This is a genomic window from Flavivirga aquimarina (assembly GCF_030540835.1).
Taxonomy (GTDB): Bacteria; Bacteroidota; Bacteroidia; order Flavobacteriales; family Flavobacteriaceae; genus Flavivirga; species Flavivirga aquimarina.
Genome location: NZ_JAUOEK010000120.1, coordinates 173,014 through 230,684, shown reverse-complemented (window position 1 = coordinate 230,684; position 57,671 = coordinate 173,014). Strand labels below are relative to the sequence as shown.

The 57,671-nt window shown below is 31.8% G+C and carries 61 protein-coding genes (1 of these 61 running past the window's edge); 38 read left to right on the top strand and 23 right to left on the bottom strand.

Annotated elements, in window-relative coordinates:
• Nucleotides 1-82: 82 nt before the first annotated feature.
• Nucleotides 83-295: a hypothetical protein gene (locus tag Q4Q35_RS12420; protein WP_303278300.1), complete on the top strand. Its 213-nt coding sequence runs from the start codon at nucleotides 83-85 to the stop codon at nucleotides 293-295.
• Between the two features lie 78 nt (nucleotides 296-373).
• On the top strand, nucleotides 374-724 hold the full coding sequence (locus Q4Q35_RS12415) for a CoA-binding protein (RefSeq protein WP_303278316.1): 351 nt from the start codon (nucleotides 374-376) through the stop codon (nucleotides 722-724).
• Here Q4Q35_RS12415 and Q4Q35_RS12410 read toward each other — a convergent pair.
• A complete protein-coding gene (locus Q4Q35_RS12410) occupies nucleotides 695-2,158 on the bottom strand; it encodes a sodium:solute symporter (protein WP_303278299.1) in 1,464 nt (487 codons plus the stop codon). The genes Q4Q35_RS12415 and Q4Q35_RS12410 overlap by 30 nt on opposite strands.
• A 122-nt stretch (nucleotides 2,159-2,280) precedes the next feature.
• Here Q4Q35_RS12410 and recR point away from each other — a divergent pair, with 122 nt between their 5' ends.
• The 12 genes from recR to ftsY all read left to right on the top strand — a co-directional run bounded on the left by recR (nucleotide 2,281) and on the right by ftsY (nucleotide 10,563).
• Nucleotides 2,281-2,898, top strand: a complete 618-nt coding sequence (gene recR / locus Q4Q35_RS12405) for a recombination mediator RecR (protein ID WP_303278298.1) — start codon at nucleotides 2,281-2,283, stop codon at nucleotides 2,896-2,898.
• Nucleotides 2,899-3,504 (top strand): phosphoribosyltransferase, encoded by a 606-nt coding sequence (locus tag Q4Q35_RS12400; protein WP_303278297.1) that lies wholly within the window; start codon nucleotides 2,899-2,901, stop codon nucleotides 3,502-3,504.
• Nucleotides 3,479-4,087, top strand: coding sequence for an HAD family hydrolase (locus Q4Q35_RS12395; protein WP_303278296.1), 609 nt, complete (start codon nucleotides 3,479-3,481; stop codon nucleotides 4,085-4,087). The genes Q4Q35_RS12400 and Q4Q35_RS12395 overlap by 26 nt, the downstream gene beginning before the upstream one ends.
• Nucleotides 4,088-4,220: 133 nt before the next feature.
• Nucleotides 4,221-5,552, top strand: coding sequence for a dihydrolipoamide acetyltransferase family protein (locus tag Q4Q35_RS12390; RefSeq protein WP_303278295.1), 1,332 nt, complete (start codon nucleotides 4,221-4,223; stop codon nucleotides 5,550-5,552).
• 104 nt (nucleotides 5,553-5,656) lie between these two features.
• The gene (locus tag Q4Q35_RS12385) at nucleotides 5,657-6,430 is read left to right on the top strand and encodes a 3'-5' exonuclease (RefSeq protein WP_303278294.1); all 774 of its coding nucleotides are present in this window, start codon (nucleotides 5,657-5,659) and stop codon (nucleotides 6,428-6,430) included.
• A gap of 130 nt (nucleotides 6,431-6,560) precedes the next feature.
• Nucleotides 6,561-7,172 carry a fumarylacetoacetate hydrolase family protein gene (locus tag Q4Q35_RS12380; RefSeq protein ID WP_303278293.1) on the top strand — a complete coding sequence of 204 codons (612 nt, stop codon included), beginning with the start codon at nucleotides 6,561-6,563 and terminating at the stop codon, nucleotides 7,170-7,172.
• Complete coding sequence (locus Q4Q35_RS12375; RefSeq protein WP_303278292.1) at nucleotides 7,173-7,514, top strand: Hpt domain-containing protein; 342 nt, start codon at nucleotides 7,173-7,175, stop codon at nucleotides 7,512-7,514.
• Nucleotides 7,514-8,764, top strand: coding sequence for a competence/damage-inducible protein A (locus Q4Q35_RS12370; protein WP_303278291.1), 1,251 nt, complete (start codon nucleotides 7,514-7,516; stop codon nucleotides 8,762-8,764). Before Q4Q35_RS12375 ends, Q4Q35_RS12370 begins: the two co-directional genes overlap by 1 nt.
• Before the next feature lie 82 nt (nucleotides 8,765-8,846).
• Nucleotides 8,847-9,083, top strand: a complete 237-nt coding sequence (gene rpmB, locus Q4Q35_RS12365; protein ID WP_303278290.1) for a 50S ribosomal protein L28 — start codon at nucleotides 8,847-8,849, stop codon at nucleotides 9,081-9,083.
• A gap of 24 nt (nucleotides 9,084-9,107) precedes the next feature.
• Complete coding sequence (rpmG, locus tag Q4Q35_RS12360; RefSeq protein ID WP_072764828.1) at nucleotides 9,108-9,290, top strand: 50S ribosomal protein L33; 183 nt, start codon at nucleotides 9,108-9,110, stop codon at nucleotides 9,288-9,290.
• Between the two features lie 6 nt (nucleotides 9,291-9,296).
• A complete protein-coding gene (locus tag Q4Q35_RS12355) occupies nucleotides 9,297-9,449 on the top strand; it encodes a DUF4295 domain-containing protein (RefSeq protein WP_303278289.1) in 153 nt (50 codons plus the stop codon).
• Nucleotides 9,450-9,609: 160 nt separating this feature from the next.
• Nucleotides 9,610-10,563, top strand: coding sequence for a signal recognition particle-docking protein FtsY (gene ftsY, locus Q4Q35_RS12350; protein WP_303278288.1), 954 nt, complete (start codon nucleotides 9,610-9,612; stop codon nucleotides 10,561-10,563).
• Nucleotides 10,564-10,637: 74 nt separating this feature from the next.
• Here the strand turns inward: ftsY and Q4Q35_RS12345 are convergent, their stop codons facing one another.
• A complete protein-coding gene (locus Q4Q35_RS12345) occupies nucleotides 10,638-11,723 on the bottom strand; it encodes a serine hydrolase domain-containing protein (protein WP_303278287.1) in 1,086 nt (361 codons plus the stop codon).
• Nucleotides 11,724-11,837: 114 nt separating this feature from the next.
• Between Q4Q35_RS12345 and rimO the strand changes: the two genes are divergently transcribed.
• Together rimO and Q4Q35_RS12335 are read left to right on the top strand one after the other, a co-directional pair.
• A complete protein-coding gene (rimO, locus tag Q4Q35_RS12340) occupies nucleotides 11,838-13,142 on the top strand; it encodes a 30S ribosomal protein S12 methylthiotransferase RimO (protein WP_303278286.1) in 1,305 nt (434 codons plus the stop codon).
• Between the two features lie 67 nt (nucleotides 13,143-13,209).
• Complete coding sequence (locus Q4Q35_RS12335) at nucleotides 13,210-13,902, top strand: peptidoglycan DD-metalloendopeptidase family protein (protein ID WP_303278285.1); 693 nt, start codon at nucleotides 13,210-13,212, stop codon at nucleotides 13,900-13,902.
• A gap of 47 nt (nucleotides 13,903-13,949) precedes the next feature.
• On the opposite strand, the gene Q4Q35_RS12330 is transcribed toward Q4Q35_RS12335, so the two are convergent.
• From Q4Q35_RS12330 to Q4Q35_RS12270, 13 genes are all read right to left on the bottom strand, one after another.
• Nucleotides 13,950-14,189, bottom strand: coding sequence for a DUF1059 domain-containing protein (locus tag Q4Q35_RS12330; protein WP_303278284.1), 240 nt, complete (start codon nucleotides 14,187-14,189; stop codon nucleotides 13,950-13,952).
• A gap of 18 nt (nucleotides 14,190-14,207) precedes the next feature.
• On the bottom strand, nucleotides 14,208-14,666 hold the full coding sequence (locus tag Q4Q35_RS12325; RefSeq protein WP_303278283.1) for an SRPBCC family protein: 459 nt from the start codon (nucleotides 14,664-14,666) through the stop codon (nucleotides 14,208-14,210).
• Complete coding sequence (locus tag Q4Q35_RS12320) at nucleotides 14,659-14,988, bottom strand: ArsR/SmtB family transcription factor (RefSeq protein WP_303278282.1); 330 nt, start codon at nucleotides 14,986-14,988, stop codon at nucleotides 14,659-14,661. Before Q4Q35_RS12320 ends, Q4Q35_RS12325 begins: the two co-directional genes overlap by 8 nt.
• Before the next feature lie 263 nt (nucleotides 14,989-15,251).
• Nucleotides 15,252-16,160, bottom strand: coding sequence for a tetratricopeptide repeat protein (locus Q4Q35_RS12315; RefSeq protein ID WP_303278281.1), 909 nt, complete (start codon nucleotides 16,158-16,160; stop codon nucleotides 15,252-15,254).
• 45 nt (nucleotides 16,161-16,205) lie between these two features.
• Complete coding sequence (locus Q4Q35_RS12310; protein WP_303278280.1) at nucleotides 16,206-16,754, bottom strand: DUF3575 domain-containing protein; 549 nt, start codon at nucleotides 16,752-16,754, stop codon at nucleotides 16,206-16,208.
• An 89-nt stretch (nucleotides 16,755-16,843) separates the two neighbouring features.
• Nucleotides 16,844-17,989 carry a helix-turn-helix domain-containing protein gene (locus tag Q4Q35_RS12305; protein ID WP_303278279.1) on the bottom strand — a complete coding sequence of 382 codons (1,146 nt, stop codon included), beginning with the start codon at nucleotides 17,987-17,989 and terminating at the stop codon, nucleotides 16,844-16,846.
• 336 nt (nucleotides 17,990-18,325) lie between these two features.
• Nucleotides 18,326-18,751 (bottom strand): hypothetical protein, encoded by a 426-nt coding sequence (locus tag Q4Q35_RS12300; RefSeq protein ID WP_303278278.1) that lies wholly within the window; start codon nucleotides 18,749-18,751, stop codon nucleotides 18,326-18,328.
• Between the two features lie 296 nt (nucleotides 18,752-19,047).
• Complete coding sequence (locus tag Q4Q35_RS12295; RefSeq protein ID WP_303278277.1) at nucleotides 19,048-19,338, bottom strand: hypothetical protein; 291 nt, start codon at nucleotides 19,336-19,338, stop codon at nucleotides 19,048-19,050.
• Between the two features lie 341 nt (nucleotides 19,339-19,679).
• A complete protein-coding gene (locus tag Q4Q35_RS12290; protein ID WP_303278276.1) occupies nucleotides 19,680-20,405 on the bottom strand; it encodes a hypothetical protein in 726 nt (241 codons plus the stop codon).
• Nucleotides 20,398-21,906, bottom strand: a complete 1,509-nt coding sequence (locus Q4Q35_RS12285) for a serine hydrolase (RefSeq protein ID WP_303278275.1) — start codon at nucleotides 21,904-21,906, stop codon at nucleotides 20,398-20,400. The genes Q4Q35_RS12290 and Q4Q35_RS12285 overlap by 8 nt, the downstream gene beginning before the upstream one ends.
• 12 nt (nucleotides 21,907-21,918) lie before the next feature.
• Entirely contained in the window at nucleotides 21,919-23,046 is a 1,128-nt protein-coding gene (locus tag Q4Q35_RS12280) for a serine hydrolase domain-containing protein (protein WP_303278274.1), read from the bottom strand.
• Nucleotides 23,047-23,117: 71 nt separating this feature from the next.
• Nucleotides 23,118-24,248, bottom strand: a complete 1,131-nt coding sequence (locus Q4Q35_RS12275; RefSeq protein ID WP_303278273.1) for a helix-turn-helix domain-containing protein — start codon at nucleotides 24,246-24,248, stop codon at nucleotides 23,118-23,120.
• A 218-nt stretch (nucleotides 24,249-24,466) separates the two neighbouring features.
• Nucleotides 24,467-24,688, bottom strand: a complete 222-nt coding sequence (locus Q4Q35_RS12270; RefSeq protein WP_303278272.1) for a SymE family type I addiction module toxin — start codon at nucleotides 24,686-24,688, stop codon at nucleotides 24,467-24,469.
• A 137-nt stretch (nucleotides 24,689-24,825) separates the two neighbouring features.
• Here Q4Q35_RS12270 and Q4Q35_RS12265 point away from each other — a divergent pair, with 137 nt between their 5' ends.
• Nucleotides 24,826-25,032, top strand: a complete 207-nt coding sequence (locus Q4Q35_RS12265) for a helix-turn-helix transcriptional regulator (protein WP_303278271.1) — start codon at nucleotides 24,826-24,828, stop codon at nucleotides 25,030-25,032.
• A gap of 82 nt (nucleotides 25,033-25,114) precedes the next feature.
• On the opposite strand, the gene Q4Q35_RS12260 is transcribed toward Q4Q35_RS12265, so the two are convergent.
• The 8 genes from Q4Q35_RS12260 to Q4Q35_RS12225 all read right to left on the bottom strand — a co-directional run bounded on the left by Q4Q35_RS12260 (nucleotide 25,115) and on the right by Q4Q35_RS12225 (nucleotide 35,748).
• Nucleotides 25,115-25,681 carry a DUF2004 domain-containing protein gene (locus Q4Q35_RS12260; RefSeq protein ID WP_303278270.1) on the bottom strand — a complete coding sequence of 189 codons (567 nt, stop codon included), beginning with the start codon at nucleotides 25,679-25,681 and terminating at the stop codon, nucleotides 25,115-25,117.
• Between the two features lie 121 nt (nucleotides 25,682-25,802).
• Nucleotides 25,803-26,336: a DinB family protein gene (locus tag Q4Q35_RS12255; RefSeq protein WP_303278269.1), complete on the bottom strand. Its 534-nt coding sequence runs from the start codon at nucleotides 26,334-26,336 to the stop codon at nucleotides 25,803-25,805.
• On the bottom strand, nucleotides 26,337-28,157 hold the full coding sequence (locus Q4Q35_RS12250) for a DUF885 domain-containing protein (RefSeq protein WP_303278268.1): 1,821 nt from the start codon (nucleotides 28,155-28,157) through the stop codon (nucleotides 26,337-26,339). It abuts the gene before it with no gap.
• 203 nt (nucleotides 28,158-28,360) lie between these two features.
• Nucleotides 28,361-31,714: a preprotein translocase subunit SecA gene (gene secA / locus Q4Q35_RS12245; RefSeq protein WP_303278267.1), complete on the bottom strand. Its 3,354-nt coding sequence runs from the start codon at nucleotides 31,712-31,714 to the stop codon at nucleotides 28,361-28,363.
• Nucleotides 31,715-31,888: 174 nt separating this feature from the next.
• The gene (locus Q4Q35_RS12240; protein WP_019387375.1) at nucleotides 31,889-32,110 is read right to left on the bottom strand and encodes a DUF2795 domain-containing protein; all 222 of its coding nucleotides are present in this window, start codon (nucleotides 32,108-32,110) and stop codon (nucleotides 31,889-31,891) included.
• Nucleotides 32,111-32,269: 159 nt separating this feature from the next.
• On the bottom strand, nucleotides 32,270-32,845 hold the full coding sequence (locus Q4Q35_RS12235; protein WP_303278263.1) for a cob(I)yrinic acid a,c-diamide adenosyltransferase: 576 nt from the start codon (nucleotides 32,843-32,845) through the stop codon (nucleotides 32,270-32,272).
• A 119-nt stretch (nucleotides 32,846-32,964) separates the two neighbouring features.
• A complete protein-coding gene (locus Q4Q35_RS12230; RefSeq protein WP_303278262.1) occupies nucleotides 32,965-33,735 on the bottom strand; it encodes an O-methyltransferase in 771 nt (256 codons plus the stop codon).
• 153 nt (nucleotides 33,736-33,888) lie between these two features.
• Nucleotides 33,889-35,748 (bottom strand): ABC-F family ATP-binding cassette domain-containing protein, encoded by a 1,860-nt coding sequence (locus tag Q4Q35_RS12225; RefSeq protein WP_303278261.1) that lies wholly within the window; start codon nucleotides 35,746-35,748, stop codon nucleotides 33,889-33,891.
• Nucleotides 35,749-35,851: 103 nt separating this feature from the next.
• Here Q4Q35_RS12225 and Q4Q35_RS12220 point away from each other — a divergent pair, with 103 nt between their 5' ends.
• From Q4Q35_RS12220 to Q4Q35_RS12120, 21 genes are all read left to right on the top strand, one after another.
• Nucleotides 35,852-36,649 (top strand): polysaccharide biosynthesis/export family protein, encoded by a 798-nt coding sequence (locus tag Q4Q35_RS12220; RefSeq protein ID WP_303278260.1) that lies wholly within the window; start codon nucleotides 35,852-35,854, stop codon nucleotides 36,647-36,649.
• Nucleotides 36,650-36,652: 3 nt separating this feature from the next.
• Nucleotides 36,653-39,124 carry an exopolysaccharide transport family protein gene (locus Q4Q35_RS12215; RefSeq protein ID WP_303278259.1) on the top strand — a complete coding sequence of 824 codons (2,472 nt, stop codon included), beginning with the start codon at nucleotides 36,653-36,655 and terminating at the stop codon, nucleotides 39,122-39,124.
• A 31-nt stretch (nucleotides 39,125-39,155) separates the two neighbouring features.
• Complete coding sequence (locus tag Q4Q35_RS12210; RefSeq protein ID WP_303278258.1) at nucleotides 39,156-40,049, top strand: ABC transporter permease; 894 nt, start codon at nucleotides 39,156-39,158, stop codon at nucleotides 40,047-40,049.
• Nucleotides 40,049-40,927: a class I SAM-dependent methyltransferase gene (locus Q4Q35_RS12205; protein WP_303278257.1), complete on the top strand. Its 879-nt coding sequence runs from the start codon at nucleotides 40,049-40,051 to the stop codon at nucleotides 40,925-40,927. The genes Q4Q35_RS12210 and Q4Q35_RS12205 overlap by 1 nt, the downstream gene beginning before the upstream one ends.
• On the top strand, nucleotides 40,920-42,206 hold the full coding sequence (locus tag Q4Q35_RS12200) for an ABC transporter ATP-binding protein (protein WP_303278256.1): 1,287 nt from the start codon (nucleotides 40,920-40,922) through the stop codon (nucleotides 42,204-42,206). The genes Q4Q35_RS12205 and Q4Q35_RS12200 overlap by 8 nt, the downstream gene beginning before the upstream one ends.
• 1 nt (nucleotide 42,207) lies before the next feature.
• A complete protein-coding gene (locus tag Q4Q35_RS12195; protein WP_303278255.1) occupies nucleotides 42,208-43,455 on the top strand; it encodes a glycosyltransferase in 1,248 nt (415 codons plus the stop codon).
• Nucleotides 43,456-43,498: 43 nt separating this feature from the next.
• On the top strand, nucleotides 43,499-44,194 hold the full coding sequence (locus Q4Q35_RS12190) for a methyltransferase domain-containing protein (protein ID WP_303278254.1): 696 nt from the start codon (nucleotides 43,499-43,501) through the stop codon (nucleotides 44,192-44,194).
• Nucleotides 44,195-44,259: 65 nt separating this feature from the next.
• Entirely contained in the window at nucleotides 44,260-45,069 is an 810-nt protein-coding gene (locus Q4Q35_RS12185) for a hypothetical protein (protein WP_303278253.1), read from the top strand.
• A gap of 21 nt (nucleotides 45,070-45,090) precedes the next feature.
• Nucleotides 45,091-46,011 carry a glycosyltransferase family 2 protein gene (locus Q4Q35_RS12180; protein ID WP_303278252.1) on the top strand — a complete coding sequence of 307 codons (921 nt, stop codon included), beginning with the start codon at nucleotides 45,091-45,093 and terminating at the stop codon, nucleotides 46,009-46,011.
• Nucleotides 46,008-46,952 (top strand): glycosyltransferase family 2 protein, encoded by a 945-nt coding sequence (locus tag Q4Q35_RS12175; RefSeq protein WP_303278251.1) that lies wholly within the window; start codon nucleotides 46,008-46,010, stop codon nucleotides 46,950-46,952. Before Q4Q35_RS12180 ends, Q4Q35_RS12175 begins: the two co-directional genes overlap by 4 nt.
• Nucleotides 46,949-48,211, top strand: a complete 1,263-nt coding sequence (locus Q4Q35_RS12170; protein ID WP_303278250.1) for a glycosyltransferase family protein — start codon at nucleotides 46,949-46,951, stop codon at nucleotides 48,209-48,211. Before Q4Q35_RS12175 ends, Q4Q35_RS12170 begins: the two co-directional genes overlap by 4 nt.
• Nucleotides 48,211-49,116 (top strand): glycosyltransferase family 2 protein, encoded by a 906-nt coding sequence (locus Q4Q35_RS12165; RefSeq protein ID WP_303278249.1) that lies wholly within the window; start codon nucleotides 48,211-48,213, stop codon nucleotides 49,114-49,116. Before Q4Q35_RS12170 ends, Q4Q35_RS12165 begins: the two co-directional genes overlap by 1 nt.
• Before the next feature lie 32 nt (nucleotides 49,117-49,148).
• On the top strand, nucleotides 49,149-49,802 hold the full coding sequence (locus Q4Q35_RS12160) for a class I SAM-dependent methyltransferase (protein WP_303278248.1): 654 nt from the start codon (nucleotides 49,149-49,151) through the stop codon (nucleotides 49,800-49,802).
• Nucleotides 49,799-50,803, top strand: coding sequence for an N-acetylneuraminate synthase family protein (locus tag Q4Q35_RS12155; RefSeq protein ID WP_303278247.1), 1,005 nt, complete (start codon nucleotides 49,799-49,801; stop codon nucleotides 50,801-50,803). The genes Q4Q35_RS12160 and Q4Q35_RS12155 overlap by 4 nt, the downstream gene beginning before the upstream one ends.
• Entirely contained in the window at nucleotides 50,796-51,956 is a 1,161-nt protein-coding gene (gene neuC / locus Q4Q35_RS12150; RefSeq protein ID WP_303278246.1) for a UDP-N-acetylglucosamine 2-epimerase, read from the top strand. Before Q4Q35_RS12155 ends, neuC begins: the two co-directional genes overlap by 8 nt.
• On the top strand, nucleotides 51,956-52,657 hold the full coding sequence (locus tag Q4Q35_RS12145; RefSeq protein ID WP_303278245.1) for an acylneuraminate cytidylyltransferase family protein: 702 nt from the start codon (nucleotides 51,956-51,958) through the stop codon (nucleotides 52,655-52,657). The genes neuC and Q4Q35_RS12145 overlap by 1 nt, the downstream gene beginning before the upstream one ends.
• 11 nt (nucleotides 52,658-52,668) lie before the next feature.
• Entirely contained in the window at nucleotides 52,669-53,595 is a 927-nt protein-coding gene (locus tag Q4Q35_RS12140; protein ID WP_303278244.1) for a class I SAM-dependent methyltransferase, read from the top strand.
• 2 nt (nucleotides 53,596-53,597) lie between these two features.
• The gene (locus Q4Q35_RS12135) at nucleotides 53,598-54,395 is read left to right on the top strand and encodes a hypothetical protein (RefSeq protein WP_303278243.1); all 798 of its coding nucleotides are present in this window, start codon (nucleotides 53,598-53,600) and stop codon (nucleotides 54,393-54,395) included.
• The gene (locus Q4Q35_RS12130) at nucleotides 54,392-55,774 is read left to right on the top strand and encodes a glycosyltransferase family protein (protein ID WP_303278242.1); all 1,383 of its coding nucleotides are present in this window, start codon (nucleotides 54,392-54,394) and stop codon (nucleotides 55,772-55,774) included. Before Q4Q35_RS12135 ends, Q4Q35_RS12130 begins: the two co-directional genes overlap by 4 nt.
• Nucleotides 55,771-56,853 (top strand): glycosyltransferase family 4 protein, encoded by a 1,083-nt coding sequence (locus tag Q4Q35_RS12125; protein ID WP_303278241.1) that lies wholly within the window; start codon nucleotides 55,771-55,773, stop codon nucleotides 56,851-56,853. Before Q4Q35_RS12130 ends, Q4Q35_RS12125 begins: the two co-directional genes overlap by 4 nt.
• Nucleotides 56,844-57,671, top strand: the 5' portion of a protein-coding gene (locus Q4Q35_RS12120; protein ID WP_303278240.1) for a glycosyltransferase family 4 protein. It continues 318 nt past the right edge of the window; 828 of the gene's 1,146 nt are visible here — the first part of the coding sequence; the start codon lies at nucleotides 56,844-56,846; its stop codon lies off the right edge, out of view. The genes Q4Q35_RS12125 and Q4Q35_RS12120 overlap by 10 nt, the downstream gene beginning before the upstream one ends.

The following is a 57,671-nucleotide window of genomic DNA, read 5'->3' as shown; positions in this document are numbered from 1 at the left end:
CATAGGACATTATGAAAGCGACCGAAAAGAACGTATTTACAAGGCGCAAGAAATTTTATTTCATTATTGGGGATTCCCTAGTTTGAAGCTTTGGGAGAAAGCGGGATTTTCACAACAAGAGGTGTCTACCACAGGCTATTGGCAAAATAGTACTACTTGGATTGAAAGCGGAGGTGTAATTCAAAACTTGACATTAACACAAATTTGGATGCAAGATGATTTACATCCATATTCACAACCAACACAAGAACATTTAGCTAAAATATGGGAAATGTTCTTAAGATTTGAAATTTAATTCATCAAATTCAGAGACTTAATACATACACAAATAGATTTCAAAAACAAACGAAAAATTTGCTAGTACAGCTTCTGAATTTGTACTTTTGGTTTCGCCGATTATACAAATAGGTATTCTAATTATGCGGTTCAAAGATTAATTGCTAATAAATTTGAAGTAGTGGCTTTTGGTTTAAAAAAGGGAAATATTTCTGATGTACAAATTGATACTGAATTATTAGCATATCATGACGTGCATACAGTAACTTTATACCTTAATGCCAAAAGACAAAAGGACTATTATGACTATATTTTATCATTAAAACCAAAACGTGTTATTTTTAATCCAGGAACAGAAAACCCTGAACTTTATAAGCTTTTAAAGGAACATAATATTGCTTTTGAAGCTTCTTGTACTTTAGTTTTGCTCGCTACGAATCAATATTAAACCTAAGAATGTAATGAGTCCATTAATTATTAGAAGTTCGTAACCAATAACATAGCCTCCAATTTGTTCTGCTGGAATTTTTCCAATTAGATAGGACAGTATAACAGATATTAATGTAACAAGCCAAACGTATTTATCGATAACTTTAAATTTGGTAAAAATTCCAAAAGCAAATAACCCGAGTAGCGGACCATAAGTATAACCGGCAACTTTTAAAAGGTTATCTATAACATTACTGTCTAAAATATATTTAAAAGCTACAATAACAAAAATGAGAATGATGCTCATCAATACATGAACGCGTTTTCGTAACCCTTTTTGTTTGGATGCTTCAATTTTTTCTATGCCTAAAAAATCTATGCAAAAAGATGTGGTTAACGATGTTAAAGCACTATCTGCACTACTATAAGCAGCTGCAATTAAGCCTAGTAAAAATACTATTGCTAATGATATGCTTAAACCTCCGTTTAAGGCTATTTCGGGGAATAGCAAATCGGTTTTTACTTTTCCGTCTAGCATAGGTGTTGCAATATTAAATTTATCAGCATAAATAAATAGAAGAGCTCCAAGCAACAAGAAAATAAAATTAACAACAACTAAAACTAAACTGAAAGAAACCATATTCTTTTGTGCATCTTTAAGCGTTTTGCAGGTAAGGTTTTTTTGCATCATATCTTGATCTAAACCAGTCATACAAATGGCAATAAACATGCCACCAAGAAAAGATTTTACAAGATGATTTTTTGCCAAAAAGGACTCAGTGAAAAAAGTTTTATTGTATTTCGTCAATTCATCAGAAGCCAAAAACTCTGAAAAACTCCAATCTAATTTATCGGTAATTAAAATGATTGCTATAATAACCGCAACAAGCATAAATAAAGTTTGCAGGGTATCTGTCCACACAATAGTTTTAATACCTCCCTTATAAGTATATAACCATATTAACAAGATTGAAATAGTAACGGTTCCCCAAAAAGGAAATCCATAAGCATCAAAAACAAATTTTTGTAATACAATAGCAACTAAATATAATCGGAAGGAAGCTCCTAAAACTCTAGAGATAAAAAAGAAAAAAGCACCTGTTTTATAGCTAACTACCCCAAAACGACTTTCTAAATATTGATATATTGAAGTCACATTAAGTTTGTAATATATAGGAAGCAATATATATGCTATAACAAAATAACCAGCTAAATATCCAAAAACAACCTGCATGTAACTAAATTGAGAAGCATCAACCCAGCCAGGCACAGAAATAAAAGTGACTCCTGAAAGTGAGGCACCTATCATTCCGAAAGCAACAACGAACCAGGGAGATTGTCTTTTAGCCTTAAAGAAAGTTTCATTAGAATCTTCTTTGCCAGTTAAATATGATATGAGAATAAGTACCCCGAAGTAAGCTGCTATAAGTAGCATGATTTGTGTTGCAGACATTGAAAGAAATTTTAAGTGTTGAAATTACAAATATTAAGTCTCAAATTCCAAATGAAGCCTGTAATTTAAAAGAATTGATTAAAATTAGTGGTTTTTCGGGGCTAAATGTTAAATTCGCGTAAATGGAATTCTCTTCAAAATTATTAGAACGGGCAGTAAATGAAATGTCGCAATTACCAGGAATTGGTAAACGAACGGCTTTACGTTTAGTGTTGCATATGCTAAGGCAACCAAAAGAGCAAACTATAGCGCTTTCTGAAGCTTTGCAGACTATGCGCAATGATGTTAAATTTTGTAAATCGTGTCATAATATAAGTGATCAAGATCTTTGTGAAATATGTACCACTCCAAATAGGGATTTAAGTGTTATATGTATTGTAGAAGATATTAAAGATGTGATGGCAATAGAAAATACGAGCTCATTTAAAGGACTGTATCATGTGTTGGGAGGTAAGATTTCCCCTATGGATGGTATAGGGCCTCATGACCTAAATATTGAGTCATTAGTAAAAAAAGTTAAAGAGGGCACAATAAAAGAACTAATCTTTGCGTTAAGCTCGACGATGGAAGGGGACACTACCAATTTTTATATATATAAACAAATTAAAGAATACCAAATTTTAACATCTACTATTGCAAGGGGGATTTCGGTTGGTGATGAGTTGGAATATGCAGACGAAATTACTTTAGGAAGAAGCATTGTAGATAGGGTGCCATTTGAAAGTTCTTTAAAATTATAATTGAAAATTACTACTTTAAATATTAAGACTTTTTCTGAAAAAAGTGCTGAATTAATTTCTAAAATAGATTTTAATCCAGACATTATTGTAGGGATTCTAAATGGTGGAGGCTATGTGCTTAATGATATTAAAAAAGTAAAAAAATTTGAAGGTGTTCAATTTGAATCAATAATACTTCAGAGAAGTAACAGATTGAAAAATAATTATTTCATCAAGGCTATTTTAAAATCGTTACCTTATAGTGTTACAAATTGGCTTAGAATATATGAGTCTAATAAAGCAAAAAAATCAATTGATACTTTAAATTTAGATAATCTATCTAATAGTAACATTGATTTTAAATTTAATTCAAACTCAAAAAAAACTGTAGGTAATATTCTTGTAATTGATGATGCAGTTGATACGGGTAGGACAATGTTTATTGTTAAAAATCATTTAATCAAAGAGTTTCCAAAAGCAAAAATTAAAACAGCAGTAATTTCTTGGACAATAGAAAACTCAATTGTAATACCAGATTACTATTTGTTTAAAAATAGCTTAGTTAGATATCCGTGGTCTAAAGATTATAAAGGAAAAGATTTTGAAAAAAAAAGCTTTAGTAGTTGATTTAGATGGAACACTATTTACAATAAATACGTTTCATTACTTTATAAAATATCTTATTGAATTTTGTGTAAAGCGTATTAAAATAATCTTACTTGTTAAGTTATGCTTTGCAATTAGTTCTAGAATATATGTATCGCATAAAAAAATGAAATACAATGTTTTAAGATTACTTAAAAACAGAAATGACATTAATTATGAAGCTTTTGTAAAGTCTATTTCGTCTAAAAAAAAGGATATTCCACATCTTCAAGATACTATTTTTAATGTTAAAATATTAGCAACAGCAGCTCCATCATGTTATGCAAATATTATAGCAAAAAATGAAGGTTTGGTTTGTTTGGGTACAGATTTTCCATACGCTAAGTTCGATCAAACTTTTGAAAATAGTAAAGTCAATAAAAAAGAAAATGTTTTAAAATATTTAGAAAGCCAAAACATTTATGAAGTCGATACATTTATTACCGATCACATAGATGATTTTCCGCTTATAAAAATAGCAAGAAGTAATATTCTTGTAAACCCACATGAAGAATTATTAAATATGCTAAAACAAAATTCAATTTCCTTTGAAGTAATAAGTTAAAGGTTTTAACTTTGCTGAGAAGCAAAAAAGAAATAGTGAAAAACTGCTTTTTAATAAGAATAATTAAAAATAAAAGCTATTTTTTCGTTAATTTTGCAAAAGAAATAAAAAAAACAAACATTACGTTATTAATATGGCAAAGTTTGAGCTTAAATTACCAAAAATGGGTGAAAGTGTTGCAGAAGCAACAATAACATCTTGGTTAAAGGAAATTGGGGACACTATTGAAATGGATGAACCTGTTTTAGAAATAGCAACAGATAAGGTTGATAGTGAGGTGCCAAGCGAGGTAGATGGTGTTTTAGTTGAGAAGTTTTTTAATGTAGATGATGTAGTTCAGGTAGGGCAGGTTATTGCTGTTATTGAAATAGAAAGTAATGATGGTAATGATTCAGAATCAGAATCTGAGTCTCTAAACGAAGACGTAGAGCAGAAAGAAGAAGCTGTTATACAAGTAGCAGAAACCATAGCAGTAGCCAAAGAAACTGTTAAGTCCATAGTTTCAAACGGAGAACGTTTTTATTCACCGCTTGTTAAAAATATAGCGAAGCAAGAAGGAGTAAGTCAACAAGAATTAGATGTTATTTCTGGTAGTGGAAAAGATGGGCGTGTTACTAAAAATGATATTCTTGGATATATAGAGAATAGAACAGGGAATCATCAAGAATCGATTACGCAAAAAGTTGAATCTCCAGTTATTCAACCTAAGCCTACAGAACAACCTAAGAAGCCTATGGTTTCAGTTGTTTCTAACGGAGAAGATGAGATTGTAGAAATGACTAGAATGGGCAAGCTTATTGCACATCATATGGTTGAGTCTGTACAAACATCTGCACATGTACAAAGTTTTATTGAAGCCGATGTTACTAAAATATGGAATTGGAGAAAGAGAGTTAAGAATGAATTTATGAAACGTGAAGGTGAGAATTTAACTTTCACACCTATTTTTATGGAAGCTATTGCTAAAGCACTCCGTGAATTTCCAATGATGAATATCTCACTTCAAGGTAATACCATTGTGAAAAAGAAAAACATTAATTTAGGTATGGCAGCTGCTTTACCTGATGGTAATTTAATAGTGCCGGTTATAAAAAATGCAGATCAACTTAATTTGGTTGGCATGACGAAACAGGTTAATGATTTGGCTAATAGAGCGCGATTAAATGAATTAAAACCAGACGATATTCAAGGTGGTACATACACCGTAACTAATGTGGGAACATTTGGTAGTATTATGGGAACTCCAATAATAAACCAGCCACAAGTTGGTATTTTAGCACTTGGAGCTATTAGAAAAGTGCCTGCAGTTATTGAAACTTCAGAAGGTGATTTTATAGGAATTCGTTATAAAATGTTCTTGTCACATTCATACGATCATCGTGTAGTTAATGGCGCACTTGGCGGTCAATTTGCTAAAGCTGTAAAAGATTATCTGGAAGCTTGGGATAGCGATAGAGAAATATAGTTTTAAGAAAATATATATTAAAAACCAACTTTAAAACAGTTGGTTTTTTTGTTTCAACCCTTTATCAATTTAGTATCTTTACAACTTTAGAAAAATAAAATTAAATGCAGCTCAATCTTACAAAACCCATTTGTTTTTTCGATCTTGAAACAACAGGTATTAATATATCGAAAGATCGTATTGTCGAAATTTCTATTCTTAAGGTTTTTCCTAATGGAAAAGAAGAAAGCAAAACATGGTTGGTTAATCCGGAAATGCCAATACCAAAAGAAGTTACAGAAATTCATGGTATAACTAACGAAAAAGTTGCAAATCAGCCAACATTCAAAGAACTCGCTAAAGAGGTTTATAATATGATTAAAGATTCCGATTTAAGTGGATTTAATTCTAATAGGTTTGATATTCCTTTATTGGCAGAAGAAATGTTGCGAGCTGATATTGATTTCGATATGAAAAACCGTTTAGCCATAGATGTACAAACTATTTTTCATAAAATGGAACAACGCACTTTAAGTGCAGCGTATAAATTTTATTGCGATAAAGATCTTGAAGGAGCACATAGTGCAGAAGCAGATACTAATGCAACATACGAGGTTTTAAAAGCGCAAATTGCTAAATATGATGAAGTAGAAAATGATACTAAGTTTTTGGCAGAGTTTAGCTCAAGAAAAAAGTTTGCAGATTTTGCGGGTTTTATAGCTTATAATAAAGAAGGTGTTGAGTGTTTTTCTTTTGGGAAACATAAAGGGAAGTTAGTTACGGAAGTATTAGAAAAAGAACCGGGTTATTTTGGATGGTTGCTTAATGCAGATTTTCCTTTATACACTAAAAAAGTGCTAACAAGTATTAAGCTAAGAAGTTTTAATAACAAACTATAACGGTTTTGACGTTCCTGCGAGGTCACTGAGCGACTTGTACTTAGTAAAGCTGGTGGAGGTAGGAATTCATTTTTAAGTAAGGAATTAATATAATAAACAGGTTCTTGCCTTTGCAGGAATGACAGAAGATATGAAACTTATTTGTATAGGTAGAAATTACACCGAACACATTAAAGAATTAGAAAATGAAAAACCGGAAAATCCGGTTGTTTTTTTAAAACCAGATACAGCAATTCTTCTTAAAAAACAACCTTTTTTTATTCCGGATTTTTCAAATGATATACATTATGAAGTAGAAATTTTGGTTAAAATAAATCGAGTAGGTAAGCATATAGATAAAAAATTTGCACATAAATATTATAATGAAATAGGTTTAGGAATAGATTTTACAGCCCGCGATTTACAAAGCCAACTAAAAACAAAAGGATTGCCATGGGAGAAAGCTAAGGCATTTGACGGCTCAGCAGTTGTAGGTAAGTGGTTATCAAAAGAAGATGTAAAAGATGTTAATGCTATTGGATTTTCTTTAAAAAAAAATGATAATATTGTACAATTAGGAAATACAAGCCACATGCTTTGGAAAATTGATGAACTTATAGAATATGTCTCAAAATATTTTACTATAAAGATTGGAGATATTATATTTACAGGAACACCAGCAGGTGTTGGCAAAGTAATTGCAAACGATAAATTAAAAGGATTTATAGAAAACCAGGAAATGTTTTCAATAACAATAAAATAAATGGAACAACATTACAAATTATTTAGAGTAAGAGAATTGGCTGATAATGATGAAGATTTTATAGCAACGTTAGCCGAAACGTTTTTAGAAGAAGTGCCTGTAGATGCAGACAGGTTGAAACAAGCAGTTGCAGAAAAGGATTATTTTAATGCATATCAAGCTGCCCATAAAATGAAACCCACTGTCGATTTGTTCGAGTTAGGCATTCTTGATACTTTAATAGAAGTTCAAGATTGGGGTAAGTTTGAAAAGAAAGATGTAGATATTACTTCTCAATTAGATATAGTTATAGAGGTAGTAGATAAAGCTGTTGCAGAAATAAGATCAGATTTTAATTTATAATGCTAGCCGAAATAATTACCATTGGCGATGAGCTTCTTATTGGTCAAGTTACAGATACCAACTCTGGATTTATTGCAAAACAACTTACTACTATTGGCGTGTCGGTGTATCAAATTACATCAATACAAGACGATAAATCTCATATTTTAAAAGCACTAAAAGATGCTGAAAATCATGCAGATATTATTATTCTTACGGGAGGCTTAGGGCCTACCAAAGATGATATTACCAAAAAGACCATAACCGAATATTTTGATGACACTTTGGTTAGAGACGATAGTGTTTTAAAAAATATAGAGGAGATATGGAAGAACTACGTAGGAGGCTTACTGCTACAAGTAAATAAAGATCAGGCATTGGTACCGTCAAAATCTACAGTATTGATGAATAAACTTGGTACAGCTCCCGGTATGTGGCTGGAAAAGGATAATAAAGTCTTTGTTTCACTTCCAGGAGTTCCCTATGAAATGGGAGCTCTAGTTGAAAATGAGGTTATACCAAAGTTAAAAACCAAGTATAATTGCCCTTATATTTTAAATAAAACATTATTAATATATGGTTTAGGAGAAAGTGCCTTGGCAGATAGAATAGAATCTTGGGAAGATGCCTTGCCTGAGCATATAAAACTGGCATATTTGCCAAGTTTGGGGCAAATGAGATTACGTTTATCAACAAAAGGGTTTGATGAGCAACAAGTTAAATCTGATATTCAAAAAGAGATTGATAAAGTATTACCCTTAATTAAAGATGAATTTTTTGGTTTTGAAGATGAGGAAGGTTCGGTTGAAACAATTATTTCTAAACACCTGACTAAAATAGGAAAAACATTATCGATTGCCGAAAGTTGTACTGGTGGAACAGTCGCAGAGCGCTTCACAGTAAATTCTGGAGCTTCGGCTTATTTTAATGGGGGTGTAGTGACGTATTCTACAGCATCTAAGATACACGTTTTAGGCGTTTCAAAAGAAGATGTTGAAACCTATTCAGTGGTTAGTTCTCAAGTGGCAGAATCGATGGCTAAAAATGCTTTGCGGTTATTTCAATCCGATTTTGCTGTAGCTACAACAGGAAACGCTGGTCCAACAAAAGGAGATTCTGATGCCGAAGTGGGAACAGTTTTTATAGCAATTGCTACCAAAACGGGCATTTATTCCGAGAAGTTTAACTTTGGAAACCATCGTATAAAAGTGATAAATAAAGCTGTAAATAAAGCGTTGGAAATGTTACTAAAAGAAATTTTTAAAAATTGATTAAAATAAGGTTGTCGTAAATTAAAGAATTTGTATATTTGCACCTCGATTTTAAGCAACAAAAAAATTAAAGTTATATATCATGTCAAGAGTTTGTGAACTTACAGGAAAGAAGGCCATGGTTGGAAACAATGTTTCTCATGCATTAAATAGAACAAAGCGTAAGTTTAATGCGAATTTGTTAAAGAAACGTTTTTATATTCCAGAAGAAGACAGTTGGATAACTTTAAAAGTTTCTACATCTGCTTTAAAAACTATTAACAAAATAGGTATATCTGCAGCGATTAAGGAAGCAAAATCTAAAGGGTTTTTAAAATAATAGCTGTATTTAATAAGTAAAGAAATGGCAAAGAAAGGCAACAGAATACAAGTGATTTTAGAATGTACAGAGCATAAAGAGTCTGGAAAACCAGGAACTTCAAGATACATTACCACTAAAAATAAAAAGAATACGCCAGATAGAATGGAGATTAAGAAATTTAATCCTATTCTTAAACGCATGACAGTTCATAAAGAGATAAAATAATAAGCCATGGCAAAGAAATCAGTAGCATCATTACAAACAGGATCTAAAAGGTTAACCAAAGCTATAAAAATGGTGAAGTCACCAAAAACTGGAGCTTACATGTTCGTTGAATCTATTATGAGTCCGGATCAGGTTAACAATTTTTTTAACAAAAACTAAAACGGTAACGTTTCACGATATTATAAGCTGCTTTCTTTTTAGAAAGCAGCTTTTTTATGTTTATATTTGAAAGGTTTTCTGTCATAATAGCAGTAAGAAAATTGTGGTGCGAAAATTGACATGAATAATTAAGTAAACAATAAAAGAATAAACTTAAAATATGAGTTTTTTTAAAAAGATATTTTCTTCAGAAAAAAAGGAAACCTTAGACAAAGGTTTAGAAAAAACTAAATCCAGTTTTTTTGGAAAATTAAGCAAGGTCGTAGCAGGAAAATCTAAGGTAGATGATGAGGTTTTAGACAACCTTGAAGAAGTATTAGTATCTAGCGATGTGGGCGTAAATACGACACTTAAAGTTATAGAGCGTATTGAAGAACGTGTTTCAAAAGATAAATATTTAGGAACTGAAGAACTTAATATAATTCTTCGCGAAGAAATAGCAGGTTTATTAAGTGAAACAAATTTAGGAGAAGAAACAGATTTTGTCATTCCTCAAGATAAAAAACCTTATGTTATTATGGTTGTTGGGGTTAATGGCGTAGGAAAAACGACTACTATTGGTAAGTTGGCCTATCAATTTAAAAAGCAAGGATTAAAAGTAGTTTTAGGTGCAGCAGATACCTTTAGAGCAGCAGCAATAGACCAGTTACAAGTGTGGGCAGATAGGGTGGATGTGCCTATTATTAAACAATCCATGGGTAGTGACCCTGCTTCTGTTGCATTCGATACTTTAAAAAGTGCAGTGACGCAAGAAGCAGATGTTGTTATTATAGATACAGCAGGACGTTTACACAATAAAGTAAATTTAATGAATGAGCTTACTAAGGTAAAACGTGTGATGCAGAAAGTGGTAGACGATACGCCAAATGATGTATTATTGGTTTTAGATGGCTCTACCGGACAAAATGCATTTGAGCAAGCAAAACAATTTACAGCAGCTACAGAAGTAACCTCGCTGGCAGTCACTAAATTGGACGGAACGGCTAAAGGCGGTGTGGTTATAGGTATTTCAGACCAATTTCAAATTCCTGTAAAATATATTGGTGTAGGCGAAGGAATCGAAGACTTGCAAGTATTTAATAAATTTGAGTTTGTAGATTCGTTTTTTAAATAACCTTTTTTCATTCCTGCGGAGGCAGGAATCTCATCGTTTTTATCTAGTAAATCAATCGTTAGCCTTTACACAAATTAATCAATCAACTTATTAATTTCGACCCAAAGGTTGTTGTCAAAACTAGAAGGACCTAATAGGCCGTCACCAGCATCATCCCCCATTCTAATAATGACTAGTTTCTCGCTTGGAACAACGTACATTTTCTGGTCATTTTTTCCCAAACCTGCAATTAGATCATCCGGAGCATTCGAAATCAAATTTCCTTGAAATTTTAAGGTAAGAGCTGGGCTTCTATAACTATCTTTTCCATTTAACCACCATAAATAACCATAAGCTTCATTTAAGTCTTGCGATGTATTTGTCATGTCGCTAAAATAATTGCTGTCATTTAAAATAACTGTATTATCCCAAACACCTTTATTTAAATTAAGTAAGCCAAACCTAGCCATACTTCTTGCATTACTATAATACAACTTATAATACCCAAAAGGAATCCAATGCCCCTGCATTCCAATTTTATCTTTTAGTTTATCATTAAAATAGCTGTTAAAATCAGTATTTACAGCACCCGCAACGATATCATGGATGGCAGTATATGCGCCATTGTGGTAAAACCAAAAGCTTCCGGGGTCGTTTTTATAAATAAAACACCCTGGATCGGTACAATTATTATTTATTACAGTATAATCTAAACCAGTAGTCATGGTTAAATGATGCTTAACAGTAATATTATCTTCTTGCTCAGGTGATAAACTAGACCAACCAGTTCCTAAATAAGTATTAGAAGGATTATTAATATTTAAGAGACCTTCTTCTTGTGCAATACCTGTGGTAAAAGCAACAAGTGTTTTTGCGGCAGAATTCCACGCTAAGTCAGAGTCTTTGTCTTCACCATTTCCATACCATTCCACAACCATTTTCCCATTCTTAAGAATTAAGAAAGCTTTGGTGCCTTTGCTTTCAACAAAACTTAAAAGAGGCTGTAAAGCAGATTCATTCCAACCTAATTCAGAGACAGATAAAGTTTCCCAAGTGTTAGAATTTATTGGTGGAAAATAGAGTTCATCTGTAGAAGGATCAGGGTTAATAGTGTCATCATTCTTAGAACAATTAAAAAATAAAATAGTCACTATTAGGAAAAAATAAGATAACTTTTTCATAACATAGGTTTTGGTTTAAGACATTCAAATATATAAAAGGTTTAATAAAGTCTAAAAACCGAAACTCAAAATCGTGATTCATTCCGTATCTTTGCGCCCTGATTTATAGAATATATGCGTACAAAATCTCTAAAGAAAAATAGAATAAATGTCGTAACACTTGGTTGCAGTAAAAATGTTTACGATAGCGAAGTGTTAATGGGGCAGTTAAAAGCCAGCGGTAAAGATGTGGTACACGAAGATGAAGGTAATATTGTGGTGATTAATACCTGTGGGTTTATTAATAATGCCAAAGAAGAAAGTGTTAATACTATTTTAGAGTATGTACAAAAAAAAGAAAATGGTGATGTTGATAAAGTGTTTGTAACAGGTTGTTTAAGTGAGCGTTATAAGCCCGATTTGGTTAAGGAAATTCCTAATGTAGACGAATATTTTGGAACAACCGAACTTCCAGGTTTATTAAAAGCTTTAGGAGCAGATTATAAACATGAACTTATTGGTGAGCGTTTAACAACGACCCCAAAGAATTATGCTTATTTAAAGATTGCTGAAGGGTGTGATAGACCTTGTAGTTTTTGCGCTATCCCTATCATGAGAGGAAAGCACAGAAGTACACCTATTGAAGAGATTGTTGTTGAAGCAGAAAAATTAGCAGCAAAAGGTGTTAAAGAATTAATACTTATTGCTCAAGATTTAACGTATTACGGTTTAGATTTATACAAAAAAAGAAATTTAGCGGAGTTGTTAGAGGCTTTAGTAAAAGTTGATGGCGTAGAATGGATTCGTTTGCATTATGCCTTCCCTACAGGCTTTCCAATGGATGTATTAGAGGTGATGAATCGTGAGCCAAAAGTTTGTAATTATATAGATATTCCGTTACAACATATTTCAGATTCTATATTAAAAAGTATGCGTCGTGGTACTACTAAAGAGAAAACGACTAAGTTGCTAAAAGAATTTAGGGAAAAGGTTCCGGAAATGACCATAAGAACGACACTTATTGTTGGCTACCCTGGTGAAACTGAGGAAGATTTTCAAACATTGAAACAGTGGGTAACCGATATGCGTTTTGAACGCTTAGGCTGTTTTACTTATTCTCATGAAGAAAACACACATGCTTACAATTTGGAAGATAATGTACCAGAGGAGATAAAGATTGAACGTGCTAACCAGATTATGGAAATACAATCCCAAATTTCTTGGGAACTCAATCAAGAAAAAATAGGAAAGACTTTTAAAGTGGTTATCGACAGAAAAGAAGGGAATTATTTTATTGGACGTACCGAGTATGATTCACCAGACGTTGATAACGAAGTATTGATTGACGCTACTAAAACCTATTTAAAAACAGGGGAATTTACTAAAGTTAAGATTATAGAGGCTGAAGATTTTGACCTTTATGGTGAAGTAATTGCTTAATTTAATGGCATTGAACTAAAACTAATGGATTTAAGTTTTTCTAAATTAGTTTCCTATTTTTGAAACTATGCATTCAAATGAATTTTCTAAGTTTTTAAACAGTATAAATTCTGAACCTTTCCGAGTATTGGATGCAAACATTCCAAGCTCAAAATATGTATCCATAGATTTATCGGAATCTAATCAAACACTCAATAGTATTGACATGTCATCGTCTGTAAAGTTGGGTACTTATATAGATAGTCATATAAAAGAACATGGTGGTTTAGTAGCTTACGGTGGCTATTTGGAAGTCCGGAATATATATAAACGTAGCGATCATTTTAAAAGTCAATCACAGGAAGGTCGTAACATTCATTTAGGAGTCGATTTATGGAGCAATGCAGAAACACCCATTTATACACCTCTGGATGCAACAGTACATAGTTTTAATAACAATAGCAATTATGGTGATTACGGACCAACTATTATTTTAAAACATATCATTAGCGAAGTTGTGTTTTATACACTTTATGGTCATTTAAGTATGGCTTCAATTAAAAATTTAAAAATTGGTAAACCCTTTAAGCAAGGTGATAAAATAGGCGAATTAGGAGATGCTTCTGTAAATGGCGATTACCCGCCACACTTACATTTTCAAATTATAAAAGATATACAAAAATTTATAGGGGATTACCCTGGAGTTTGTAGTAAAGAGGATTCAGGTTTTTATGTGAATAATTGCCCTAACCCAGATGTGTTATTGAAATTTAAAATTTGAAGAATATAATTCACACATGTTTAAAATTAGTTACGTTGTTTATGCATCTAATTATTTTCGGGTAGCGCATTAAATTCTTTCCTTTTATTCTCAAACCATTTTTTTATTCCATCCGGGGATTGCATTAACTTTTGCATTTCTCCCATTGCCTCTTGATGTGCTTCATCCCTTTTTAGGAACATTTGCATTCCGTGATTTTTGCTCATTTCGGCAATTTCCTCAAATGTATTTGCATGAAATTCTAGGTCGCACGCTCCGCCTAATTGTTTACAAGTCATTGTTTTCATTATATTTTTATTTGTTGGTTACATATTTTTTAGAAGTTCGTCAAGTCTTACAAATACAGAGCTCCAACCGTTCATAATTCCCATTTTCTCTTGTTGTATCTTATATTCCTCGGTTGGATGGACAACATTAAAGGTGAAATCCGTTTTGTTTCCATTTGGTTTAAACAATGATTGAATTTCAACCCCTTCTGTCATAGGTTTAAAATTTGCTGATGAAATGATTTTTTCGAATTCGACTATTTCTGTGTATTCGCCTTCAGCTATAAATTCTTGACCATTTGGCATAGGCATTATATATTTCCATTTGCCGCCAACTTTGAAATCGTGCTCTACTACTTTTGTTTTAACTCCTTTTGGACTCCACCATTCTGCAATATGTTCTGATTGTGTCCAAGCCTCCCAAACTAAACTTAATGGTGCGTTAAATGTCCGCTTTATCGTTATTGTCTTGTTGCCCATTTTGTTGGCTTTATTCATTTTGATTGGTTTTAGATTGTAATTTATTTAAATAGCTGTCGAAAGAGTCCAATTTATCTTCCCATAATTCACGGTATTTCTCAATCCATATAAAGGCTGGAATTAGATTTTTCGGTTGGATAAAGCAAAAACGTTCCCTTCCTTCTTTTTTATAGTTGATTAGTCCACACTCTTTTAAAATTTTTAGATGTTTGGAAATTGCAGGCCTACTGATTTCAAATTTTTCCGCAATCGAGTTTACTGTAAGCGTTTTTTCCGCCAGCAATTCAATAATATCTCGTCTAATTGGGTCGGCAATTGCCTGAAAAACATCTCTTCTCATTACATTAAGTAACTAATTGGTTACAAATATAAGCGTAATCATTCGGTTACGCAAATAATTTTTAAAAATTTTTAAAGTTATGTACTAATTATGCGACAGGGGAAGGGGTTTTGCTGGACACGTTGTTATGCCCTGTTATTTTTCAATCAATTCCCTGTTCCAATACCTTTCTTCACTTTGGCAGAAGATAGTAATTGGTACTAATAATATTAAACAGAGAATAGTTTTCATTAATGTTCGTTAAGGGACATTATTTACACTAGTTAATCTTTTATTTTTTTAGTCAAATATTTATAAAAGAATGAATTCTCAAGATATAATTTGCATTTTTCTTCATCACTCAATTCAGAGTATAAGTTTATTTCGTAATCCATTCCGTTAATTTTCAATCCAATTACTTTATTTACTTTATCAAACGTCAAATTTTCAATTCCGCTATCAATATCAGACTTGAGCTTTTTTAAATCATTAAATTCAGAACAAATTGTTTCTGACAACTCATTTTCATCATTGCTTACTGAAGCCGTTGCCCAATTTGAGTGCATTTCTTTATAATCATATTCAAAAGCTCGTTCAATTAATTTAGAAATTGCTTTATCCTTTTGTCCCAAATCATTTAGAAAACGATATTTCCAAAATGCTAAATCAACTTTTTGATATATGAATGAAGTTAATGAAGTTGTCTCAAACGTAATTTCATTATCAGCTTTTTCAATATAGGTTAAGCCTTTTTCAAATTCTCCTTTTTTTCCATAGTAACTAGCTAATCTCATTGTTGCGTGATAGCGATAGTTTTTATAGGGGTTACCAATTTCGTGATTTTTGTCTTTATCATTTAAATCGGAATTGATTATTTTTTGATAGTATTCTAAGATGTTTTTTTCATCATCTTTACCTACGTAGTAATATAAAATATTCCCCAGCGTAGTTCCATACGTTGAAGATGGGTTTTTAGATTTTTTTTCAATTTTTTTCCAAACCTTAAGTGCTTTATCCTTTTTTCCATCTTGGTATAATTCTATTCCTTTATCTATCTCTTTATCAAGTTCTGTTTGACAAAAACTTTGATTAGAAACTAAAATAATTAATATGAGTAGGATTTTTTTCATAATTGGTGGTAATGTTTGTCTATGATTAGTTACGTTGGCTAGGTCTAAATTAGTTAAAAACATTTGTTTTTAACTCGATTCTTTGTTGTAAACGTTTTTCTATTCAGACTAAAATCGGTAGCCTACACTTATTGCACGACGATTAATAACGTCGTGGTCTGTTTTATCAGCATTAAACAAATTTCCTCCCATACCAACTAAAACTTCAAAAATAATTCTGCTTTTGGTAATCCATTTGCATCCAAAACTTAAACCAAGTGATAAATCAAGCACATCAGGGCCTTCATTTAAAGTGATATTTCCGTTCATATCAGTTAATTGTTTTCCATCGGTTGAGCCAAATGTTCCAAATCCTTCAACAAAAAAACCTGAAGCATATTTTTTACCAAAGTATCTCCTATAAAAAGGTGAAATAAGAAAATTTGTATCCTCATCATTTTTTTTACTGAAAACATACAAACCGGTAATTCCCATCGAAGATTTTCTATTTATGTTTCTTTCGTAAGTTGCCTCGAAAAGTCCCAATGTTGTAAAATATAAATTAAGTTTTACATCATTTTTCTTTTCGAATGGGTTCGAAATAGTATCATTTTGAGATTGTGCTTTAACTGTAAAAAGAGAAAACAAGAATATAATCATTAAAAATGTTTTTTTCATAAAAAAGTCTATTTAATTTTTTAATTAGCTAAACTAAATTAATGGGGTTTAAAAAGGTTTCAATACCTTAAAATTGAAGAAATCGGCACTTATTTTTGACTATTTCGATATTCATTTGGGGTCATTCCTGTAACTTTCTTAAACGATTTATGGAAGGTTGTTTTTGAAGTAAAACCTGATTCTAATCCTATAGCTAATAAACTGTAGTTTTTAAATTCAGAATCTAAAATCATTTCCTTAACAGCTTCTACTCGATAGTGATTTATATAATTTGCGAAATTTCCTCCTGTAATTGTATTTACCAATTGAGAAACATAGCCTGGGCTTATTCCTAATTTTTCAGCAACTTTTTCTCTATTTAATGTGCTGTCTCTATAAATTTGATGGTTTTTACAAAGTGCTTCAAGTTTTATGTAATAAGAATTCTCTGTTGTAAGTGATTCTAAATTATTTGAATAATTTACTTTTTTAAGATTAGTATCTATAGATAGGTCATTATCGTTGAGTGAAATCTTGCGAGCTAATAATTTATTGATGCCTTCTTTATCTTTGGCTAATCTATATTTAAATATACCAAAATATGCTGTCCAATGGATTACGAATGTTCCAAATAAGGCAAGAAGTTTCATAAAAGATGAAATGTCATATTCGAAAAATAGACCAAGAATAATTGCTAAGGCCCAAGAAAGTAATAATACAGAAACTAACGTCCATAAAAGTGTAATCCATTTTTTTTCTTGCGTATTGTTAGAAAATTTAATGAAGCTATATGTATAGATTAAGATGCCAATTATAAACGGTGGAACTATAAAAATTCCTATAAGTTTTAAAACGCCTATTACTTTATCAATTGAATTTGGAATATCATAAACACCAGCAATAGTACCAAGGTCATTAAAAATATTGATGAAGGCATAATATATAAAAGGGACAAATAACCATCGGATTTTTTTTGAATGTTGTATGGGATGATTTACTTGGTGCACAGTAAATAGAAAAATAAAAACTGGAAGAATAAAACCCCATTCAATATTATCAATAAAACGTAACAAGGGTATGGTATTATATATTTCTACTATTTCGAAAACAAGATTTAGTAAAAGAAGCGATAGTGTAAATATGGCGTAAGCCAAATATTTATTTGCATTGCTTTTAAATAAGGGCGATTTTAAAATTATTATACCTAGTACTATTCCTTGAAAAATCGCAATATTGAGAAGTGTTATATAAATCAATTACTAATTTGTTAAAAAATATTGTCTTCTATCTAAAATGAATCGGTTCAACTAATAAAGTGGAAATAAATATACTTCTTGCAAAATAGATACCTTCAAATTTTATTACAAATTATTGCCAACGTCAGTCTGTCTCAAAACCAATTTTACTTCCCTGAGAATCTCATATTTGAGATTTTTCAAAGATACCTACCTATCCGAATACCAAAACTAAAATATGAGGTTTTGAGACAGTCTGACATATTTGTATATGGTTTGTTGCGTGTTTTAAGCACCTAATTTAGAGAATACAAACCGAATAGAAAGTCCGCGAGGATTTTCGTAAGTAGGCTTTATTCATTCGGTTATACGTTCCATTACTAATTTATTACTGTTCAATTCCAAAATTTTATAAGATTGTACAGTTTGAGTTCCAGAAATTCGATTTTCCATTATTGTTTCTAAAATTCCAGTTTCATTATCGAAATTCCATTCGCCTTTTCTTGGAATTCGTCTCAAGTCGTTTCCGCATCTAACGGATTTAATTATATTACGAGAAACAACTTTTCCGTTAGCTTTGAACTCCATTATAAATCCAACGTAATCTTTTTCAATTTCAACTGATTTTGTGTAAGTCAAATTTACACTTCTAAATTTAGAAATATTTTTCCAAGTTCCATTCAGATAATCGATGTTAAAGTCAGTTGATACTTGACTCTGTCCGAAACTTATTTCAGAAATCAGAGTTAAAATTATTATCAAATTCAGTATTCCTATTTTCATTTCAGTATTCGTTTTTTTAATGTTCGTTAAGGGACATTGTTTACACAAGTTAAAGATTAGACTTTACACTAAATTAGTTTCTAACCTTATGTTTGTTTTTTTATTTCTTAATTCATTTTAAAAGCAAATCAACGATTTGGCGGTGTCGGCAAATAGCACAGTACTTTTGTTGACTACCGAAACCCTATTTGCTATAGGATACCTTGTTGTATGCTGGCTATTTATTTTTAATCTGTTATTATCCAATCTTTTTTCTCATTATTATAGTAAGCCGTATATCCGTAATATGAATGAAATCATAATCGATAATCTTGTTTGTTATCTACTTCATACCAGTATCGAGTTCCAATATTGGTTCTAATAGGAATATCTTTGCTGAGTTTTTTTCTGAGTTCTGTCAATGTAGCGGGAAAGGTACCGAACTGTTGATTATAATTCTCTAAAGGCTCGATAATTAGTCGAGCTTTCTCTAATGAACTGTCTATTTGCCATGTTCTGATAGGGTTGGAAATTACCCATATGATAAGTAGTTGAATTATTGAGACTAAGAAATATTTTTTTAATCGCCAGTTGAATTTTTTGTCCATCAGTCTTGCAATGAAAAGTCCGATAATCATTACTATTAACAGTCCGACAATATAGTGGGTGATACTAAAGACAAACTCCCAAACAAATGAAAATCTCCAGATATAAGCAGTCAAGCAGAAAAGAGATATCACTCCATAAAGTAACAGGATTAAGGAGTTCGGTTTTAATATTCTTTCTATAAGTAGTCTCATTTTTTTGCTTGCATACAACGTGTTTATAAGGAAAGTTGCGTGTTTGTGTGCGAGGATTTTCCAAAGGAAAACCAGAAGCTAGCAAACAAATCAACTAACATTGGTTAAGGTAAAAATAGCATTTTTTTATAGGATACAATGTTCAATAGTTATTTACTTTTAATGATACTAACGATCGAATCGACCTCACGTTGGACTATATTGTTGTCATTGTGAAATATCGATTCCTTTTTTTTGTATTTGGTTTGTTCAGTCAGAACTTGTAGAGCCAATGTTTCAACTTCTTGACCTAATTCCTTTTCCTTATTTTTATCACTATTTGGATTAATTAGGCTATTAAATAATATTTTAGTTTTAGCTTCTAAGTTTTCATTTAATATTAGATATTCGTAAGTCGCATCAAAAAAACGTGTGTCTTTATGCTTAGGTTTTAAACTGTCTATTATTCTTTTACTATTTTCTATGGAACGATTGATTTCAATTGATAGTATCATAATTATATCAGAAACATTTTTTTTAGGAATAGAATCACTTTCTAAGATTTTTACCAATTGTTTAAAATATGGATTTCTTAAATTGCTTATAGCACCTAATTCTTGTTTGATTTCTAAGCAATGGAGTGACTGAACAAGAGCATCATCTTTAGAATATTCAGATTGTTCGTGGCAACTTTGTAAACATAAAATTATTAAAAACAGAAAGTTTCTCATTTGGTTTTTATTGCCAACGTGTTTGATTTCGTTGCGTGGTTTAGTAACTAACTTAGTAAACAAATACGAATCCGAGAGAATTCCGAAGGAATTTTCCAAATAAGCACTTACCAAAGCAATTATAGGGCACGGTGTTATATGGCGTAATTTATATTTTCTATTCATTCATTAATGCATCCAATTTCTTTTTTGAAATTTCTTGGTCAGGTTTTATTTTTAATGCTTTCTTATACCAAACGATGGCCATCTTTTTATTATCCATTGCTTTATAGGCATCAGTAACACTATCAATTAAACCTGGATGTTTAGGGAATAACACAAGATTAAATTGAAATACTTCTAAAGCTTTTTTGTAATGATTTTTATTAATTAACCAATATCCAAATTGGTCTAACGTCCAAATTTCAAAATTGTATTTATTTGAAGCATAGCGTTTTTTGTCAAAATAAATTTCTTTACATTTTTCGATATCATTAGAGAGTATATAATCTTTAAGTAAATAATGGATTGGTGTTTTTACACGGTTTGACTCACCAAAAAGGATATATTTCAGTAAATAATTTGCAACATCCGAATTAAAAAATATATCATTATTTGCCATTAATACAATTGCAGATTTGGTTTTTGGAATAAATCCAAAGTATGTATTATAACCTGTATCTCTACCACTATGCCTTATCATTTTATAATCTCTAATTGGGCTAATGAACCAGCTTAAAGCGAGACTATCATTTTTCGAAATTTTTCTCTGACCTGTGGTAAGTAATGTGTAAGATATTTCATTATAAATTTTATGCCTTCCTACTTTACCTTTATTTAGATTTATTTTTGCCCATAGTAACATATCATCTATATTTGAATGTAACGTTGAGCTCGGTGCGTGTATTCTATTGTAAGGATAAACAGGCTCTACAGCCATTTTGAGTTCATTATCTAAGGTATGAGGTTTAGTTGCTATTTTTTTTGGTACCTCTGGTTTGTAAAATGTAGTATTTTTCATTCCAACTGGTTTAAAAATGAATTCTTTCATATAACTTTCAAATGTCATTCCTGATGCTTTTGCTATTACATCTGCAAGTATATCGAAGGCCGCATTGCTATAATTGTACTTTTCTCCTGGTGTAAAATCTAATTCTTTTGATTTGAAACTTCTTACATGTTCTTCAGCTGCAATATCATCATATTTTGGATTGTTCCATTCATAATTTATCACATCTGGAATACCTGATGAATGGGTTAGTATATGCAATATTGTAATATTCTTATACCTTTCATCTTTCATTGTAAAATACGGTAGGTATTTAATCAGCTTTTTATCGAGTTCTATTTTATTTTGTTCACACAACTGCATAATTGCAGTTGCAACAAAAGGCTTTGAAACCGATGCCATATGATAAACTGATTGTGTACTTAATGGGATATTTGTTTCAAGGTCTTGAACGCCTAATCCTTTAGCATAAACAATTTCCCCTTCCTTGATAATGCCCACTGCTAAGCCCGGAACATTGAATGCTTTTTTAATTTCTTCAAGCTTTTCTTCTAATAATTCAATTTCAGGATTTGACTCTTTTACGTTGTTATTAGTTTGAGCTACAATTTTACAAGTTGCTAATAGAATAAAAAGAGATAAGAAACACATAGCCCTTATTTTAGAAAGTAATTTCATTTTTTGTAAAATTTAGTAGTTTTCTTTTGCGAGATAATCTAATAAACGATATCCTAACGTTTCTCCATATTCGGAATTTGTAAAAAGCACATATCCCCATTTTTTACTTGTATCCATAAAGTAAAAGCAAGTAAAGCCATCATTAGTACCTCCATGAAAATAAGCAGTAGTGAAAGGGTCATTAGCAGTTGTAAACCCTAAAGTATAATAAAGTTGTGTTTCTGCTTCAGGTGGTGATAACGTAGAATGATGCTTGAATAGTTCTTTATAGCTGTTTTTAGTTAGCAATTTTTTATTCATCATATCAATCATCCATTTAGAAAAGTCAATTGGTTCGGTTCGTATTGAAGCAGCTGGAACAAATATTCCTTTGTCTTTTTTATACCAATATTCATTTTTCCAATCAATCCATTCGCCGTTATTTTTATATGGTTCTGCTTTATTTTCCATTGTATAACTGTCTTCAATAAATGTAGTATGTTCGAGTCCTAATGGATTTGCGATTTTTTTTTGAAAAGTAGTTTCTAAACCATTCCAATCAGTTCCACCAATATGCTTTAATACCATTGCCAAATATTGATAACCTTCTCCAGAATACTCGTAACTAGTTCCAGGTTCAAATTTTAAAATTAGTTTTTTATCTTTTTCATTTTCTCTCCAGTTTGGAAACCCAGAACGATGACTTAAAACTATACGAGCGGTTATCTTTTTATATCTATCATCGTATTCAATATCTGGATAAGGTAAATATTGATATAAAGGTTTATCTAAATCTAATTTTCCTTCTTCAACATAAGTCATTACAAATGAAGCAAAAACTGATTTTGATATTGATGCTCCCTCAAAAATAGTTTTGTTAGTGACAGGTAGTTTTTTCTCTTTGTTTGCATATCCAGATGTTTTATGATAAACGACTTTACTATCATTAATAATTGCAATAGATAGTCCTGGAATATTCTGTTCAGTCATTTTTGATTGAAGAAAGCTATCAATTGAGTCAGTAGGAACTATAATACCATTAAAATTTTTGATGCTTATTCTCTTTTCATTCTGAATAGATTTATTCTGAATTGAACAATTAGTTACTAAACTTATTAATAGCAAAGTACCTATGACTTTAAAAATATGGATTGTTTTCATTCAGATTGTTTTTGTTGAATAGGTTTTTGAAACAAACATAGGAATATTGAAAAGAGTTTTTTTGCTCTATTTCACTCAATATGGTCTTGTTGCGAGTTATGAGACTGCTTTATGAATGCAGAAGGTGATAATCCTGTCGTTTTTTTAAATACTCGATAAAAACTGCTTTTTGAACTGAATCCAGAAGAGAGACCAATGCCAGTAATCGAATGACTATTGACAGTATTTGTCTTTAATTTCATTTTTGTTTCTTCTACTCTATAAAAATTTATGGCATCGTGAAAATTACTATTTAACACTTCACTAAAAAAAGCAGATAATTGTCTTTCAGATATCTTCATTTTATCAGCTAATATTTTCAAGTTTAAATTTGATAATAAATAAATTTTTTCCTCAGACATTAAAGTGTTAAAACGATCCTTTAATTCACTTTTTTGAGTTTCTTTTAAGTAAAATTGTTTGCTAGAGTTATAATTGTTAAGGTCTTCTAATAAAAAATTAGGTAAGAAAACTATAGATTGAGTAAGCCCGTAATATCCAATATAGCCTATAGCAACAATCATAAAGAAAACAGTTACATAAGAATCCCAAGTTGCATTATATCCTAAACTGACTTCACTAATAGTTAAAATAAGATCAATAAATAGGACGCAAAGAAAACTAACAAGAAATTTTTGAAGCCAAAGAAAATTAGTGTCACTCATCGAAGAGTAGTTAAGCTTTAGCGCTTTTTTGAAACTATAGAAAAGTTTCAATGATAAAATAAAATAAAGTATTCCATATAAATTTTGGACAATTACTATGTGTAAAAAATTTTTATTGATGTAATTTAAATAGTCCAGATTTAAACCTAAAGATTGCGGAATCATGTAAAAAAATAGAAAAATAACGAATGGGATAAAATGAGGCAAATATCTTTTTATAAGAGTAGAAGAATTTCGAAAAATAGAATTTACGTACAGAAATATTAGTGGGGGAATAACAAATCGAATGCCTCTTTCAAAATAATAGGTTATAAATGCCAGTAATTTTAGTTTGTGTAGTGCGGCATAGAAAAATATGATAAGTCCTAAAATAAATAACCAAAAAATGATCAAGATGCTTTGCGGTAATGTTCTTTTTTTAAGCCGAAAGAGATTTATAATTGCTAAGCTATTTAAAACAATTCCTGTAATGAGAATAAAATCGACTGCTAGTTTCAAGAGTTAATGTGTAGATTAGAATAGTTAAATATTAAGAACTTGGTTTATCCAAAAAGAGGGTGTTTTATGCCATATAACGTTAAATGTATGGAATGTACGGGTTTGTAAGCTGTGATTTTCCGAAGGAAAATCAGAAGCTAGCAAATAAGCACTTACCTTTAGATTTGGTACTAAAATAAGCATTTTCTATAGGACACATTATTAGCGGTAGTTTTTCATTATTTATTCTCATTTTCTCTTTGCAAAGTAATTGTTATTTTATTTTTTCTGTGGCTTACAATTACAAATCGACCACAATTAAACCCTAGATCCTTAAGCCATTTTCCACTTAATCTTATTTCTGGAAATGTAACACGTCTATTATACTCTCTTGGAAACACTTTTGAAATTACTTTTAATTGCCTTTCTCCTTTTTTTGTAATTTTCTTTTCTTGCGCCATAACTACTATTTATTGCTGTAAAATTATAATAAATAGTATTTAAAACAAAATAAATACGCATTAAATTATAATTAATTGTGTTTTTGGCACAATTTTGGAATCCTTATATTGTCATCAAAAGTCAATAAATTAGCACTGTGCCGAAACAAAACTTAAATAGAATAAAATCTGTTCTTGCTGAAAAGAATACAAATAATAAAGAATTAGCAAGTCATTTGGGAAAAACGGAATCTACTGTTTCAAGATGGTGTACGAATGAAGTTCAACCTTCGGTTGAGACATTATTTGAAATCTCTAAATTTTTGAAAGTTGATATTCGGGAGTTGTTGGTTTCTACTAGATAAATCATACATCAAATGTATCAATGCTTTGTCCATTAATCTCTTGAAGTCTTTTGTCATCTAAAGATTATTTCATGAAATGTTTTTAACTTTCCCAAGTTATATGGTCTAAATTCCCTTTTTCATCTGTATTTACAACTAAAAGTTGATTAGAAGTTTCTCCATCTATCTCGATTGAATAGTCAAATGTCGTAAAATAGGACGTTCCATATTTATTGTCTGGATAAAACCCAATTCTAATAAGCTTTAATTTATTAAGTAGCTGAATGCTTTTTGATTTGGTTTGGTTATCCAATTCTATAATTTTTTTCAATTCATTCTCATCAAGTTCCTCAAGATAAAAATTAATATAGGCTTCAGTTTCTCCAATATCATTCTCAAAATCTTTTTCGATATAGACTTTATTCTTTTTATCGAAATCTGTAGCATTCTTTAAAAATGCTTCAATTTGTTCAATCTTGTTTTTCTCAATTGACTTGCCTTCAAAATTTAGGTCAGTTTTAATATTACTGTTGTTCAGCTCAAAATTTGATCTATAATGTTCCTCAAGATTATTTATGTCGATTTGTCCGAAATATGGTAGAACATAATTATCCTCCAACTTTCTTTTTTGTTCAATCGGTTTTCTCTTAAAAAAGTCAAATATTCCCATTTTTTGTTTTTCAGATTTGAGTGAGTTAATTACCGCTAACAAAGATATATAGTTAATATTAACTATATATCCATTATAGATTTACTAAAATAAAATAATTATATAAGCCTAATATGAATTATCAAAGGGTTTTATTATCTGCCGTAAGTAACGTATTTAGTTCACTAATCCTTGCCATATAGTGGTCGTCATGTTCGGCTACAAAAAGAAACAAATCCATTATTCTCATTGGGGTCTTTAACCTTGGATGTAATGCATATTTATAAACCTCTGCTTCACTGAGTTTAATAAGAGCGTTTAAGGTCTTTTCCCTAATATTTATAAAGTTTGTTAATAATTGATTTATATCCTTTTCATTATGATTTGCTAAATTGGTTTTTCGATTTGTTAAATCTGTTTCTCTCATATATTCTTTGTCATTTAATATATCTTCAAGTCTACCTTGCCATAGAGGTTCAAGATCTATTAAATGCCCTATGTTTTCTTGAATGGACCAATTTTCGTCATGTTTAACAGTTAAATATCCTGATGGTATTTGGCTGATTTTATGATTGAGTCGTATTGAAGTACCTTCAAGTCTTTCAATGATGGAAGGGAAAATATTTTGCTCGAATGAGAATTCAAAAGTTCTGTCAAACCATTTTATTTGTTTCATTTATGAGACCTCTTTTTTGTGAGCTAAAATCCAGTTATCAATTTGTTCTTCAAAAACACTAAGAGGTACAGCTCCTGAGCGTAAAAAAATATCATGGAATTTTCTTATGTCAAAATCTTCTTTTAAAGTTTTTTTTGCTTTTTCTCTCATTTTTAAAATGTGTAACATGCCTATTTTGTACGCTGTAGCTTGCCCTGGCATAACGATATAACGTTCTATAGCCTTAGTACAAGCATTTTTTGAGCTTGGTGTATTGTCTGTTAAATATTTAATAGCTTGTTCTCTGGTCCATTTTTTCTCATGTATACCAGTATCGACTACTAGTCTGCAAGCACGCCATATTTCCATAGCCAATCTTCCAAAATCTGAATAGGGATCTTGATAAAAACCCATTTCTTTTGGTAAAAGTTCACAGTACAAGCCCCAACCTTCGCTATAAGCCGTATAACGGCCGTATTTTCTAAATTCAGGTATATTGGTTAATTCTTGAGATATGCTACCTTGCATATGGTGTCCCGGTATGCCTTCATGAAAAGCCAAGGCTTCCATTTCATATATGGGCATGTCTGCCATTTTGTATAGGTTGGCATAGAAGGTACCTTTACGAGAGCCATCTGGTGTGCCTCTTTGATAGAATGCTTTTCCAGCTGATTTTTCTCGCCATGTTTCAACAGCTTTAACTTGCATTCGGGCTTTTGGTTTTGTGTAAAACACTTCATCTAATCTGGATTCCATACTGTCTACAATAGCTTGGTAACCTACAAGCATTTTATCTTTTCCTTCTTGCGTGTCTGGATAATAAAATTGCTCATTATTTTTCATGAATTTAAAAAAGTCTTTTAAACTTCCTTTAAAGTCTAGGTTTTTCATAATGGCTTTCATTTCATTATGAATCCGTTCAACTTCAGCAAGCCCCATTTTATGAATAGAATCACTGGTAAGATTGGTCGTTGTTATTTCTTCTAATTTGTAATTATAAAAATTGTCGCCATCATTAAATTTCCATACACCTGCATTTGTTGTTGCTAGCTTTTCTAAAGTGACTAAATAATTTATCAAATTTGTATAAGCTACGTTGACAGATGTTTTAATAGCAGTTTTGGCACTTTCTAGGAGGGTGTTTTTTTCCTCAGCTGTTAGATCGGTGTTCTCTAGCTTTTTACTTAAATCTTTTATAAATATATTCTCGTTTAAGTTATTAGAGTTTCCTAATATATTTTTACAATCGTTTAGTACATGCTTAAACACAAATTTTGGGGCTATAATATTTTTTTCGGCCCTAATCTTTAAATTGTTTATGAGTTCCTCAAACACAGGTTTTATGGCATTTAACCTGCCCACGTAAGCGAGTGCATCTGCTTTATTTTCAATTTTATGCATGTTTATCATAAAAGCAGGTAATTTGGAATGTGTTCCACGCATTTGATTTACTGGATATGTGTAGTGACGGTATTTAGCATATTTTATTTTACGTTCTAATTTTCGTTTAAATAGATGATATGATAAATGACTACTTGAATCAAGTCTAGACGTATCAAACTTTAATAAATCTTCTAAATCCTGTTTTGCAAATTCTATCTGTTTTAATGCAAAAGCTTCAGAAATGTCATCTAATTCGTTTTGCCTGTCTTTTCTTCCTCTTTGAGTTAAATTTTGAGGAGAACTCATCAAATTACGTTCGTAAACTTTGTTTAACCAAGTGTTAAATTGGGTGATTTCTTCGGTGTTTGTTTTACCTGTTTCGACGTTTTCGGTCTTGTTTTTTTTACAGTTAAAAATGAAAGTGGTAAGTATTAGTAATAAAACGATTTTTATTTTCATGGTATAAATTATAGAATTAGTCTTTACTAAGGTATAAAAAATCCGCCGTTTTTCAACGGCGGATTTTTTATTGAGAATTCTTAAAAATAAATAGTGATTTATTGAGTTTTTGAGATTTTATGCACCAAAGTTTACCCCATTTTTATTTTTTTGGAATTTTCTCTCTTTGGAATTTAATACCGCAGGACTAGTTCCGAGGTTGTTTATTCTTCAACCAACACCCATTCGCCTTTGGCTATTAATGGTTCTGCTTGTTTATATTTAAGCGTTTTGTTTTCACCATTCATAACATGTTTAATAGTAACACGATCGTTACGTCCAATTTTGGGCTTGTCTCGAACAATAGTTTCTACAACCTCTTGTTGGCGTTGTGTATTACCTGCAGCTCTATTTTGAGCAGAACGTTCATCAAGATTAGGGATTTCGTCTTTTTGAGTGTTTAATTTTTCTCGCTTACGAGTTCGTGCTTCTTGAATAGTATTTTGAGTTTCTTGAGGTAATTCGCCTTTAAATAAGAATGAAATAACATCTTTATTTACCTGATCTATCATCTCTTTAAACAATTCAAACGACTCAAATTTATAGATAAGTAATGGATCTTTTTGTTCATGTACTGCTAATTGTACGGATTGTTTTAACTCATCCATTTTACGTAAATGCGTTTTCCAGGCATCATCAATAATAGCAAGCGTGATATTTTTCTCAAAATCGGTAATTAATTGTTTACCATTGGTTTGGTAAGCTTTTTCAAGATCGGTAACTACATTTAAACTTTTAATGCCATCTGTAAATGGTACGACGATACGTTTAAATTTATCACGTTGCGTTTCATATACGTTTTTAATAACAGGAAATGCAATGTCTGCATTACGTGTCATTTTTTCTTTATAATGCTCGAAAGCTGCTTTGTATATTTTAGACGTGATTTCTTGAGCAGATAGTTTACCGAACTCTTCTTCAGAAATAGGAGAATTCATTGAGAAATAACGAATTAATTCAAACTCGAAATTTTTATAGTCACCAGCACCTTTATTAGTTTCGGCAATACCTTCAGAGGTATCAAAAATCATATTAGCCAAATCTACACGAAGACGTTCTCCAAATAAAGCATGGTGACGGCGTTTATAAACGACTTCACGTTGTGCATTCATAACATCATCATATTCTAATAAACGCTTACGAACTCCAAATTGATTTTCTTCCACTTTTTTCTGTGCACGTTCAATGGATTTCGAAATCATAGAATGTTGAATAACTTCTCCTTCTTTGAGTCCCATTTTATCCATCATTTTGGCTATACGTTCGCTGCCAAATAAACGCATTAAGTTATCTTCTAGAGATACATAAAATTGCGAGCTTCCTGGGTCTCCTTGACGACCTGCACGACCACGTAACTGTCTGTCTACACGACGAGAATCGTGACGTTCGGTACCTACTATGGCTAAACCGCCTGCAGCTTTTACTTCGTCACTTAATTTAATATCGGTACCACGACCAGCCATATTGGTAGCTATGGTTACTTGACCAGCGTTTCCTGCTTCTGCAACAATATCTGCTTCTCTTTTATGTTGTTTTGCATTTAATACGTTATGAGAAATTTTTCTAATGCTTAACATTTTTCCTAATAACTCACTAATTTCAACCGATGTTGTACCAATTAAAACCGGACGACCTGCTTGCGATAATTGTGTTACTTCTTCAATAACCGCATTATATTTTTCACGTTTTGTTTTATAAACTAAATCTTCTCTGTCATCTCTAGCAATTGGTCTGTTAGTAGGAATCTCGACAACATCTAATTTATAGATTTCCCAAAACTCACCAGCTTCTGTAACAGCAGTACCCGTCATACCAGATAATTTTCGGTACATTCTAAAGTAATTTTGAAGTGTTACGGTAGCAAAGGTTTGGGTAGCATCTTCAATTTTTACATTTTCTTTGGCTTCTATCGCTTGGTGTAATCCGTCACTATAGCGACGACCATCCATAATACGACCTGTTTGCTCATCAACAATCATGACCTTATTCTCCATAACCACATACTGGGTGTCTTTTTCGAATAAAGCGTATGCTTTTAAAAGTTGACTAAGTGTATGTATGCGTTCAGACTTTACTCCGAAATCTTTAAATAAGTCTTCTTTTAAATTTGCCTCTTCTTCTGCTGGAAGGTTTTGTTTTTCAATCTTAGCAATTTCAAGCCCTATTTCTGGTAAGATAAAAAAGTCTGGATTATCTTTTCCAGATATATATTCAATCCCTTTATCGGTTAATTCAACTTGATTGTTTTTTTCTTCAATAACATAGTATAATTCTGCGTCAACCTTAGGCATTTCACGGTTGTTGTCTTGCATGTAGAAGTTTTCAGTTTTTTGAAGTAGCATTTTTACACCTTCTTCACTTAAAAACTTTATTAGTGCTTTGTTTTTAGGAATACCGCGATATACACGAAGTAATTGAAAACCACCTTCTTTTGTGTCGCCGGCTTTAATTAATTTTTTTGCTTCTGCTAAAACACCGGTTAAATATTTACGCTGTACACTTACTATATCGTCTACTTTAGGTTTTAGCTCTGTAAATTCATGTCGTTCTCCTTGAGGTATTGGTCCAGAAATAATTAATGGTGTACGGGCATCATCTACTAAAACTGAATCGACTTCATCTACAATGGCATAATTATGAGGGCGTTGTACTAAGTCGTCTGGTGAGTGTGCCATGTTATCACGTAAATAATCGAATCCGAATTCGTTATTTGTTCCGTAGGTAATATCTGCGTTATAGGCTTTTTTTCGAGCTTCAGAATTTGGTTGATGGTAATCAATACAATCGACACTTAAACCATGGAATTCAAAAATAGGAGCCATCCACGCACTATCACGTTTAGCTAAGTAATCGTTTACTGTAACCAAGTGAACTCCTCTTCCAGAAAGGGCATTTAAATATACAGGAAGTGTAGCGACAAGAGTTTTACCTTCACCTGTTTGCATTTCTGCAATTTTACCTTGATGCATAGCTATACCGCCAATAAGTTGTACATCATAATGGATCATGTCCCAAGTGATGGCTTTTCCGGCAGCATCCCAAGAATTTGCCCAAATGGCTTTGTCGTCTTCTAAAACAACATACTCTTTGGTTCCAGATAATTCTCTATCAAAAGTATTAGCAGTAACAGTAATGTTTTTATTATTTACAAAACGTTTTGCGGTTTCTTTAATTACAGCAAATGCTTCAGGTAAAATATTGTTTAGAACGGTTTCGGTTGCGTTGTATGCATCGTCTTTTAGTTTGTCAATATCTTGATAAATATCTTCCCTTCTATCTATATCTTCGGTGTTTTCTGCTTCCTCTAAAAGATTTGCTATCTGCTCGTTAATGCTTTTAGTAGCCTCAGCTATTTTTGCTTTAAATTCATCGGTTTTGCCACGTAATTCATCATGTGATAGGGCTTCTAAAGAGGCTTCAAAGGTTTTAACTTGATCTACAATAGGATAGATGGCTTTTACGTCTTGTTTAGACTTGTCACCTACAAATACTTTAAGTACAGAATTTAAAAAACTCATGTTTATATATTTTTAATTATTACTCAGAAATTGTTTTTTGAGTAATTTTGTCTTGTTAATTTAATTACTTTTTACAAAGTATTCAAAGATACATTTTGTTACGATGTTTTATAAAGGTTAAGGCAAAAAAAAAGTCTCAAATCGAGACTTTTTAACTATTCTTTATGCTTTTTATTAATATTCATCTTCGTTCCAGAGATAGTCCTCGTCTGTAGGGTAATCTGACCAAATTTCTTCGATCGAATCATATGAATCTCCTTCGTCTTCAATTGACTGAAGATTTTCAACAACCTCTAACGGTGCCCCCGTTCTAATAGCGTAATCTATTAATTCGTCTTTTGTCGCTGGCCAAGGCGCATCACTTAAATAAGATGCTAATTCTAAAGTCCAATACATTTTCTGTTCTGTTTAATTTTTTGCAAAAATAATTTTTTAGTTTAAACACACAAGAAAAAAATGAATTATTTAATCGTTAATTTTAAGAACGTATCATTAATTTGTAATTTAAACAGTTGAAATTATTGTTGCTTTGTTACTTATTACAAACCTTTTTTATTAGGATTCTTTTTCGGGAATCCACTTAATTTCATTTGCTTGTAAGTCGTAGGACAACTTTCGTGCCAATACAAAAAGGTAGTCAGAAAGGCGGTTTAAGTACATTAAAGTTTTCGGTTCAACATCTTCAATCTCGTTAAGAGCTGTCGCCAAACGTTCAGCTCTACGGCACACACAGCGTGCTATGTGACAGAATGACACCGTTTGATGCCCTCCTGGAAGTACAAAATGTGTCATTGGAGGAAGCTCTGCATTCATAGCATCCATTTCTTTTTCTAAACGTTCAATATCTTCTGTAGAAATTTTAGGAATGTTTAAACGTTCTTTTCCGTTTTTTAAAATGGTTTTTTTGGGATCGGTAGCTAAAATAGCGCCAAGAGTAAAAAGTCTGTCTTGAATATGGATTAATAAATCTTTATATTGTTTATGAATCTCTTGATCACGAATTAAACCTAAATGAGAGTTTAATTCATCAACCGTTCCGTAGCTTTCAATACGAATATGATGTTTTGGTACACGAGTGCCTCCAAATAATGCTGTGGTACCTTTGTCGCCTGTTTTGGTGTAGATTTTCATATGCTACGCAAGTTAAAAGTTAAAAATTGAAAATTAAAAGTTTTTCTCCACTAATTAATTAATGATTTTACGACTATACTCAATGTGGTATGCAGGATGCTAGTTGATTTAATAAACGACTAAACTCTTATAGTAAAATGTTCTTTAACTTGTTCTTTTCTAAAAAATACAAACCCCCAGAAAAACGTATCGATTGTTACGGTGACTTTAGGGTGTTGTTTTATGATTTCCCAAGCTTCAGTCATGCTTTTGGACCAATAAATATCGTCAAAGATGAATACTGAATCATTATGAGCTGTTTGTAAGAGTGTCTCGAAATATTGTAAAGTTGCTTCTTTTTGATGGTTGCCATCAAAAAAAATTAGGTCGTAGTTGATGTTTAATATTTGATTTAAAATGTTATTGAAGTTGCCATTTTTTACATCGATATTATTTAAACTATGTTTTTTAAAATTAGTTTTCGAAAATTCCGAAATATTAGGGCAGCCTTCAATAGTAGTGATTTTAGTGTTTTTATTTGCCAAAGCCATGGCATGTGTTGCAATTCCGAGAGATGTACCTAATTCTAAAGCAATTTTTGAATTAAAATAATTTACCAATCGATAAATAAGTTTTGCTCTTTTAGTTGTTGTGCCTACATGTTTAGCTATTAATGATATGTTACGTTTTTTTTGTTTCATCATATGCGAACCGGCACCTAAATCGGTTACTGTAATGGTTGTCTTGTTTTTAAGAAGCTCTTTTTTATAGTTTGAAATAAGTTTGTAAGCATTATAGTTTGTTTTATTATAGAAACATTTAGTTACCAGTTTATAAACGAAAGGCGAATGTACACCGTGTTGATTGGTAGATTTTATTAGGAACTTTATGTATTGGATAATTTGATACATTTCAGTGTTCAGTGTTCAGTGTTCAGTGTTCAGTGTTCAGTGTTCAGTTACAGTTACAGTTGCAATTTTCAGTTACTTATGTAATAAAAATAAAATAATTGAGCGTCTTAGCGAAGATAAAAAGAAAGACTTTGTGAATCTCTGCGTAACAATTCAATCTTCAAGTTTAGACGATAACTCAAACCAGCGTTCTTCTTTTGCTTCAATAGTATCTATGATTTTTTGCAATGCATCAGATAACTTATTAATATCATCTTGTGTAAGCTCAGGGTTATTGAATTTATTTTCTAATTCCTTTTTATCAAATGTTAAAGATTTTAATTTGCTTTCAATATTTTTAAGTTCTTTTTCTTCATTATAAGATAATTTTGAATCGTTTTTTTTCCAAGCATTTTTGTCTTTTTTATCTTCTTGTACATTTGAAATTGCAGGTTGGCTATCTTCATAAACTCTATAGTCGGTGTAATTCCCAGGGAAATCTTCTATAACACCTTCACCTCTAAATACAAAAAGATGATCAATAACCTTATCCATAAAATAACGATCGTGAGATACTACAATGACGCATCCTGGAAAATCTAATAAGAAACTTTCAAGAACATTAAGGGTTACAATGTCTAAATCATTGGTCGGCTCATCAAGGATTAAGAAGTTAGGGTTCTGAATTAAAACGGTACATAGATATAATCGCTTACGTTCGCCACCACTTAATTTTTCAACAAAATCGTATTGCTTTTTTCTACTAAATAAAAAACGCTCTAAGAGTTGTTGAGCGCTTATTTGCCTACCTTTTTTTAATGGGATATAGTCTCCAAATTCCCGAATTACATCAATAACTTTTTGTTCGGGTTTTATAGTGATGCCATTTTGTGTATAATATCCAAATTTAACCGTATCACCTTTAACAACTTTACCTGAGTCTGGCTGTGCAGTTTGGGTTAATATGTTTAAAAATGTCGTTTTACCTGTGCCATTTTTACCTATAATACCAGCGCGTTCTCCTTTTTGAAACGTATAATCAAACTTATTAAGTATAGTCTTGTCTTTAAATGCTTTCGAAACTTTATGGAATTCTAAAATCTTGCTCCCAAGGCGTTCCATGTTTAATTCAAGCTGAACTTCGTGGTCGTTTCTTCGTTGATGTGCACGATGTTTTATATCTTGAAAATCGTCAATTCGCGACTTCGATTTAGTTGTTCTTGCCTTTGGTTGGCGACGCATCCAAGCGAGTTCTTTTTTAAATAGTTGTTTTGCTTTGCCTACTTCAACAGATTCTTGCTCGATTCTGGCTTCTCGTTTTTCTAGGTAATATGAATAATTACCTTTATAACTATATAGTTTACCTTCGTCTAATTCGATAATTTCATTACAGACACGTTCTAAAAAATAACGGTCATGTGTTACCATAAACAATGTGATGTTTTCCTTAGCGAAAAATGCTTCTAACCACTCGATCATTTCTAAATCCAAATGGTTGGTAGGCTCGTCGAGAATTAATAAGTCAGGTTTATTTATTAGTGCATTGGCAAGCGATAGTCGTTTTTTTTGTCCACCGGAAAGCGTACTTACTTTTTGATTTAAATTTTCAAGCTTTAATTTGAAAAGTATTTGTTTGTAAAGAGTCTCAAAATCCCAGGCCTGATGCTGTTCCATTTGCTCAAAAGCAGTTTGGTATGCTTCTGAATCTTCAGGGTTTAAAAGTGCTTTTTCGTAATTAACAATGACTTTTAAAATAGGATTGTCGCTAGCAAAAATGGTTTCTTCAACAGTTAAATTGTTATCAAATTTTGGATCTTGTGATAAAAATGATACAGCGATATCCTTTCTATAGGTTATAGAGCCAGAATCAGCTTCATCATCACCCGAAATAATATTTAAAATAGAGGTCTTACCTGTCCCGTTTTTTGCTACAAAAGCAATTTTCTGGTCTTTATGTACGCTAAAAGAAATGCCTTCAAAAAGTGTTAACTCTCCGTAGGATTTAGATATGTTTTCGACTGTTAAATAATTCAAAAGAATGTTTTTTTGCAAATAACGGATAAAAAACCAAAAAATCCGATATAAGTTTTGTTGTTCAAAGTGAAAACTTATATTTGTGATAAATCAAATCCCTAAAATGAAGAGATATTTTGTTATTGTTATAATAGTTATAAATGCAGTGTTTGTTTCCTGTGTGCCTTATAAGGATACTGTTTATCTTCAAAATAAAAGTAAAGCAACAGACTCTACTCAGGTTATTGTTGAAAAGCAAAAACCATATCGTGTTCAGATAAATGATATTCTAAATATTAGAATTAAAGCTGCTAAACAGGAAACGGTAGCCATTTTTAATCCTATTGGAGATGGTACGAGTTTAAATGCAGGCAGTTTGGAACGTGCTTATTTTGATGGATTTACAGTAGATTTACATGGAAATATATTGATGCCCAAATTGGGCAAGGTTAATGTGCTTGGATTTACTACCGATGAAATAAAGCAGATTATTGAAAAAAAATTATTAGAAACAGAATACAAAGAAGCTAACGATATTTTTGTAACAGTAAAACTCACAGGGTTACAATACACAACAACTGGAGAAGTTGGTAGTACGGGGACAAATATAATTTTTAAAGAACGTGTTAATATTTTTGAGGCTATTGCTAATTCCGGAGATATTCCTGATACGGGTGACAAGAAGGATGTTTTAATTGTCAGACAATTTCCACAAGGTCAAAAAATATTTCATTTGGATTTAACAGATGCAAATGTTATGAATTCACCTTACTACTACATTCAACCCAATGATATGATTTATGTGAAGCCTATAAAGCAAAAATCTTGGGGTACTGGAACAACGGCTTTTCAGAACATTGGTGCCGTTGCAACTGTTTTATCTTTGATTACTACAACTATTTTACTTTTAAATAGAATATAGCCTATGTCTTATGATGAAATAGAAGAAGGTTTTGATTTGGAGTCTAAAGGGGCTAGTTTTGATTTAAAAGGGTTTTTATTTAAAGTATTAAAATTCTGGAAATTATTTGTTTTAGCTATTGCAGTTGGTTTTATAATAGCATATTCTGTAAATGATAGAAAACAAAATGTATATAGGATAAGTTCACTAATATCTCTTGAAAACGATCAAAACCCTTTTTTTACGGCAAATACTAGTATATCATTTAATTGGGGTGGCGTATCGGGTAAGGTTGGTAAAACTATGATTTCATTGGTGACAAGAAACCATAATGAAAAAGTAGTAGATTCTCTACGGTATTTTATTCAATATTTAAAGCAAGGTAAATACAGTAAAGTTGATGCTTATAAACAGACGCCATTTACGATTGAAATTGATAAATCTAAAAATCACATTTTAGGTAAACAAATAGGCATCCGTTTTTTGAATGAATTTCAATATGAAGTTTTTACTAATTTTGAAAGTGAACGGGGAAGTTCTCAAAACTATAGTGATAAATCCAAGAAGACTATTTCTTTGCCAACTGGAGAATTCCATAAGACCTATACTGTTGGGGAAATAATAGAACTTCCGTTTACGACATTTACATTGCATATAAATAATGGTGCTAATGTTGTATCAGGTTCCGAATTTTATATCCGGTTTTTAAATTTCGATAGTGTTGTTAATAGTTACAAAAAAGGGATATCTGTTAAACCCTATTCAAATAGTTCTTCATCGATATTAACCCTATCTTTAACTGGAAATAATAAAGCTAAAATTGTTGATTATTTAAATGCAACAACAAAGATACTTAGTGAAACAGAATTAGAAAGGAAAAACCTTTATGCAACAAATACCATTAAATTTATAGATAGTAGTTTAGGCGCTGTAAATGCTAATTTGAAAGCCGTTACGGATACGATGAATGCATTTAGAAAGGAGAATAAGGTATTTGATGTTGATCAGGAGCTTATACAAGTATCGGAAAAAATAAGAGAACTTGAATTAAAAAAGGAGCAGGCAGAATCTAAACTGCAGTATATAGACGTTCTTGAAAACTATTTGAGAACTAAAACGGATTATACTAAGATCGCTGCTCCAACCTCTGTAGGTATTGAAGAAACCAATATTGTTTCCAGTGTAAGCAAAATAACAAGTTTGGCTATACAACGCCAGGAGTTAGAACAGCTTGTACAAGAAGGTTCATCATCACTAAAAGAATTAGATGGGAGTATAAATGCAGAAAAGAATGTTCTTTTAGAAACCATTGCTTCAACAAAAAAAACGATATCGATTCAGTTAAGTACTGTAAACTCTCAAAAATCAAAACTGGAAAACCGATTAAGTGTTTTGCCGGCAGATCAGCAGGAGTTTTTAAAGATACAGAGAAAATTAGACTTGGGGCAAGAAGCTTTTAATATATATATGGCTAAGCGTAGTGAAGCTGCCATAGTGAAAGCGGCAAATGTTTCTGATATATCTGTTATTGAGGCAGCCAAAGATATTGGAGGTGGATTAATAGGTCCGAACAAGAGTTTGAATTACATGACAGCACTCGTTGTTGGCTTTTTTGGACCATTAGTACTGATATTGATCCTGTTTTTATTAGATAACACTATACATAATACCGAAGACATTAAGCGTTTATCAAAAATACCAATTTTAGGCCTTGTTGGTAAATACAACCATATTAATAATTTGGTTGTATTAGAGAAACCAAAATCGGCAGTTGCAGAATCTTTTAGAGCTATTCGTTCCAGCTTACAGTTTTTCTATAAAAAAATTGACGTGGCGGGTGGTAGAACGATTATGATAACTTCCTCGGTGAGTGGAGAGGGTAAAACATTTTGTTCCATTAATATAGCTAGTGCTTATGCATTATCTGGTAAAAAGACAATCCTTTTGGGGCTTGATTTACGTAAACCCAAAATTTTTGATGATTTTAATATAGATAATAGTATTGGTGTTGTTAACTATTTTATTGGAGATAAGACCCTGAAAGAAGTAACATTTAAGAGCCATATAGATAATTTAGATATTATTACATCTGGACCTATACCTCCAAACCCTTCCGAGTTATTGATGGGCAGTTCTATGGCTGATCTGATGGAACATTTAAGAAAACATTATGATATTATTGTGCTGGATTCTCCACCATTAGGTTTAGTATCTGATGCTTTAGAATTGTCTCAGTATGCAGATGCATCCTTATTTATAATTCGTTTAAACTATACGAAAAAAGGGATGTTAGAACTTATCAATGCGAAACAAAAAACGGGTGAATTAAAAAATATTAGTTACGTCCTCAATTTCTATAAATACAATAAAAGTCATGGTTATGGTTACGGCTACGGCTACGGCTATGGTTATGGTGTATATGGAAATGCTTATCATGAGAATGATAAAAAAGAAACTATAATGGATAAGCTTAAAAAGCGATTAATGAAAAGGTAACCCTTTGTTTAATAATTAAATACTCTTGAATTTGAACACAGCTAGTGAAGAACAATGGTTATTTACGATTTCTTCAAAAAGGCGGATCATTGAACTTAATTTTAAAGAAATTGCAAGGTATAAGGATCTGTTGTTTTTATTTGTTAAACGTGATGTCGTAGTAAAATATAAACAAACAATATTAGGGCCTCTGTGGTATTTCATTCAGCCTCTTTTTACATCAGTCATTTTTACGCTAATTTTCAATAACATTGCAGATATTTCAGCTGGTGATGGTGTGCCTCCTTTTTTATTCAATTTGGCGGGTATTACAGCATGGAATTACTTTAAAGAGTGCTTAACAGGAACTAGTGATACGTTTAAGAAGAATCAGGGTATTTTTGGAAAAGTGTATTTTCCAAGAGTTATTATACCCATGTCTGTGGTCATTTCAAATTTAATCAAGTTTGGCCTTCAATTGCTCGTGTTTTTTGGGTTTTACCTGTATTTTGTCATGTTTACGGAAAAAGCATCAAATGTATCTCTACAAATTAGTTTAGTATTATTGCCCGTTTTAATAATCGTTATGGGAACTTTAGGGTTGGGGTTTGGGATGATTATTTCATCTATGACCACAAAATATAGAGATCTAACTTTTCTGGTTGCTTTTGGAGTTCAGCTCCTTATGTATGCTTCAGCAGTGATGTATCCTTTAGAATTAATAAAATCTAAAGTGGCAGATGGACGTATTCCAAAAATAGCTGGATATCTAATAGAATATAACCCAATGACTTCGATTATAGAAATGTTTAGAGTTATAACGCTTGGAATTGGAGATGTAGATTACAGTATGTTGATTTATACCGTTATTGTAAGTACAATAATATTTTTATTTGGGTTAGTTATTTTTAATAAAACAGAAAAAAGTTTTATAGATACAGTATAATGGAAGAGATAAAAGCCGAAAGTGTTGATAATATTAACAAGAACAAAGACTTTTATAATAAAAAGTATAAGGAGGTTAATGTTGGAGGACTTATAAGGACTTTGAATAATTTAGATGTATTTTTAGCAGATGCAACAACTACTGACATAAGTTGGGTTGGGATGTATGTAAATAATTTTAAAGAAACCGTTAAAGGTAAGAAGGTTTTAGAGTTAGGTTGCGGTAATTGTGCAAACGCTGCGGTTCTGGCGGCTTTGGGGGCCGAAGTTATTGCTAATGATATTTCAGATTATAGTGGAGATATTATTGAAGCTCTAAACACAAAGTTTGAATTTGAACATAATATTGTTTTTAAGAAAGGTGATTTTGTCACGCATGATATATCCAATGACTCATTAGATATGGTTATAGGTAAGGCTTTTTTACATCATTTAACCTTAGATCATGAAAAAGCAGTTTTAAAGAAAATAAATGATGTTTTGAAGCAAGATGGAGAAGCCCGTTTTTTTGAACCAGCTGTTAATAGTAAATTTCTTGATGAATTAAGGTGGACTGTACCTATGAATAATCGACCTTCCAAACTCTTTAATCCGAAAGGATTTAAAGCATGGGAAGCATTAGATCCTCATCCGCATCGTGATAATAGTTCTAAACATTTTAGAATGCTTGGAGAACAGTTTTTTAATACAACTGAAATTATCCCTATGGGGATGCTGGAACGTTTTTATCGTATCTTACCTTTTTCAAACAAAATATTAAGAAAGTATAGAAGAGTTGCTTTAAGATTGGAGAAATATACCCCAAAATTCATTCAATTTTTGGGAGCACGAAGTCAGACAATTATTTTTAAATCACCAAAATCAAACGCTCATGTCTGATGTTATTTTAAAAGTTGAAAGTGTTTCTAAACAATATCGTTTAGGACTTGTTAGCTCAGGAACTTTAAGTCACGACCTAAAGCGTTGGTGGTACAAAATAAGAAGGAAAGAAGATCCTTTTTTACAAGTTGGCGAAGCAAACGATAGAAGTACAGTGGGGAATTCAGACTACGTTTGGGCCCTACGAGATATTAATTTTGAGCTAAAACGAGGTGAAGTTTTAGGAATTATAGGAAAAAATGGCGCAGGGAAATCAACACTTTTAAAAATACTTTCAAGGGTTACAAGCCCATCAACAGGAGTGATTAAAACCAAAGGGCGTATTGCCTCCTTATTAGAAGTAGGTACTGGTTTTCATCCGGAAATGACTGGACTTGAGAACATTTATCTCAATGGTGCTATTTTAGGAATGACTAAAAAAGAAATAAAATTCAAAGAAGATGAAATTATAGACTTTAGTGGTTGCCGTCGTTATATAAATACACCCGTAAAACGATATTCTTCAGGTATGCGAGTAAGATTGGCTTTTGCAGTTGCTGCCCATTTAGAACCAGACATTTTGGTTGTTGATGAAGTATTAGCTGTAGGAGATGCCGAGTTTCAAAAAAAGGCCATAGGTAAAATGCAGGATATAAGTAGAGAAGATGGAAGAACCGTATTATTTGTTAGTCATAATATGGGAGCTATAATGAATTTATGTACTAGAGCCTTAGTTTTAGAGCATGGAAATATTGTGTTTGAAGGCGATGAAAAAGAAGCTGTTAATTTTTATATTATGGCGAAAAAAGATAAGGAGCAAATAGATTTAAAGCATAGGAACGATAGAATCGGAAATGGTCAGTTTCTAATTAGTTATATAACACTTATGGATTCTAATCACAATCCTATAAGTGAAGTTTTATCGGGTAAGGATTTAATTATTCGTGTTGAGATTGATAAAAAAGAAGATATTGATTATTCCAAGTTAATTGTTTCTATTGCATTTCAGGACTCTAATGAAAATACCGTGTTATTATTTTCCAGTGATGAACTAAAAAGTGATTTTACCAACTTAAATAATAGTAACAGTTTCTTTTTAAAAATACCAAAACTTCCTTTAAGAGGAAGCTTCTATTCATTACGACTTGTTACGACCTATAAAACAACAAGAGTTGAAGACTTTATTGATACCATAGATAACGCTTTTAAGGTTAGTGTTATTGAAAATGATTTTTTAAATACCGGAAAAAAACTCAGAAGACTGAATCAAGTATTTTTAGAAGGTGAGTTTATGGCATAGTATGAAGAATAATATAAAAGAAATCGTTTTTGTTTTAGGAAGTTATCCTCATGACTCTGAAACATTTATAACCAATCAAATAATTTATGCTATAGAGGCAGGTTATGATGTTAAAATATCTGTAACTGAATTAAATACTATTAAAGGAAGTTCTCAAGAGGCTCTTATAGAGAAATACAATCTTTTAAGTTTAATCCATATCCGGTCTGTAAAAGTTCCAAAGTCTTACATTCTTAAAGTTCTTAAATGTTTAGCCTTAATCGTGCTCAATTTAGATAGTTTTAAGATTATTTTAAAAATATTTACTAATAAAAGAAAAGACAAAATAAAAAAATGTTTTCAGGCATTGAATTTTAAACCGCTAATGAAAAAGGATGTTTTTCACATTCAATTTGCAAATAATAGTTTCTTTTTAGCAGATTATAAAAAACAAGGGTTTTTGAAAAAGAATTCGAATTTACTGGTTACTTTTCATGGCTGGGATGCTCACTTTAATTCCGGTAATTTAGGGTTCTTAAAAGCAAAATATAAAGAGTTGTTTGAAAATGTTAATGCTGTTATTTTAAGTTCAAATTATTTAAAGGAAAAATTAATAGCTCTGGGATGTGATAATAACAAAATTAAAATCATACCTAATGGAGTAGATGCTTATAGCGCTTTCCCTTATAAAGAAAAACAAATTAAAACTCCAGTTTCGTTACTGTCGGTTGGACGTATAGTACCACTTAAAGGACATATTTTTGGAGTAAAGGTTGTTGAGAAGTTAGTGTCGAAGGGGCTAAACGTAAATTATACTATTATTGGTGATGGTGATTTTAAGAAAGAACTTAAGAGGTATATAGATACGACTTTAGTTAAAGAAAATATTAACTTGGTGGGTACTAAAACGCAGACCGAGATTATTGATTATTTACATAGAAGTGATTTGTTTTTAATGACTTCGGTTCGAGATGAGGATGGGAGGTCTGAAGCTTTTGGACTGGTTACAATCGAAGCGCAGTCAACAGGTACACCGGTTATCGCTTTTGATACAGGAGGAGTTAAAGAAACTGTTAAAGAAGGATTTTCAGGATATCTGGTGAAAGAGAAAGATGTAGAAACTATGGCTGAAAAAATTCTTTTATTGGTTAATAACACCACTCTTTTTAATGAACTAAGTAAAAATGCAAGAACTTTTGTAGAAGAAAACTTTAATAAGGATTTAATCTTCGAAAAACATGAAGCACTTTACAATATGGGGTATGTGTAATTTGCTTTTCAATTATTAAAGGTATCCATAAAAATTTAATTTAATGAAATCGATGTTATCTAATATAAAAAAACGAGTGAAAAAAATGTTGTTTTCAGATCGCAAGAAGAATGCTAAAACGCCTTTTAAAGGAAGTAAATTATATTGGGAAAATCGATATACCTTAAATGGTAATTCAGGACCTGGAAGTTATGGTAGATTAGCCATTTTTAAAGCTAAAATATTGAACGCTTTTGTACAGGAAAATAAAATAAATACGGTAATCGAATTTGGGTGTGGGGATGGTAATCAATTAGAATTAGCAACGTATCCTAGTTATATCGGATTTGATGTTTCAGAAAAAGCCATAAGTATCTGTAAGAGTAAATTTAAAGAGGATGATTCAAAATCCTTTAAACTATATAGTAAGAATTATATAAAGGAACAAGAAACTATTAAGGGAGAACTAGCCATGTCTCTAGACGTAATATATCATCTGGTTGAAGACGATATCTTTTTTGATCATATGGAGAACTTGTTCAGAGCTTCTTCAAAATATGTCATTATATATTCTAGTAATTATAATGATAATACTATGTCTTCGCATGTTAGATGCAGAAAGTTTTCAGACTGGATTGATGAAAATCTTAAACATGATTGGGTTTTGATAGATAAAATAGAGAACGACTATAGTTTTAATCCAGAAGAACCTAAAGACACATCAATGTCCGATTTTTACATTTATGAGAAGAAAGCATAATATAGTAACCCTCAAAAAAAATCATGTTTGACTACAGTTGATTTTTACATGCTGTAATTTATATTATGAACAAGAATAAAAGAGAACATAAAGAGATTTTTTTTAATGTATTAACCCGAACCTCTAACCGCCCAAGAGGGTTTCATAATTGTCATCAATCAATTGTTAATCAAACTTACAAGAATGTCAAGCACTTTGTTTCTTATGAAAATGAAAAGGATTTAGATTATATTAATAGCTATGACCTAGTTAAGGTAAAAGTTAGTAAAACCAGTTCAGAAGTCTTGGTAAATGCAAATAACGAACCCTTTGCTCCATATAATTTGTTTTGTAATGATTTATTAGATGAGGTTGAAAATGGTTGGATCTTGTTTTTAGATGATGATGATAACTTTTTTCACAATAAAGTACTAGAAGAATTGGCCATAAAGATTGTAAAAGCAGACGAAGACACACTTTTTATTTGGCAAATGAGGTATCCGAGTGGTAAGGTTTTGCCATTAAGTAAACATTTTAAAAATGAAGAAATAGAAATAAACCATATTGGGAGCCCATGTATAGCATTTCATTCTAAATATAAAGACTCTGTAAGATGGGACTCTTGGAAAAGATCTGATTTCAGATTTATAAATAAATTATTTAATAAATTAGCTAAAAAAGTATGGATAAAAGAGGTGTATATACAAATTAATAACCATGGAGATTTTGGGAGAAAAAACGATATTTCTACTAAGCCTAAATTACCTTACCTATTCAAAAAAACATACATTTGGTCATTAATTCCAAAATATCATTGGGCGTTTTGGAATATTTATTTGTTTCATAAGAAGACATATCGGAGTTTATTCAAAAAAATAAAAATGAAATTGTCTTAATAATACTTTTAATTGATATAGTTGGAAAATGTTTACTCCATAATTGTGACTTATAATGCGATGCCTTGGATAGAGCGTTGTCTTAACTCTATTGGTAAGCAAAGCAACGTTATTTTAATAGACAATAATTCTACCGACGATACCGTGAATTTTGTTAACACAAACTTTCCTAACATTAATTTATATCCCCAAAAAAAGAACTTAGGGTTTGGGAAAGCAAATAATATAGGTATTACAGAAGCTTTAAAGCTAGGAGCAACTCATGTTTTTCTTGTTAATCAGGATGTATACTTAGATGACAATACGATTTACAAACTAGTCTCTTTTAGTAAAGGAAACCCTCAGTACGGTATCATAAGCCCTATACATTACAATGGAAAAGGAACCGCATTAGATACTCAATTTGCCAAGTATTTAACGAGAACCAATGTTAACTTGAAACATTTTTTAGAAGAAGAAACGGAGGAAAGTGTTCAGGATGTTCCCTTTGTTAATGCTGCTGCCTGGTTAATTACCAAAGCTTGTATTGTTGATGTTGGTGGCTTCGATCCGTTGTTTTTTCATTATGGAGAGGATGAAAACTATTGCCAAAGAGTATTATTTCATTCGTTTAAAATAGGGGTATTAAATACAGCATTTATTAGACATGATAGAGAAGACAGACCAGAAATAAAAAAAGATCTTTTTACTCAAAAATATTATACCGCTTTCAAAAAAGTTTTAAGTGTTAAATATGCCGATATCAATTCAGAGTTTTCTCGTAAAGCATACAAAAAGGAGTATAAAAAAACAATAAGAGATATCATTAAATCTTTAATAAGGTTTAATTTAGCAGGAGTAAGAGGATTTGGTAAACAGCTGAGGTTGGTGAAAAAAACAGAAAATAAAATACTTAAAAGCAGGGCTTTAAATAGTACTAAAGGAGCACACTATATTTTATGAGTTTTTTATTTTCAATAATTATCCCAACCTATAACAGGGCACACCTTATTCTGGAGACTCTAAAGAGTGTTCAAAAACAAACATGTGAAAATTTTGAATGTATTGTCGTAGATGATCATTCAGAGGATGATACAGAACAAATAGTTAAAGCATTTTGTGAGACTGATGATAGGTTTTACTTTTTGAAAAGGCCAACTGGTTACTTAAAAGGAGCCAATGCTTGCCGAAATTTCGGATTCGAAAACAGTAAAGGGGCATATATAAACTGGTTAGATAGTGATGATTTGATTACAGAAGACCATTTAGAAAAACATGCAAAAACTCACGAAATAAATCAAGACATAGAAGCTTCTGTTTCTGAAGTTGGAACGTTTTTTAATAACATTGGCGATCATGATGAATTATGGTTAGAGACTCATTCTACCGGAGATTTAATTGAGGATATGTTAACTTTAAGAGCAAGTTGGCAAACAGCTTCAGTATTGTGGAAAAGAAGTGGGCTTCCAATGAAACCCTTTAGAGAAGATTTATCCAGTTCTCAAGAATGGACGTTTCATTTATTACGAGTTATTAATGGGGTAAAGTATTCAAAGTTTGATACTATAACAGTTTATGTAAGGAGGCATGAAGATCGTATTGGAAAGGATACTTCAGAAAAAAAATATAGAGCCACTTTTCATTCTCGCTATATCATTCTAAAAACACTTTATAAAAAGCAACAGTTAAAAAAATCATATCAAAAAGCCTTGATAAACAAAATGCTACAAGCAGTGAAAAAAGCGATATATTACAAGTATGATCGTGTGCTTTTGGGACAAATGATTAAATTATGTTCTATAATTCATTTAGTAAAGTATAAGAAGGGACTGTTAAAAGTTTTGTTTATTTATATTCCGGCTTATAGAATTTTAAGACGCGGCGAAACACTATTTAAACTATGAGTAAAACATCAATAAAGATATTAATCGTTGCTGAGTCTTTAGATGTAAATGATAGCAGTGCAACCAAAGGGCGTGTGGCACTTATCAAGAATTTAAAACAATGTGGATACGAGTTAAAAGTTTTTCACTACACTCGAAAACACATAATACTTCCGGGAATAGAATGTGTTGCTATTCTCGAAAAAAAATGGACAGCCTGGTACTGGCTTAGTAAAGTGCAACTGGTTATTAAGCGATGGTTTAAGATTAATTTGAATACTTTCTTTGAAGATAAATTAGGGTTTTCTTTTGCTTTTTTTAATGACGTTAAGAGTATAAAAGATTGTTTAAGCAAAGAAAATAGATTTGCTCCCGATTGGGTATTAACCTTGAGTAAAGCAGCTAGTTTTAGGTCGCATATGGCAGTTTTAAAATTACCAAATTTGCATGAAAAATGGCTGGCCTATGTACACGATCCATACCCGATGCATTGCTACCCAGAGCCCTTTAATTGGTTTCAACCGGGGCATAAACAAAAAGAGGCTTTTTTTAGAGAAGTTTCAAAAAAGGCTTCATATGCTATTTTCCCCAGTCAATTACTTAACGAATGGATGGAGCAGTATTTTTCTGGATTTTTAGATAAAAGTATTGTTATACCACATCAAGCTTCTTCCAAAATGGTTAGTAAAGAAGTATTACATCCTGATTGGTTTCAAGGTGACAGTTTCACTATTCTGCATGCCGGTAGTTTAATGAAACCCCGAAACCCCAAAGGGCTTGTTGAAGGATATCAATTATTTTTAAGCAAGAACCCTGAAGCCCGAGATCATTCACAATTACTATTACTGGGACAAAAAAGTTATTTTAAAGCGTATCTTGATGAAAAAAATGAAGAAATAAGCTCCCTTTACTTAAGTGGAGGTTATATAGATTTTAATACCGTATTAGCATTACAAAATAGTGTTTCGGTAAATGTGATACTTGAAGCTAAAGCTGATATTAGTCCTTTCTTGCCAGGCAAGTTTCCTCATTGTGTTATGGCAAATAAACCTATAATTCATTTAGGGCCGGAAAAGAGTGAAACGTATCGTTTATTAGGAAACGATTATCAATATCATGCGCATATTGATGATATAAAGAAAATTACAGTTATGATTGAATCTTTATATCAAATATGGTTAAAAAATAACAAGACGTTGCAACTAGATAGGCAGGATTTGGAAGCTTATATTTCAGTTTCCAACTTAGAACAGACCTTTTCTAAAATCACAAAAAGCTAATGAAAGGGTTTACTATTCTTATTACAACAAGGAATCGACTTGAAGATTTAAAATATACACTTCAATTGAATGAAGCGGCATTAAATGGTTCAGATGTAAAATATATCATTTATGATGACGGTTCTAATGATGGCACCTATGAATTTATAGCTTCTAATTATTCCAAAATCAAATTACTAAGGAATGAAACCTCTCGGGGTTTAATTTATTGTCGTAATCGAATGATGAATCTGGTTAAAACGGAGTATGCCATATCTATTGATGACGATCTGCATTTCATAACCAATAACCCAATTCACAATATTAAGGCTTACTTTGAGGCGCATAGTAATTGTGCCATTGTTAGTTTTAGAATATTTTGGAGTAAAGAAGCACCCGCTTCGACTCACAGTGACGAAACAGCATTTAGAACAAAAAGTTATGCAGGAGGTGCCCATGCATTTAGAATGAGTGCTTGGAAGTCTATTCCGGGGTATCCCGATTGGTTTATATTTTATGGAGAAGAGGATTATGCGTCGTACCACCTGTTTAAGAAAGATTGGGAAATACACTATTTGCCCAAAGTGTTAGTGCATCATAGAGTTGATTTAAAAGCAAGAAAATATAAAAAAGATTACAGATTAAGAACAAGGCGGGCATTGCGGTCCGGATGGTTTCTGTATTTGTTGTTTTATCCATTAGGGCTTGTGCCCAAAAAGATTTTGTATTCTTTGTGGATGCAATTTAAAACAAAGGTTTTTAAAGGTGATTTTAAAGCATTTATTGCTATATTACAGGCCTTAGGCGATCTCATTTTAAACGTACCTCGTTTAATAAAAGAGTCTGATCGTTTATCAAAAGAGCAGTTTTTGAAGTATTCAAAACTTCCTGCTACAAAATTGTATTGGAAACCAAAAGATTTGTAATTTTATTTTTACTGACTAAAAACTTTTTATAATTGAGTACAGAGCCCAAAATATATAGTAACAGAGGTGCTTTTGCAAAAGAAATGCTGCAAAAGTATAAGCCAAAAGAATCAAAGATTGTTGTTAGTGACATAGGTGCTGGATTCGGTCACATGGAAGAAACAGTACTCGAACTTGGAGCACAATGGCAACCTTTTGATATCATAAAAAAAATAGACAAATCTATTATTTGGGATTTAAACGATCGTGTTCCTGAAGGTACTGAGAAAGCGAATCTAGTCATATTTCTGGAAGTTTTAGAACATTTGGACAATCCGCTTTTAGGACTGCAGAATATAGCAAATCACATGGAGAAAGATGGCGTACTGGTACTTACCACCCCTAATCCACAATCAAGTAAAAATACATTGAGTTTATTTTTACGAGGTGCTTTGTTTGCTTTCCAGGAAAAGCATATTGAAGAGAATCATGTTTTTACGCCCTGGAAGCATATCGTGATTGCTTTTTTAAAAAGATGTGGTTTGGAAGTTTTAGAATATGCCATAGTTGATATTGAATATAAAAAGAGGAAAATTTCTTCGTTTAAGGACTGGATAAAATATAGAGTAGAGGCCTTTATTGAATCTCGAAACCCAATGACTCAAGGCATGAGTTACGGTATTGTTGCCAAAAAAATTAAGGAATGAGTGTTAAAATAATTGCAGAAATTGGACAGGCGCATAACGGTAGTTTAGGAATGGCTCATGCATACATTGATGCTTTATCGAAAACAGGTGTCAATGCTGTAAAATTTCAAACCCATATAGCAGAAGCCGAAAGCAGTATTTATGAACCTTTTAGAGTTCAGTTTTCAAAGCAAGATACCACTAGGTATGAGTATTGGAAACGTATGGAATTCACCAACGAACAATGGAAAGGACTAAAAGAACATTGCGATGAAAAAGGGGTAGAATTTATAAGTTCTCCTTTTAGTAATGCTGCTGTGGATTTATTGGAGAAGCTCGACGTAAAATGTTTTAAGGTAGGCTCAGGCGAGGTCACTAATTTCTTATTATTAGAACGCTTGGCACAGACATCGAAACCACTCATTATATCATCGGGGATGAGTTCTTTGGAAGAATTAGATAAAACAGTTGACTTTTTAAAATCCAGACAGGTTGAATTTTCCATATTACAGTGTACAACCTCTTACCCAACAAAACCAGAACAATACGGTTTAAATATGATTGCTGAGCTAAAGGGCAGATATGATGTTCCTATTGGGTTTTCCGATCATTCATCAAAGCTTGAAACAAGTATTGCAGCAGTGACGCTTGGAGCCGAAATAATCGAGTTTCATGCTGTTTTTAATAAAGAGATGTTCGGCCCCGATGTAAGCTCATCTTTAACTATCGAAGAGATAAGAACCTTAACTAATGCTATACGAAACATTGAAATAGCGACTGCTAACCCTGTAAATAAAAATGATAATACATCATTTAAAGAACTTAAGGCCATTTTTGAAAAGTCTCTGGCCGTCAATAAAGATTTGAGTACCGGGCATGTTTTAACGTTTTCAGATTTAGAAGCCAAAAAACCAGCTAATAAAGGAATATCAGCAACTAATTTTAAAGATGTGATAGGTAAAACAATTACCAGAGGTATGAAGCAATGGGAATTCCTAACCAAACAAGATTTAAATGAGTAAAAGGAAAATATGTGTCGTTATAACTGCCAGACCATCGTATAGCAGAATCAAAACAGCATTGTCGGCAATAAATAAGCATCCAAATCTTCAATTACAACTTGTTGTTGCGGGGTCTGCGTTGTTAGACCGTTATGGAAATGCTGTAGACTATATAGAAAATGACGGATTTAAGATTGACGCCAAAGTTTTTATGGTATTAGAAGGAGAAAATAAAACCTCAATGGCTAAGACTACAGGGTTAGGGGTGATGGAATTAGCAAATACATTTTATAACCTAAAGCCTGATGCCGTAGTAACTATAGCAGACCGTTTCGAGACTTTAGCAACATCCATTGCGGCCTCTTACCAGAATATTCCTTTAATACACATACAAGGAGGCGAAGTTACGGGAAACATTGATGAAAAGGTTAGGCATGCTAACACTAAATTAGCCGATCTTCATTTAGTAGCCTCAGAAGAAGCAAGAGAAAGAGTTATAAAAATGGGTGAAGATGAGCGTTACGTTTTTAATACAGGTTGTCCTTCAATAGATATAGCTCGAAACGTTAATAAAGCACCAGAATTAAATTTTAATCCTATAGAGAAATATGGAGGTGTTGGGAATAATATTGATTGGAAAAGAGGCTATTTAGTGGTTTTACAACATCCGGTGACAACCGAATACAATCAGGCAAAGGAAAATGTGTTGAACACACTCAAGGTGGTTCATGAACTAGATATACCAACATTCTGGTTTTGGCCTAATGTAGATGCTGGTGCAGATGGTACATCAAACGGAATACGTTCTTATAGAGAGATCTACAAACCAGAAAACATTCATTTTTTTAAGAATATGGAGCCCGAAGATTTTTTGCGTTTATTGATTAATTCCAAATGCCTTATTGGAAATTCAAGTGTTGGAATTAGAGAATGTGCCTATTTAGGAGTTCCAGTAGTAAACATAGGAACCCGGCAAAACGGAAGAGCGAGAGGGCTTAATGTTATTGATGTTTCCTATGAACAAGACAGTATTATGAAAGGTGTTTTAGATAGAATTAAACAAAATAGATTGGCCACAAGTGATGGTATTTATGGTGTTGGCAATTCAGGTGAAAAAATAGCGAGTATTATAGCAAATACAGATCTAAGATTCCACAAAACAATTATGTATTAATGAAAATTTTAGGGATTATACCAGCTCGTGGAGGTTCTAAATCTGTTCCGGGAAAGAATATAAAGAAGCTTGACAACAAACCATTGCTTCAATATACTTTTGATGCTGCAAATAAAGCCAATGGTCTTAGCGATGTGGTGTTAAGTACAGATGATGAAGCCATTATGAAAGTAGCAAAACAAATAGGGCTGAAAGCTCCTTTTAAACGACCCGCCGATTTGGCTTTAGATAGTACACCTACATTACCTGTTATTCAGCATACTCTTAAATATTTTATAGATCAGGGTGTTTATTATGACGCAGTTTGTTTACTTCAGGTAACAACACCATTTAAGACGTCTGAGTTTATTGATAAAGCGATAAATAAATTTGTAAATACCGGAACAGATGCTTTAATATCGGTTCAGAAAGTACCACATAAGTTCAACCCACACTGGATTTTTAAAGAGAATAATGAAGGGAATTTGGAACTGTTTACTAGTGAAAAAGAGATTGTAACACGCCGACAGGATTTACCCTCAGACTATTATTTTAGAGACGGATGTATTTATATTACTAAAACGGAGGTCTTGTTAGAGCAGAATTCTTTATACGGTTCCAAAATAAGTTATATAGAGTCTCCTGAAGCAGCAGCAATTAATATTGATACATTATCTGATTGGAGAATGGCAGAAGACTATCTTAAATCCATGAAAAACTAATTTTTAAACATATGTTAAAAAAGAAAGCTAAAAATTGGTTGATTTATATAATCAAAGTGGTTGTTCCAAACCATTTTATAAATAAAATAAAAAGGAAGCGTCAGAGAAATAAATTAGCCCAATTCAAAGCGTCTTTACGAAATAATATATTGACCTATCATGAAGCCAATAATGATGAAGAAATTAAAGAGGTTGTAACATATTTACAGAAAAACCCTGTATCTGTTTTTCCCTATAATTTTGCTAAGAAATACAAAAAAGAAGTGATTGAAGTTTACTTTGATCAATCAAATGGATTAAGATATGTTATGCATCAAAATAAAAGGCTTTATTTTAAAAAAAACATGACTGATAAAGCAATAAAGAGCCTATATTATGGGCTATTACTCGATCAGGATAAAAACTCTCCTCATTTATATATAACTGATAATTTCAACTTGGATAGACATGATGTTGTTGCGGATGTAGGAGCAGCTGAAGGAAATTTTTCCTTATCGATTATAGAAAGTGTGAGAAAGATTTATTTATTTGAGCCTGATGAGGAATGGATTGAGCCATTAAAAGCAACGTTTGAACCTTGGAAAGATAAAGTGGTAATCATAAATAAGTTTGTGACTAACTTTGAGAGTGAATCTACAATTTCCATGAATAGCTTTTACAAAAAAAATCCTGATATTACCTTCTTTAAAGTAGATATAGAAGGAGAAGAGCAAAATTTTTTGAATTCATGCGAAAGTATTTTAAAGAAGCATATCAATTTAAAAATAGCTATATGCACGTATCATAAACAAGATGACGAAAAAGCTTTTATGACGCAATTAAAATCTTACGGCTTCACTGCACAAACTTCCAGAGGTTATATGATTTATATGTACGATAAAAATCTCGACGTACCTTATTTGCGACGAGGGCTTATAAGAGCACAAAAAACATGTTAAGTATGCAGGTTTCTAAGACAGCTATTCTTACTACCGTTGCCAATTTCGAATTGTACAGAAAGACATCAATACTATTTCCAGAAGGTGTTCAAAAATATATTATTGACGGTAGAGACGGTATGCATGGTATTCACAGTCTTGTCTATATGATGCATAAACTAAAAAACAAAGGTATTCATTGGCTTATTATGGCTGATGAAGATGTTGTATTTACAGATAATAAACTTGTTTTTTCCCTTATTGATAAAATGAATATAGAAGGCATTACAGTTTGTGGTGTAAGAGATGGTGGTGTAGTCTTACATAGAAAAAAGAATCCCTTTGTGATAAATACCTTTTTTTCCGTCATTAACTTGAAAGAAGTATTCAATATCTGGAATAAAAAAGAAATGCTAAAGAATCAGTACATTGAAGAAGGAGAATTTCAGGATGACCTTTCTGGGTTAAAAGGAGATTTTGATCGCAAAAGTTTATACGAACCCTATTATTGTTTTTATTTTTGGTTAAGACGACAGGAGAAAAGGTTTCTTTTCCTGGAATCTAAGATGTGTAGCGATATGATTGCAAATGACGTATATTATGAGAATAAGAAATTACTATGCCATACTTGGTATGCAAGAAGTTATGGTGAAAATAAAAAGCATACTGATCGTATTAATGTTATTCTAAATGCCAATGGTGTAGAAAATAATATTGAGACAGATTTTATGGATGTTATTATCTATAAAAAGCGATGGTTTTACATGCAAAAACTAATAAGGAAATATTATAAATATTTAATAATGAAGTTGAGAAAATGAAGACATTAGGTTTGGTTATAACAGATGGTGTAGGCTTTAGGAATTACATTTTAAGTGATTTTTTAAGTGAAGCACAAAGCCACTTTGATAAAATCGTGATTTTTTCGGGGCTGCCAAAATCCAGTTTTGATGGTTTTCAAACACCCAATTCTTATATTGAAGAATTAGAGGATTTTAGAGAGAAACCTACAGTTTGGTTTTTTAGAAAGCTTAAGGAGGTTGCTCACTTGCAAAACCATAAGAAGAATAATTTTGGAATTCAAAGCAATCTGAAAATACATTATCCCAGAACTTTTAGCAAACGGGCTATTTTTACAAGATTAATTTTTCTTTGGACTTATTTTTTTCATTCAGAAACATGGATATCCTTATATTATAAGCTACAGCGACAAAGTTTTAAAAAGAATAAAACAACACACTCATACATAGACCTGTTGGAAATTCATAAACCAGATGCATTGTTTTTTACGCACCAACGTCCACCGTATATTGCTCCTTTAATACTAGCAGCAAATGTTTTAAAAATAAAGACCATAACGTTTATTTTTAGTTGGGATAATTTAGCATCTAAAGGGAGAATGAGTGGAGACTTCGATAATTATTTTGTGTGGAGTGACTTGATGAAGAAAGAACTTTTGGAGTTTTATTCAAGAGTGAAAGAATCTCAAATACAAGTCGTAGGAACACCTCAGTTTGAATCTTATGTATTAGAAAAGTATGAAGTAAATAAAGATGCTTTTTACGATAAATTTAATTTAGATAAAAGTAAGCGTATTATATGCTATAGTTGCGCCGATAGTTCCATAGGAAAGAATGATGAAGTTCATGTAAGGGCAGTTTTAAGTTACATAAATTCGCAAAAAGAATTGCAACTTTTGGTGAGAACGTCTCCAGCTGAAGATGGTAAACGTTTTAAGAATTTAATGAGTGAATTTCCTGATGTTAGATGGAATATGCCAAAATGGATTCAAACTAGAAAAGCACACTCAGAAATGTGGTCACAACGGTTACCAACAGAAGAGGATGTAATAGATCTAAAATCGGTGCTGTCCTTTTCCGATGTCAATATAAATATGCTCTCCACTATGAGTTTAGACTTTATGATATTTGGAAAGCCAGTGATCAATGTTGCATTTGGCAATCTTGAAAACGGCCTGTATAATGACCAGAAATTTTTGAAATATAGGCACTATAAGTATGTCATTGATAGTAGTGCTGTTGCAATTGCCAAAAATGAATTAGAATTGCACAAATATTTAAAGGAAGCTCTGGAGCATCCTGAGAAAAGAAAAGAGAATAGACAAAAAATACTTGATTTTGAGATAGGAAAACCAATTTTAGGAACAAGTAAGCGCATAATAGAAGCTTTAAAAAAGTGACACCTAAGACAAAAAATATAGCAATAGTTTGCAATTATACATTGCAGCCAGATAGAATAGGCGGTATGGATCGCTTTTATATAGCCTTCGATAAAGAAGTCAAGGAAAAGGGGTATCATACCAATTGGTTTTTTTCAAAGTATGAGGCGTTCGAGTTTTACAAGGAGTTAAATATTCATACGGATAATAAAAGTTCGGTAGAGCGTTTTTTTATGAAGCATTGTGAGCAAAATGATATAAGGTATGATATCGTTATTACTCATTTTACAGAACTTTGTACACCCTTTTATAAATGGGTAAAACAAAAACACAAAGGATATATAGTGGCTGTTGATCATAACCCAAGGCCTCTAAATGGGTTTCCAATTAAAAAAAGGATGAAAAACTGGATTAAAGGCCTTTTTTACTCGAAGTATATAGATCAATTTATTGCTGTTTCAGAATATACAAAAAAGCATATTCTTAATGATTATGGACATTTTCTGGCATCTAGAGTTCCTGTTGTGCGCAATGGTATAGCATGCCATGTGTTTAAAAAAAGGACAACCGACCAGTCAAATAAGTTTATCGTAGCTTCACATTTAAGACCTTCGAAAGGCATACAGGATTTAATAAAAGCAGTATCGATGCTAAGTGAGGAAGTAAAAAAAGAAATACATATCGATATTTATGGTGAAGGATCATACGAAGATGAGTTGAAGGAATTGAGCATGTCTTTAAATTTAGACGATTGTATTCACTTTAAAGGAAGTTCTCCGTTACTTTCAGAGCTTTTTTGTAACTATAATTTTATGCTACAGCCTACCTATATGGAGTGCTTTAGTTTATCAATTTTAGAGAGCCTATCAGCTAATGTGCCTGTAGTAACCACCCAGGTAGGGGGGAATCTTGAGGTTATTACGCATTCTGAAAACGGATATATATATCCAGCTGGAAATATTGAAGATCTGGCAGAAATAATTAATAACATTGTGTTGAAAAAATATGTTATTAAGCAAGATGTGAGTAAGTTAGTAGAAGAACAGTACTATTTGGACAAAATGGTAAAAGACCATATAAATTTACTACCATGCACATAGCCTTTATAAGTCCGGAATATCCACATGCTAGTTTGAATAAAGCAGCAGGTTTAGGAACCAGCATTAAGAATCTGGCTTTAGAACTCATACGAAATAATCATAAAGTAACGGTTTTCGTTTATGGGCAGATCCAAGACAAAACACTATTGGATGAAGGGATTACTATTTATGCTATTAGACATAGGAAATATATAATTTTAGGATGGTTTTTGTACAGGAAATATTTGGAGAAATATATTAACTTAATGGTGCTTGAAAAGGATATTGATGTACTCGAAGCTCCTGATTGGACGGGGGTAACAGCATTTATGAATTTAAACCGCCCATTAGTAATCAGACTTCATGGTTCCGATGGATATTTTTGTCATTTGGGAAGGAGAAAGCAGAAATGGAAAAATTATTTCTTTGAAAAAAAGGCCTTAGAAAAAGCTACGAAAATTGTTTCTGTTAGTGCTTTTACTGCAGATAAAACCAAGGAGATTTTTAGTTTAAAAACAAACATTCAGGTTATTCATAACGGTATCGACGTTTCTGCATTTAAGCCCCAAGATGGTAAAATTGTCAAAAATGAAATATTGTATTTTGGATCCATAATTAGGAAGAAGGGTGTTTTGGAGCTTGCCATGGCTTTTAATATATTGGTTGAGATGAAAGAGGATGTAACTTTGACGCTTTTGGGAAGAGATACCACAGATGTTTTTGAAAAAAGGTCGACACTGGATATGTTTTTTGATATTCTTTCCGAGAATGCTAAAACGAAAGTCAAGTATTTAAAGGAAGTTCCTTACGCTGAAGTGGTTCAAATAATTAACAGAGCC

Coding starts and splice junctions, on each gene's coding strand:
- Q4Q35_RS12410 (WP_303278299.1), bottom strand. CDS start 2,158: ATGTCTGCAACACAAATCATGCTACTTATAGCAGCTTACTTCGGGGTA.
- recR (WP_303278298.1), top strand. CDS start 2,281: ATGGAATTCTCTTCAAAATTATTAGAACGGGCAGTAAATGAAATGTCG.
- Q4Q35_RS12390 (WP_303278295.1), top strand. CDS start 4,221: ATGGCAAAGTTTGAGCTTAAATTACCAAAAATGGGTGAAAGTGTTGCA.
- Q4Q35_RS12385 (WP_303278294.1), top strand. CDS start 5,657: ATGCAGCTCAATCTTACAAAACCCATTTGTTTTTTCGATCTTGAAACA.
- Q4Q35_RS12380 (WP_303278293.1), top strand. CDS start 6,561: ATGAAACTTATTTGTATAGGTAGAAATTACACCGAACACATTAAAGAA.
- Q4Q35_RS12375 (WP_303278292.1), top strand. CDS start 7,173: ATGGAACAACATTACAAATTATTTAGAGTAAGAGAATTGGCTGATAAT.
- Q4Q35_RS12370 (WP_303278291.1), top strand. CDS start 7,514: ATGCTAGCCGAAATAATTACCATTGGCGATGAGCTTCTTATTGGTCAA.
- rpmB (WP_303278290.1), top strand. CDS start 8,847: ATGTCAAGAGTTTGTGAACTTACAGGAAAGAAGGCCATGGTTGGAAAC.
- rpmG (WP_072764828.1), top strand. CDS start 9,108: ATGGCAAAGAAAGGCAACAGAATACAAGTGATTTTAGAATGTACAGAG.
- Q4Q35_RS12355 (WP_303278289.1), top strand. CDS start 9,297: ATGGCAAAGAAATCAGTAGCATCATTACAAACAGGATCTAAAAGGTTA.
- ftsY (WP_303278288.1), top strand. CDS start 9,610: ATGAGTTTTTTTAAAAAGATATTTTCTTCAGAAAAAAAGGAAACCTTA.
- Q4Q35_RS12345 (WP_303278287.1), bottom strand. CDS start 11,723: ATGAAAAAGTTATCTTATTTTTTCCTAATAGTGACTATTTTATTTTTT.
- rimO (WP_303278286.1), top strand. CDS start 11,838: ATGCGTACAAAATCTCTAAAGAAAAATAGAATAAATGTCGTAACACTT.
- Q4Q35_RS12335 (WP_303278285.1), top strand. CDS start 13,210: ATGCATTCAAATGAATTTTCTAAGTTTTTAAACAGTATAAATTCTGAA.
- Q4Q35_RS12330 (WP_303278284.1), bottom strand. CDS start 14,189: ATGAAAACAATGACTTGTAAACAATTAGGCGGAGCGTGCGACCTAGAA.
- Q4Q35_RS12325 (WP_303278283.1), bottom strand. CDS start 14,666: ATGAATAAAGCCAACAAAATGGGCAACAAGACAATAACGATAAAGCGG.
- Q4Q35_RS12320 (WP_303278282.1), bottom strand. CDS start 14,988: ATGAGAAGAGATGTTTTTCAGGCAATTGCCGACCCAATTAGACGAGAT.
- Q4Q35_RS12315 (WP_303278281.1), bottom strand. CDS start 16,160: ATGTTTTTAACTAATTTAGACCTAGCCAACGTAACTAATCATAGACAA.
- Q4Q35_RS12310 (WP_303278280.1), bottom strand. CDS start 16,754: ATGAAAAAAACATTTTTAATGATTATATTCTTGTTTTCTCTTTTTACA.
- Q4Q35_RS12300 (WP_303278278.1), bottom strand. CDS start 18,751: ATGAAAATAGGAATACTGAATTTGATAATAATTTTAACTCTGATTTCT.
- Q4Q35_RS12295 (WP_303278277.1), bottom strand. CDS start 19,338: ATGGACAAAAAATTCAACTGGCGATTAAAAAAATATTTCTTAGTCTCA.
- Q4Q35_RS12290 (WP_303278276.1), bottom strand. CDS start 20,405: ATGAATAGAAAATATAAATTACGCCATATAACACCGTGCCCTATAATT.
- Q4Q35_RS12285 (WP_303278275.1), bottom strand. CDS start 21,906: ATGAAATTACTTTCTAAAATAAGGGCTATGTGTTTCTTATCTCTTTTT.
- Q4Q35_RS12280 (WP_303278274.1), bottom strand. CDS start 23,046: ATGAAAACAATCCATATTTTTAAAGTCATAGGTACTTTGCTATTAATA.
- Q4Q35_RS12270 (WP_303278272.1), bottom strand. CDS start 24,688: ATGGCGCAAGAAAAGAAAATTACAAAAAAAGGAGAAAGGCAATTAAAA.
- Q4Q35_RS12260 (WP_303278270.1), bottom strand. CDS start 25,681: ATGGGAATATTTGACTTTTTTAAGAGAAAACCGATTGAACAAAAAAGA.
- Q4Q35_RS12255 (WP_303278269.1), bottom strand. CDS start 26,336: ATGAAACAAATAAAATGGTTTGACAGAACTTTTGAATTCTCATTCGAG.
- Q4Q35_RS12250 (WP_303278268.1), bottom strand. CDS start 28,157: ATGAAAATAAAAATCGTTTTATTACTAATACTTACCACTTTCATTTTT.
- secA (WP_303278267.1), bottom strand. CDS start 31,714: ATGAGTTTTTTAAATTCTGTACTTAAAGTATTTGTAGGTGACAAGTCT.
- Q4Q35_RS12240 (WP_019387375.1), bottom strand. CDS start 32,110: ATGTATTGGACTTTAGAATTAGCATCTTATTTAAGTGATGCGCCTTGG.
- Q4Q35_RS12235 (WP_303278263.1), bottom strand. CDS start 32,845: ATGAAAATCTACACCAAAACAGGCGACAAAGGTACCACAGCATTATTT.
- Q4Q35_RS12230 (WP_303278262.1), bottom strand. CDS start 33,735: ATGTATCAAATTATCCAATACATAAAGTTCCTAATAAAATCTACCAAT.
- Q4Q35_RS12220 (WP_303278260.1), top strand. CDS start 35,852: ATGAAGAGATATTTTGTTATTGTTATAATAGTTATAAATGCAGTGTTT.
- Q4Q35_RS12215 (WP_303278259.1), top strand. CDS start 36,653: ATGTCTTATGATGAAATAGAAGAAGGTTTTGATTTGGAGTCTAAAGGG.
- Q4Q35_RS12205 (WP_303278257.1), top strand. CDS start 40,049: ATGGAAGAGATAAAAGCCGAAAGTGTTGATAATATTAACAAGAACAAA.
- Q4Q35_RS12200 (WP_303278256.1), top strand. CDS start 40,920: ATGTCTGATGTTATTTTAAAAGTTGAAAGTGTTTCTAAACAATATCGT.
- Q4Q35_RS12195 (WP_303278255.1), top strand. CDS start 42,208: ATGAAGAATAATATAAAAGAAATCGTTTTTGTTTTAGGAAGTTATCCT.
- Q4Q35_RS12190 (WP_303278254.1), top strand. CDS start 43,499: ATGAAATCGATGTTATCTAATATAAAAAAACGAGTGAAAAAAATGTTG.
- Q4Q35_RS12185 (WP_303278253.1), top strand. CDS start 44,260: ATGAACAAGAATAAAAGAGAACATAAAGAGATTTTTTTTAATGTATTA.
- Q4Q35_RS12175 (WP_303278251.1), top strand. CDS start 46,008: ATGAGTTTTTTATTTTCAATAATTATCCCAACCTATAACAGGGCACAC.
- Q4Q35_RS12170 (WP_303278250.1), top strand. CDS start 46,949: ATGAGTAAAACATCAATAAAGATATTAATCGTTGCTGAGTCTTTAGAT.
- Q4Q35_RS12165 (WP_303278249.1), top strand. CDS start 48,211: ATGAAAGGGTTTACTATTCTTATTACAACAAGGAATCGACTTGAAGAT.
- Q4Q35_RS12155 (WP_303278247.1), top strand. CDS start 49,799: ATGAGTGTTAAAATAATTGCAGAAATTGGACAGGCGCATAACGGTAGT.
- neuC (WP_303278246.1), top strand. CDS start 50,796: ATGAGTAAAAGGAAAATATGTGTCGTTATAACTGCCAGACCATCGTAT.
- Q4Q35_RS12145 (WP_303278245.1), top strand. CDS start 51,956: ATGAAAATTTTAGGGATTATACCAGCTCGTGGAGGTTCTAAATCTGTT.
- Q4Q35_RS12140 (WP_303278244.1), top strand. CDS start 52,669: ATGTTAAAAAAGAAAGCTAAAAATTGGTTGATTTATATAATCAAAGTG.
- Q4Q35_RS12135 (WP_303278243.1), top strand. CDS start 53,598: ATGCAGGTTTCTAAGACAGCTATTCTTACTACCGTTGCCAATTTCGAA.
- Q4Q35_RS12130 (WP_303278242.1), top strand. CDS start 54,392: ATGAAGACATTAGGTTTGGTTATAACAGATGGTGTAGGCTTTAGGAAT.